The following is a 57671-nucleotide window of genomic DNA, read 5'->3' as shown; positions in this document are numbered from 1 at the left end:
ATGTCCCCGCCAACGAGTTTCTCAATTTAGAGGGCGACAAACTGTCTACTTCACGTAATCATGCGGTTTGGCTGCATGAGTACCTGACGGAGTTTCCTGGTAAGCAGGACGAACTGCGCTATGTGCTCACCTCCATCCTGCCAGAGACCTCTGATAGCGAGTTTACCTGGAAAGATTTCCAAGCTCGGATCAACAATGAGTTGGTAGCGATCTTTGGCAACTTCATCAACCGTGTATTGGTGCTTTCACATAAATATTTCGACGGGAAGGTGATGCCGGCAACCAGCTTGACCGATACGGACCGATTTATTTTTTCGGAACTGGAACGTTATCCCAAACATATCGCAGGTTCAATCACACAATTCCGCTTCCGCGAGGCCTTGGCGCAATTCATGAATGTAGCCCGTCTGGGTAATAAATACCTGGCCGATGCGGAGCCATGGAAGCTGATCAAAACGGATGAGGATCGGGTGCAAACGATCTTGAATGTCAGCCTGCAAATCGCCGCCAATTTAGCCGTATTGGCGCAGCCTTTTTTGCCCCGTACGGCGGATAAGATGTTTGAAATGCTTCGTTTTGACGGGCGCGACTGGAAAAACGCGGGTGGTAACGCCTTGCTAAGTGCGGGCCACCAGCTGGGAGCGGTACAGTTGCTTTTCGAAAAGATTACGGACGAGCAGGTCGATGCCCAGCTCGCGAAACTTTCTATCGCCAAGGAGCGTAATGCGAATGCCGCAACAGCCTTGGCCGAAACCAAGGACAATATCGGGTTTGATGACTTCGTGAAAATGGATATCCGTGCGGGTAAAATCCTCGCTGCGGAGAAAGTGGCTAAAACCAAAAAATTGCTTAAGCTCACCATCGATACGGGAATTGATCACCGTACCGTGGTATCGGGCATCGCCGAGTTTTTCGCTCCCGAAGAAATCGTGGGTAAGCAAGTGGCTATATTGGTCAATCTGGAGCCCCGTGAAATAAAGGGAATCTTATCGCAGGGCATGATTTTGATGGCAGAAGATACCGATGGCCGTTTGGATTTCGTGGCTCCGCAGACCGATATCCGTGCCGGAAGCGTGATTCGATAAGCTGTCGAGGCAGCGCGGCTATTGAAGCAGCGCGATGGCCTCTTTAGCGGCCTTTACGTCGTGCACGCGAAGGATCTGCACACCTTTCAGCAAGAGTATCGTGTTGAGGACGGTTGTACCGTTCAGCGCATCCGCCGCTTTGATGCCCAATTTCTTATAGATCATGGATTTGCGAGACACCGCGCCCAGGATAGGCAATCCATGTACGTGAAGGGTTTCCAAATGCCAAAGCAGCTCATAGTTCTGTTCTAGTGTCTTGGCAAATCCAAAACCGGGATCCAAGATAATATCTTTAACCCCCAATTCGCGTAATATGGCTACCTGTTTTCCAAAAAACAGGTTCACGTCTTGTACCACATCCCGGTAATCTGTTAACTGCTGCATGGTGTTTGGGGTGCCCCGCATATGCATGAGGATATAAGGGACACGCAGCTCGGCAACCGTGGAAAACATATTCGCATCCAATGTTCCGCCGGAAATGTCATTGATCACGTGCGCCCCGGCAGCGATGCTCGCCCGGGCCACATCGGAGCGAAAGGTATCGACGGAAAGGATGGCCTCGGGGAATCTGGTCATAATGGCGTTAATCACCGGGAGGAGTCGGGCTCGCTCTTGATCGGCATCGACGTCTGCAGCTCCCGGGCGGGAAGAGTAAGCCCCGATATCCAGGATGTCGGCACCCGATGACAATAATTTTTCGGCCTGTAGGAGGGCCGTGTCCACCCGGTTGTGCCGCCCACCGTCGTAAAAGGAATCCGGTGTGATGTTCAAGATGCCCATCACTTTCGGCGAAGAGAGGTCGATCAATTTGCCACCCGCGTTCATCTCACAAAACTTGTCCTTTCTTGTTACTTACGGATAAATGAAAACTTTCCGCCGGCTTCAAGTTTCATCACGATGGATGCCATGCCCTGGTTTGGGTCATCCTGGCCATACGAAACCACATAACTCACTCCATCAATGATTTCCGGGGTGATTTCCATGAAGTTTCTGGGTGATGGTTGGCCGCTTAGATTGGCGGATGTGGAAACGATGGGCTTTCGAAAGCGGCGAAGCAGCGGCGAACAAAAAGGGTGTTCCACAATCCGGATGCCAATACTGCCATCTCCGGCAAGGAGATTGGGGGCAAGATTCTTGCCGCCTGAGTAAACTATGGTAAGTGGCCGTTCTGTAAACTCGATAAGCTGATAGGCGATTTCCGGCACTTCCTGTACGTAACTCGGTAACTTATCTTCGCTATCTAGCAAGATAATCAGGCTTTTGTCCTGGCCGCGGCCTTTCAGGCGGAATACCTGCTCTACGGCGTCGGGGTTGGTGGCATCACACCCGATGCCCCATATCGTATCTGTCGGATAAAGGATGAGTCCTCCGTCACGTAGGGTGTCCAGTGCCTGGTTGATATCCGATGGTTGAGCGCTACTAAGCATGCGATTGGAATCCGTTTCGGCTATCAGACCGCCACATCATGTGTACGCAGGGCATCGTTGAGCGATGTTTTTTTGTCGGTAGATTCCTTTCGCTTACCGATTATCAAGGCACAGGGAACCTGGTATGCACCGGCACTGAACGTTTTGGTATATGATCCGGGAATGACTACCGACCGAGCAGGTACCATTCCTTTGTATTCAATAGGTTCGGATCCGCTAACGTCGATGATTTTAGTGGATGCCGTAAGCACCACGTTCGCACCCAATACAACCTCGGCTTCGACGTGTACGCCTTCTACTACAATGGCACGTGATCCCACGAATACATTATCTTCTATGATCACGGGTGCCGCCTGTACGGGTTCCAATACGCCGCCAATGCCTACCCCACCGCTAAGGTGTACATTTTTTCCGATCTGGGCGCAGGACCCAACCGTTGCCCAAGTATCCACCATCGTGCCTTCATCTACATAGGCACCGATGTTGACATAGGATGGCATCATGATAACGCCCTTGGCTAGATACGCGCCGTAGCGTGCTATTCCGTGTGGAACCACCCGTACACCCAATTCCTTATAGTTGGTCTTTAACTTCATTTTGTCATGGAATACAAACGGCCCGGTAGCAACCTCTTCCATTTGGCGGATAGGGAAATAAAGGATTACAGCTTTTTTGATCCAATCGTTTACGTGCCAACGGGAACCAATGGGTTCGGCTACCCGCAATTCGCCCCGATCCAATCGCTGTATCACAGCCTCAATGGCTTCGCGGTATTCCTTATATTCCAAAAGCTGCCGGTTTTCCCAAGCGTCTTCAACCAGTTTTCTTAACTCTTTAATCATAGCGCTTCGTGTAATGAACGTTGTCGGGGCAAAGAAAGCAAATTCTTGTGACTTCCCCCAGCCAACAGCCGGAAAATCTTTTTCATATCAAGGGCATTTTAGTTAAGTTTGTTGCCATGGCTGAAATCGAAAAGCTACGCATAGATAAGTATTTATGGGCCATTCGCGTGTTCAAAACACGGAGTTTGGCAACCGACGCTTGCAAAGCGGGCCGCGTGAAGCTCGAAGGACGCAGCATTAAACCTTCCGTTGTGGTAAAGGTCGGAGATACGTACCATATCCAGAAAGGTATTGAAAAGAAGGTGCTGCGGGTAACAAACTTATTGGATAAACGTGTAGATGCCAAAACAGCCATCGGTTTTTATGAAGACCTTACGCCACCGGAGGATACGTTCGGCTACAAAACAGCACACCACGCTGCTGTGCTAAAAAGGGATCGCGGAACGGGTCGGCCCACAAAAAAAGAACGCCGGGAGATCGACGGACTACAAAGCGACTGGTGGAAAGACGGTTAGGGCGTATTAAATTTTTGACCTTCTATACTGACCAATGCCGCTGCGAGTGGATAAGTAATGCTTGTTGTTGTGTCCTTGCCTGTGAAACGGGTAGGCAATATCAGTCCGCCGCCAATATCTTTGAAACCACCGATGGAGAACTGATTGGTGTCATGGCTGGGTCGCCACTGCTGGACTTCGCCAGTTTGTGAATCGACATATAATTGGCCTTCTACGGCTACTTCAAAGCTGGTTTTTCGGTTGGTGACATTGACAACCGTAAAGCGTTGAGATCCGACTAGTTTTTCGCCAGCTATCGTATACGAAGCCCCCTCGCCCTCCAAAACAGTGGGCAGGAACAAGAAATGGGCATCCCTGTCAAATTCAGCGATTACTTCGTCGATAACATCCTCCGTGGTATGGGGGTTGTCAAGTTTTACACCATTGATATACACGGTGCCTTTAGTTGTTTTGATATTGAACAGCACAATGACCGCTTCATCATCCGTCGTTATGCCTTCAAAACGACAATTTCCCGATTGCTTATCCCACAGATATTTACGCACACCTTGTGCGAATGAATGGTTGTCACCGCCCGTACAGCTAAACATAAAGTACCGAGCATTTTGCCAATTCTCTTTTCCACCTATCGCTGTCCATAGCTTATCAACAATGTCTGATTGGGCAACCTGGCCGCTTACGGCTGTTATCCAGCACAATAATGCAATACAAAGGCTTAGCTTGAAATTAACAACGTTATGCATCATCTCAATAATTCTTTTTTTCAGCTAAAATGCTTGCTTACTAAGCTGAAAGCGTGAAGGTACGAATGATCGCAATATGGATATAAATGTATGATTGAGGGTAACAATTATCGAACCCGTTTTGTTTTCGGATAAGTATTGTAGGCGGGGCAGGTTTTTCTTGAGCAGGATTGCCACGATAGCGACGCGAGCACAATGAAGGCGATACCGATGATGAGCTTCCTTTTCATTCGTAGATAATTATTCGTTATGAGTTGCTTCACGGGCACCCAATGCTGCCATCTGAATGGCGGTCACGGCTGCCTCTTCTCCCTTGTTGCCATGTATTCCCCCAGCTCGATCCAATGCCTGCTGCAGATTGTCAGTAGTTAAAACGCCAAAGATAACGGGTTTATTGTGTTTCAACGCCACTTGGGTAATGCCATGGGCAACCGCACTGCAAATAAAATCAAAATGCCTGGTTTCTCCTTGAATGACACATCCGAGGCACATCACTGCATCCAGTCTACCATCGCGGAGCATGATATCCGCCCCACTGGTTAGTTCATAACTGCCGGGTACCTGTACAAGGTGGATATTTTCCTCGAGTGCGCCGTGTTTTCTTAACGCATCGTAAGCGCCCGTTAGTAGACGGCCCGTCACTTCAGCATTCCACTGCGATACAGCAATACCGAAACTGTAGGGTGCTGCCGAAGCGATTTCGATCGATGAGAAATCTGATAGATTTTTGTGGTGACTTGCCATATTCCTTCAAAACAAAGGCTGCCTATTATAGCAGCCACGGTCACTTATTGCTATCCGTTGTCCATTGGAGGGACTATAACTGTGCCTCCGCACGCGCAATATAACTCTCTATAGACGTTGCTTCGTGACTTTCCGGGAAATCGGATTGGATGCGCTTATAGGCATCCAATGCTTGTTTAAAATCGTTTTGCGCTTCATACACGAGGCCCAATTTTTTGAGTAAAAGCGGCGAGGTAAAGGTGTTTGAATTTTTATCGGCCGCCTTTTTATAAAAAGATGCCGCCTTTTTATAATCCTTGAGCTCCGAATAAGCATCTCCAAGTAAGCCAATGACCAGCGGATCGAGTACGATGCTGCCGGTACTGGTATATTTCTCTAATGCAGCTACCGCTTCTTGGTAGTTGCCTTGACGCAGGTAGAGTCCACCCAGGTAAGCATTTGCAATGTTGGCGGATTTGGTGTTGTCGTACTCGTCTGCAATCTCCTTAAAGCCCGGGTAGGACCCATCACCATCAATGGCCCGTTGCTGCAATGAATCGATCGATGCATAAGTCTCCGCTTTGAAAAGCTGATCGGCAGCTGTTTCTGCGCGCGGAGCGAGGTAAAATCGCTGGTAACCAATGTAGAGCAATATCAATACAACGATACCGCCCACGATGAAGACCAAACTTTTTTGATTTTCCAGAATGAAACTGCTATTTCCGGTTTTTCGCACGGAATCGGAGGCCGCAGCTTTATGGTTTTGATATTTTGACATTTCTGTTGTTAAATTCGGACTGCAAAAATACACTTTTACAACTTATATCCAAGGGTTTTTGTAAAACACCGTTTCAGATATCAATGCCATTTTTCTGCTTTTGGTCAAGTTCTTCGTATATCGAATTGTTGCTCTTGAATTCGGGCACCAATTCCTTCATTTTCAGCACGATTTCTCGTTCGTTTTGGTTTTTGGCTATGTTGATCAGTACATCAATCTGTTTTTCTACTTGCTGGAAATCATATTCCCTTACTTTGGCGATCATGATTTTGTGGTGATGTGTGGGAAGGGTGTTTTCGAGATCGTTGAGCAATTCTTCATATAATTTTTCGCCCGGGCGCAAGCCCGAATATTCAATGGTGATGTCCTTATTGGGGATGAGGCCAGACAGTTTGATCATCTTATTTGCCAATTCAACGATTTTTACCGACTTACCCATGTCGAAGACGTAAATCTCTCCGCCGTTACCCATAGACCCGGCTTCCAAGACCAATTGGCAGGCCTCGGGTATGGTCATAAAATACCTGGTAATCTCGGGGTGGGTCACGGTTACCGGCCCTCCCTTGTCAATCTGGGCTTTGAATCTGGGTATTACGGAGCCGTTGGAACCCAGTACATTGCCGAATCGCGTAGTGATGAACCGTGTGTGTACGCTATCGCTTCCGTTGAGCAGGGCGTGTGTCTTCGATAAATGGTTGAAGTACGTCTGCACGTAGATTTCTGCGATGCGTTTAGAAGCGCCCATGACATTGGTCGGGTTTACCGCCTTATCGGTGGAAATCATAACGAATTTTTCCACCCCATAGTTCACTGCCAAACGAGCGATGAGCCGAGTGCCCATGATATTGGTGCGTACCGCTTCGACCGGATGATTTTCCATCATTGGCACATGCTTGTATGCGGCAGCATGGTACACGTAATGTGGCTTAAAGACGCTGAATAACGCTTCCATACGCTCTGTATCACGGATGTCGCCTATAAATGCATGATATACTTGGTTTTTCTGCAAATCTTCCAGTTCGAGTTGCAGCTCATGTAGCGGGGTTTCTGCTTGGTCATTGAGAATGATCATCTGCGGACCGTATTTCCCCAGTTGCCTCGCAATTTCACTGCCAATGGATCCGGCGGCACCCGTTACCAATATGCGTTTGCCGCTTAGTTGCTGCCGGATAGATTGATTGTTGATTTTGATGGGCTCGCGTTCCAGCAGATCCTCGATCCGCATTTTCTGGATCTGGTTGGGCGTTACTTCTCCGTTGATCAATCGGTGCACCGGTGGCATTGTGAGTACCTTGATATTGCGCTCCAGACAGAGATCCACGATATTGGCTTTTTTCTCTATTGGGATATTGTGGGAGGATATGATGAGCTCATCGACCTTGCCTTGTATGATGAGCTGCTCGAAATAATCGGTGTGATAAATATGTATTCCATCGATTATTTTACCTACTTTCTGGATATTATCATCAATGAATCCGACCACCGCGTTATTGGCATTGTGATCATGATCCAGTGTACGTTTGGCGGCAATGCCTAGATCACCAGCACCATAGATGACCGTTTGCTTCCGGGTAGCCTTGATGTTCTTGATATACAAAAAGAATAGTTTTACCGTAGAACGATAGGTAATCAATAGCAGGAAACTCATCAATCCGTAGGCAATCAACAAGCTGTTGGACATCAGCGGCGGGCGGTTGAGGGCAATCAGGATTGTATTAATCAAAAACAGCGTGGCCACACACAACGACACCGAGGATAAAATGCGTACCGAGTCCAATGCACTGGTGTACCGTACAATGCCGGCATACATTTTCAATCGGTAGAAAATCAGCGTACTTACACTTAATACCACCAAGAGTTTACGGCTAAAATCGGCGGAATTGATGGTGTCGTAGGTGAAACTATTGAGTAAAAGATACGCGAAAAACAAGGCAATTGCACTACAGCACAAATCCAGTGTAAAAATAATCCAACGAGGAACGATGTTAAATCTATCAAACATCCAGCGTGATTAAAGGCAACACATTCTTGTCGCAATACCGTAAATGCGCCTCAAATATACTTATTTTCTATTATCAAACAAGTTCGGTGATTTTTTTAAATCGTTATCGGTAAGCGAGTTGGGTAAATGAGTTGGACTATTCGCGTATAATTTGCCCTAGTTTTATTAAAACTTTGAGTATTTTCGCATGTGTTGAACCCAAATTGTATGGATAAAGTGAGCGCATCATGAGTGAGCTATCGAAGTTGGCGCGTCAAGCATTGTTACAACCGCAGGAAGCGATGCTTGAAACGGGGAAAAAGAAAAACAGCCTCTATATAGGAATACCAAAGGAAATCAGTTTTCAGGAAAACCGTGTGCCATTGACGCCATTATCTGTCGCATTGCTCATCGAGAACGGGCATGATGTGGTGTTGGAAAGTGGCGCCGGTGAAGGGGCTAATTTTCTTGATCATCACTACAGCGAACAGGGTGCACGCATTGTGCGCGATAAAGAAGAAGTCTATAAAGCGGATATCATTATCAAGATCGCGCCACCTACTTTAGAGGAGGTCGACATGATGCGAAGCGGCCAGGTATTGCTCTCTTCCCAGCAGCCTTCATTGATGAGTATCGATCATCTCCACGCCCTCATGAAAAAAAAGGTGACGGCGCTGTCTTACGAATATTTGCGCGACGAAGGAAATACACTTACCGTGGTGCGCGCCATGAGCGAGATTGTCGGGGCTACATCGGTGCTGATAGCGGCCGAGTACCTAAGCAACGTGTTTGATGGTAAGGGATTGATGCTGGGCGGAATTACCGGGGTGCCCCCCACGGAAATGGTTATCCTGGGTGCAGGCACGGTGGGTGAATTTGCCGCGCGGACCGCAATCGCATTGGGTGCCCAGGTCAAGGTGTTTGACAGCTCCGTTTATCGCCTGCGGCGTTTGCAGAACAATGTAGGCAGTCGCGTGTTTACGTCGGTAATCCAGCCTATTGTCTTGCGTAAAGCGGTAATCGGCTGCGATGTGGTCATTGGAGCTACACGGGCTACTAATGGCCGAAGTCCATGTATCATTAGCGAAGAGACTGTTTCGAAGATGAAACCCAATTCGGTACTGATTGACATCAGTATCGACCAGGGTGGTTGTTTCGAAACGTCTGAAATCACCAATCATGAGACACCGGTATTCCGGAAATACGATGTTATCCATTACTGCGTGCCCAATATTGCATCGCGGGTGGCAAGGACAGCTACCTATGCCCTAACCAATATCTTTACGCCGATTCTTTTGGATATTGGCGAGATGGGGGGGATCATGAACCTCATTTGGGCGAAACCGGGAATCCGGAACGCCATCTATTTGTACCAGGGCCATCTGACGAACAAGGATATTGCGAATAAATTCAACCTTACACCAAAGGATCTAGATTTGTTGGTCGTTTCTAACCATTAGTATCTCATAAATGCAGTTTATAAAAACAACACTATGTTTTGCGATATTACTTGCTGCTGTCCTCTCCGTCCATAGCCAAGTTGTGATGGATTTATATGATGGTGAAGTGCCGAATAGTAAGTCATTTGCTATGGAAGAAACATCTGCCACCGATGACAATGGCATTACCCGCGTAAGTGGGGTAACCATTCCCACACTTACGGCTTATTTCCCTACCAATGATGTGGTGAATACCGGTAAAGCGGTAATCATCTGTCCGGGTGGAGGGTATGGCATTTTGGCGATAAGCCATGAAGGCCACGATGTTGCGAAATTGCTTGCCTCGAACGGCGTTGCGGCATTTGTGTTGAAGTACCGGCTCCCTAAAGACGAAATCATGATTGATAAGCGGATAGGTCCGTTGCAGGATGCGCAGCGAGCCATACAACTGGTCCGCGAAAAGGCGAGCGAGTGGGGAATTGATGAAAATCAGATCGGTGTCGCAGGATTTTCCGCCGGTGGGCATTTGGCATCCACGCTTTCCACCCATTTTAGCAAAGCGGTGATCGACAACCCCAAACACACCTCGTTGCGTCCGGATTTCTCGCTGTTGTTGTACCCCGTCATTAGCATGCAGAACGGGATAACGCACGGTGGCTCCAGGCAGAATCTTTTGGGCGCTAACCCAAGTGAAGCAGATGTCAACCGGTTTTCCAATGAATTGCAGGTGACACCTGATACACCACCCGCTTTTTTGGTACATGCCGAGGATGACACGGCAGTGCCGATTGCCAATAGCGAAGCTTATGTGGCTGCATTGAAAGCACACAGCATAGCTGCGAAACTCATCACGTACCCAAAAGGGGGGCACGGATTTGGTTTACATAACAAAACCACTTCGGATAAATGGGCTGACCATTTTTTGGAATGGTTAATGGGTATTTAGCGATAACGAACCAGCTGGAAGCTGGCTAAACGCGGGGAGCGATGCCAGCTTACCAGTGATTCACAAACACACATTATATCTTTGGTATACGTTCAATTCTTTCACGGATTGCATCAGCGCTTGATTATGATATAGACGCCATTGACGCCGAAACGTTGCATCCCTGTGCCAAAAAAAGATAAATAGCGTGCCTAAACCGTAATTAAAAGAGAATCAGCGGAATGGTATTTTTCAGTATACTGCGACTGTGCGATATCGGACAGCAAGTGTTCCGAAAGCGTACATTTTCAGGCCCTCAATGACCTGGGCAATTCAATAACGGAAATGGTGTTATTCATGAAAATTGCTAAGTTTGGTCCTTGATGCAACGATTCTTACGTACCCGTATCGCCCCAACGCCCAGTGGCTACCTGCATCTGGGAAATGTGTTTTCTTTTGCGGTTACCGTGGCCCTGGCAAGGCAATCGGGCGCACGGATCCTGCTACGTATTGATGATCTTGATCGGGAGCGTGTGAAGCCGGAATATGTGGAGGATATTTTCGAGACCTTGGCTTACCTGGATATCCCGTGGGATGAAGGCCCGAAAGATTACCGCGATTACACGAACGTTTACTCGCAGGTACATCGAATGGAACGATATGAGGCAGGGCTGCGGCAACTGCGTGACCGTGGGTTGGTGTTTGCCTGCGATTGTTCGCGGACCACACTGCTCCGTAATCATCCCGAGGGTGTTTACACGGGTACCTGTGTCCATCGCGGATTATCATTGGACGCAGCGGGCTACAACTGGCGTGTTGATACGTCAACCCAGCACCTTGCCCAAAACATGCACTATTTTGTAGTACGTAAAAAAGATGGTTTTCCGGCGTACCAATTAACGTCTCTGATAGATGATAGGTACTTCGGTGTCGATTTAATTGTGAGGGGAGAGGACCTGTGGCCCTCCACATTGGCCCAAGTCAATTTGGCTCAACTGCTTGGATACCATGATTTTATTGGCGCCACGTTCCGGCACCACGTGCTATTAAAGACCGAAGATGACAAAAAGCTCGCTAAATCAGCAGGGGCTACTTCCATTCGTTACCTTCGCAGAAAAGGGTATACCAAAGCGGCTATTTATCGAATGGTCGGGCAACTCGCAGGGACACCAAATCCGATCGCCAGTTGGGAGGAGTTGACCCCACTAATACCCATATTTATCCTTCCAGTTCAGCCGTAGCTTCTCGCGTAGTTTTTCCTCGGCGGGGTTCCTCCCCGGGTCGTATAGTTTAGTGCCGCTCAATCGCTCGGGCATAAACTCTTGTGCCACGAAATTCCCTTCGTAGGCATGGGCATATTGATAATCCTTGCCATAGTCGAGCTGCTTCATGAGCTTGGTGGGTGCATTACGTATAGGTAACGGTACGGGCAAGTCACCCGTTTGCCGCACCAATGCTTGCGCCTTGTTAATCGCTTCGTAGGCTGCGTTGCTTTTGGCCGATGACGCCAGGTATGTCACCGCCTGTGAAAGTATGATCCTCGACTCAGGCCAGCCGATTACGTTGACGGCTTGAAAGCAATTATTGGCAAGCAGCAATGCATTGGGGTTGGCGTTTCCGATATCTTCGGCGGCAAGAATGAGTAACCTCCGCGCGATGAAAAGCGGATCTTCCCCGCCTTCTATCATTCGTGCCAGCCAATAAACTGCAGCGTTGGGATCGCTGCCACGGATTGATTTGATAAAGGCAGATATAATGTCATAGTGCTGCTCACCCGCTTTGTCATACATTGCCATGTTTTGCTGTACTTGCTTGAGTACGAAATCATTGGTGATTTCAAGCGGTTTTCCACCTGCGGCGTTGATGACCAATTCGAGGATATTGAGCAGTTTGCGGGCGTCGCCACCCGAGAGCCGGAGCAAGGCCTCGTGTTCCTTGACGGTGACCTGCTGTTTGCTGAGGTAATCATCTTCCTTCAGCGCCTTGTTGATGATGCTGACCAGCTCGTCCTCACTGAGGTGCTCCAACACGTACACCTGGCATCGCGACAACAAGGCTGATATGACCTCGAAAGAAGGATTCTCGGTCGTCGCACCGATAAGTGTAACCAGTCCCCTTTCTACAGCGCCTAACAGTGAATCCTGTTGCGATTTGGAAAAGCGATGTATTTCGTCGATGAACAAGATGGGTTGTTCTTGTTCGAAATTGCGCAGCTGCGAGGCCTTATCAATGACTTCGCGCACGTCTTTCACGCCGGAGTTGATGGCGCTCAGACTGAAAAACGGCCGGTTCAGTTGCTTAGCGATGATGAACGCAAGCGTAGTCTTGCCGACGCCTGGCGGACCCCACAAGACCATCGACGGAATGTTGTTTTGTTGGATCGTATTGCGCAGCACTGCCCCGTCACCAATGATGTGTTGCTGCCCTACATAATCAGTAATCGTCGTGGGGCGCATACGTTCCGCTAATGGAATTTGTGTTGCCATGATTTTTAGCAAATGTAATCGGAATATAGGACAATGAGAAAAAGTAAGGAACAATTTTTGTACCTTAGTGCGCAGATTAGAATGATATATGAAGGTAAAACAATCGCTGTTGCGACATGCAGCATGCTTTTTCTTCTTTTTTTGGGGTGTTTTAACCTGCGTCTTTGCCCAGCAACATGTCGATTTCTCCGGTGTCATAGCCAAATACGATAGCACATTTGCCGGAATAGGTCCGGAAGTTTATCACCTCCCGCCGCCCAAAACGGAAGAGGAATTATTGGACGACCGCTTTGCTGAGAAAGAAATCGATTCGGCAGTTGTTGACGAGTATGTGAATAGGATGAAATATTACCACAGGTTGGTCATGACCGGTAATGGTAATGTAGCCGCAAAATACATGTCCGTCACCGAAGCTCAGGCAGCTAGTGTAGAAGGTAAGTTACTGATTGCTGCAGATCGCAACAATACGGTAACTGACGCCGGTCTGTTGGCTGATATCCAAAACCGGTTAGCCATGGAATACGTTGCATTGGGTGCCTTTGATCTTGCAGTTGAGTTTTTCGAAAAGGCAATGCGTGCTAAGCAGGCGACGAACAATATGGCCGATTGGGAAGTCATTACCCATAACCTGGCAGTCGCGTATGAATACCTCGGGCAGTTGGATAAGGCACAGGGACTTCGCCAGCAATTGTATGATCGTGCGGTGAAGGCCCGTGATAACAGCCACCAGGCCCGGGCGCTGATGGAGCTGGCGTTGATAAAAGCCAAGCAAGGGTTTTCGCATGAGGCCGAGCGTGACATCATCCGGAAGGTGGTGCCTTTGTTTCGCCGGGGGCGGGATGAGGCCGGTCGCGCTTCTGCGTACCGCACACTAGCAGCTATCTATACGCTCCAAAATAAATATCCTGAAGCCCAGTGGTTTTTGGTGCAAGCGAAGACCATTGTTGATCGGGAAGGAATTACCGAGCAGTTGCCCGACATCATCTTTAATCTTGCCGAAACAAAGAAACATTCGGGCAATCCCCGGGTAGCCATTGAAGAGTATAAAGTGGCCAATGATTTGGCGAGAAAAGATCACCTTATGGGCATGCAGTTGGCCATTCAGGATGCACTGGGCAATTTGTATCATCAAGCTGGTGACTATGACGGGGCGGCCCTTGCGCTTAACCGGTATGATACGCTCAAAAATATATTATTTAGGGGAGAGAAACCCGTAGATAATTGATCCGCTGAGTGTCTTTCGTAACAAATAAAAGTCAAACAAATCGTATGACAATTACGTAATAAAGATTAGCGGTTTTTTGATTAAATTTAGCGACTTGAATAATGGGGATTGCGGGGGCTGATCACAATCAAGATAAAGGAATATAAATAGTATGGAGAATATGTTGAAGAAAGTTTTTTTTGCATTGTTTGTGGTTGCCATAGCCGCTTGTGGATCCAAGCCACGCGTCAATTTAGAAGCGGAGGCGGGGGCTTTACAGCCAACACCCCAGCATGCGGTGATTGCCAAAGATGTGGTGGGTTTGTTTGAATCGGTGAGCTATAAAAAAGTTCCGTTTAACGATTCCATCTCTTCCATTATCTTCAATAACCTGATCGAAGCAATGGATCAGGGCAAGAATTATTTAATGCAGTCGGATATCGACGAGTTTGAGCAATATCGCAATACCTTAGGGCAAGACTTTCGCGAAGGAGACCTGAGTGCTGCATATCATATTTTCAACTTGTATATGAAGCGTTACCTCAACCGGTTGGACTATGCACTTACACAGGTCGACGAGCCTCATGACTTTACAGTGGATGAAACCTACGTCTACAATCGGGAAAGCGAAGGATGGTTTACCTCGGAAGCCGAGGCGAATGAGCAATGGCGCAAGCGGGTGAAATACGACCTGCTCAACCTGCGCATCAGCGGAAACGGAAGCGACTCGGCAACTGTAAAGCAAAAAGAAACACTAAGAAACCGTTATAAAAACCTGATTTCAATGGCCAAAAAGACCGACAATAACGAGGCTTTTCAGGTGATCATGACTGCACTTACGGATGCGATAGACCCCCATACTAGCTATTTTAACCCTTATTTTGCGCAGCGGTTTAATGAGGAGATGGCCAATACATTTGAAGGGATAGGCGCGAGGCTCACTACCGAAAACGAGGTGGTGAAGGTAGCAGATGTCATTGTTGGCGGCCCGGTGTATCGGGAGAAAGCATTGCAGATAGACGACCGCATTATCGGTGTTGCACAGGGCGAAGATGGCGAGTTTGAAGATATCATCGGTTGGAAGCTCGATCACGCTGTGACCAAAATCAAAGGCCCGAAGGGTACCGTGGTTCGTCTGAAGGTTATTCCTGCAGGGCAGGAGCTTACTGCAGAGCCAAAGATTGTATCCCTCACGCGCGATCGGGTAGTGATCGAAGATGAATCAGCCAAGCGAGAAATCAAGGAGGTGGTGGGTGATGACGGCAAAACCTACCGGGTAGGTATCATCAGCCTTCCCAAATTTTATATCGATTTTGAGGCCTACCGTAAAAATGACCCGAATTACAAGAGCACTACACGTGATGTACGCCTGTTACTGGATTCTTTGAAACAGGAAAACGTGGACGCCGTAGTTATGGATCTTCGTTTCAATGGCGGCGGATCCCTACAAGAATCAATTGAATTGACGGGATTGTTTATCGATAAAGGGCCTGTGGTACAAGTGCGTGATACGCGCAATCGTATTGAGGTCAACAGTGATCAGGAAGATGGCGTGGCGTGGGATGGCCCGCTAGGTGTTATCATCAACCGGTTTAGTGCCTCAGCATCTGAAATCTTTGCAGCAGCAGTGCAGGATTATGGACGGGGAATTATTTTAGGGTCTCAGTCGTACGGCAAAGGAACGGTGCAGTCGGCTATCGATATGAGCCGGGTGATCAGCCCTACAGACCGCCTATTGCTTAAGGCACAAGCCGATGATAAGGCAGGGTTTCCGGAGGGGGCACCTCAATTCGGTCAGATCAATCTTACCCTTGCTAAGTTTTACCGGATTACAGGTAGCAGTACACAGCATAAGGGCGTAGAACCCGATATTACGTTTCCTTCATTATACGCTGCCGAAAAATATGGCGAGAGCTCAGAACCATCGGCATTGCCATGGGATCAGATCAATGCGAGTGATTTTGCCCCCGTTGCCGATTTGGGTCCGGTTATTGCCCGGTTGGCCACAGCGCATAAGACCCGCATGGATGGCGCACCTGCCTATAAGTTTTTGCTGGAGGATATCGAAATGATGCAGAAGCAGGAAGCCGAAACGAGCGTCACACTGTTGGAGGATAAACTGAAAAAGGAACGCGAGGAGGGGCGGCTGAAGCGAAAAAGCCGGTCGGATGCACTACAGCAAATGAAAATCAACTTGCCATTGGGTGGCGGGGCTACCACCGGTGTGGATGAGGGCCTTGATTTCATACAGGAAGAAAGCTTGGCAGTGATGGCAGATTACGTGGCGTTGCAGAAGTAGGAAATACGCTATTCATGAGTGCGGCCGCCGCTTGAACGCCTTCGGCGAAACATCGAATCTTTCCTTGAATATCCGAGAAAAGTAGTAAGGAGATTCAAATCCGGTATGGTATCCGATTTCCTTGATGGATAGCGATGTATTCCGTAGTAATTCCTCGGCCTTATCCAACCGGAGATCTAGGTGATACTGATTAGGAGACTTACCCATCAGGCGCTTGAATGCTTTTCGGAATTTGGAATAGCTGATGGGAAATTCCTGAACTAACGCCTCTATATTGATGTTTTCTGACAGCCTGTTTTGCAGCATGAAGGCCGCCTGAGATACCCACACCGATTCAGGGTCATCAGCAGAATAGGCAGTCAGGTTTACCCTATTCAGTATGCCTAAAATAGCCAATGTAATGCCTGAAATAACTTGTGAATAGCCCATTTGCGCTTGGGAAACAGCGGCCAGTAAATAAGTAAAGGCGGCCAGGAGGTCTTTGTTGAGCCCGGTTTTGAAAACTGGATTTTTCCAGTTAAAAAAGCTATCCATAAGTTGTGCCGGATAGGTGCCGTTAAAGCCGACCCAATATTCCTCCCACCCGACCAGCGGATTAGGTTTATAGCGATGCCAAACACCGGGGAAAAGCACAAAACAAGTGCCTGCATCGACCACCTGAGGCGCAGTTTGGGCTGATTCGAAAACCCCGCTACCACTCGTGATAAACACGATGTAAAAACCATCGAGGATTCGCCCTTTATTCCACGAAAAGGCATGGTCAGTCGGATGTTCAGCTGATGACGGATAGTGCATGTTTTTATTGGTTTTACAATAACCGACTGTATTGATGTAGAAGCCCCATTTCTTATCTATATTGCTTGTATGTAGGTATTTGTGGTAGTTTTCCATGATATTTTTTGCTAATCGGTCAATTCAAACATAAAGTAAAAATATCAAAAAGTACAAATAATGGTCGACTTTGGTTATTTTATTGCATGTTCTTAGCAGTTACATTTGCGGTAGTATTTAACCAATTAGCGCACATTTATGAATACCACACTCAGTAGCGAGCAAATCAACTTTTATAACGCAAACGGATACATCATCATTGAAGATTTCTTGGATGAGGCTGAATTGGAATATTGGCGGCATGCAGTGACACAGGCCATCACTGAACGGAATGGATTGAAGATACCGGGCAAGGAGATACGCGTGGGCGAAGACGATGGCATCAACGAAGACGCGACTTACTTCAACAATGTGTTTGATCAGCTGTTGAATCTTTGGCAGACCAATGAGGAGGTCAAGCAGCTTATGTTGGATGAGCGTATCGGTAAGATGGCCGCAGAATTGGCCGGTGTAGATGGCATCCGGATTTGGCATGACCAGGCATTGATAAAGCGGCCGTGGGCAAATCCGACTTCCTGGCATTTGGATACGCCGTTCTGGTCTTTTTCAGACCGACGGGCATTATCCATCTGGGTAGCGCTGGATGACGCTACGCTGGAAAATGGCTGTTTGTTTTTCATTCCAGGCTCACACGAACGAACCACATTCAAAAATGCCGGGATAGGAAAAAACATGAGCGGCATCTTCGAAGTTTACCCGGAATTCAAGCAAACTAAATCGCGCGCGGCGGTAATGAAAGCAGGTAGCTGCTCCTTTCATAATGGATTGACCATTCATGGTGCGCATGCCAATATGACACCGGGGTTTCGGCGTGCCATGACCTGTGCCTACATGCCCGATGGTAACACCTATAATGGCATTCCCAATATCCTTCCAGATGCGTACGTAAAAACACTTCAAATTGGGGACGTATTGGATAATGACGAGCAAATGCCACTGATTTATAAAGCGTAATGGATATCGAATTCTTTTGCCCGCGTTGGGGCTCGGAGCACATCGCTTGGCCGGTGTTCGCCAAGCGGATCAAAGACGATGGCTTTGCCGGCGTAGAGGTATTCCCGTTAGGAGATATGGCAAGAAATGAAGAGATGGTAGCCGTACTCAACGACATCGGCCTTTCGTACATCCTGCTTCATGCGGAATTGGAAGAAGGAGCGAACTTCGATCGTTACTTGGATGCATTGGAGCGCAATCTCTATGCATTACTCTCGTACCAGCATGCAACGGCGAGGCCTCGGTTTATTGTTTCCCAGACCGGGCGCGAATATTATACGAAGGCTCAAATGGAACGTTGTTTTGAACTGTGTAGCCGGATATCCCAAGAATCATCCATCCCGATCATTCACGAGACTCACCGTAACAAATGGTCTTACGCGGCGCATGTGGTCAAGGACTACCTGTTAACTTTTCCTGCCTTAGCGCTGGCGCTGGATTTATCCCATTGGGTCTGCGTGTCCGAAAGCTATCTTGAAGATCAGCAGGATGCCATTGACTTGGCTATCCAACATACCAAGCATGTCCATGCCCGGGTTGGACATCCACAGGGCCCGCAGGTCACCGATCCACGGGCGCCCGAAAATCAAGTGGCATTGAATCACCATCTAGTATGGTGGGATCGTTGGATTGACCACCTAAGACAGGTAGACTGCTCTTGTGCAACCATCACACCCGAATTTGGCCCCTATCCTTATATGGCTTATGTTCCGCAGACCATACAGCCCATTGCGGATCAATACGAACTGAACTGCTGGATGAAACAATTGCTCGAAGCACGATACCGATTAAAAGTAAACGAATTATAACGATGATTAAACGATACGATTTGGTTAAGAATCTATGGCGGTTTTCAATGGCAGCTTGGCTGATGCTTATCGCTTGTGGTGTCGTTGGCCAGGTTGACCATGATTCCAAGGCGAAGACCATCCGGATCACCACGGCCGATAAACGGCTTGCCTTGCACATCGACTACGAATCGGGCGGTAAGGTGACCGACCTGCTTATCAACAACAAAAACACATTGGCCCAAGCAGGTATCTTTACTGCTTTACGAACAGCTGATGCGCATTGGACTTCATGGGGAGAAGATCAGCAAATCAAGGTTTCGTTAATGGCTGACCAGGTAACGCTGCAAGGAATAACCCTTGGAAATATCACCGAGTCATGGCGGTTTAAGCTGGAGGAAAATAAGGTGCTGTGGACCATCAGTCGCACGTATCCGGAAAATCTAATGGTAGAAGACATGGCTATGCCGGGCTGGCATTTCGCCGATCTTAATACTTGGAAAGGAGGGATACTGGACAACGGCGGGATGGTTTGGTGCAAATACTTGTCGTCGCCTAACGATACTTATGGGGTACATACCGGCGGTGTGACCTTCTGGAACGAAGACGAGGAAGATGGCTTGCGCATCACTACACGTGCTGGCAATAATCAGTTTGTTGCGACTAAATATTCCCATCATGAGCAGGGCATCTTTGCCTGCGCCCACCTGGTTAGCGAAGAAGAGCTGAACCAGCGTTTTAACCTAAGCCGTTTTGTGCACCAGAAGGCGGATGTATTTGCACCATTTGAAGTAAAACGGGGCAAAATCGAGGTAACGTATGAATTGGGCTACATCAACTACCTCGAAGCTTATGACCGGGGAACGCTACCTGGCATTGATGCGGCTGCGGTCCGCGAATTACTCAATACCACAGGCCGATATGGCGTGGTAGACAACCGTATCGTGGGTGCCAATGGCTGGATCACGAACTGGAAATGCCTGCATGAGCCTTTTTTTGCACAGATCGGCCTGGCACTGAACGACGAAAATTATACCGACAACCTGTCCGCCACGCTGGACCAGGAACGTGATTTGGCAATGCTTGACGATGGCCGCGTGCTCTCGCGCTGGCACGACGTGCCCGGTGATGAAATAGCCGGTACATATGATGCTGAAACAGGGTACTATGAAGCCATGTGGGGATATACCGTAGATTCGCAGACGGGCTACCTTATCAACACTGCGGAACAATTCCAGCAGACCGGCGATATCGCATGGTTGCGCTCGCATAAGGCATCATGCGAGCGTGCGCTCGACTGGTTGATTCGCCGGGATACCAATGGCAATGGAATTTTTGAAATGGTCAACAACAATGTCGGCGAGCAGAAAGCCAGTGACTGGATAGACATTGTATGGGCAAGTTTCGAGAATGCGTTTGTGAATGCCCAACTGTATGAGGCACTCAAGCAGTGGGTGGAATGCGAACAGGTGCTGGGAGATCCCAAAAAGGCTGCATATTATACGGCGATAGCCAATCGATTGAAGGTGGCGTTCAACAAAACGGTCGACGATGGCGGGTTCTGGTCGCCAGAAAAGAAACAGTATGTGTACTGGCGAGATGATGACGGCACAGTGCGGGGCGACAACCTGGTGACGCCGGTTAATTTTGCTGCTATTGCTTTTGGCCTGTGCGACGATGAGCAACGTATAGCGCTAGTCCTGGAGAACATCGAACAGCGTACCAGACAAGAAAACCTGTTTCATTGGCCATTATGTTTTGATTCGTTTAAACGGGAAGAGGTACACGATAACAATTGGCCGTTTCCACGCTATGAAAACGGTGATATATTCCCTACTTGGGGATACCTAGGTATACGGTCTTATGTGCAATACGATAAGGAGTTAGCCTTGAAATATATCCGGAACATCCTGGCCCAATACCGTAAAGATGGCCTTTCATCACAACGGTACAGCCGGGTGGATCAGCAGGGGCTGGGTACCGATATCTTGGCGGGCATAGCCACCACAGTGACCGCATTGTACAGCGATATCTATGGTATCCGCCCCAAATGGAACCGCCTAGGCCTGGAGCCAAACATGGTACCGGCGCTTAACGGTACGCAATTCGCGTACACCCTGCGTGACACGGTATATGAATTGTCGCTGCATGTGAATGATTACAAGGTGCGTACAACTGAATTTTCGGTGCAGAGTAACCAAGCATTCGGCGTAGGTAGAATGGGCACCCATGTGGTCTATTATCCCCAAAATAAAGAAACGACGCGCTTGGTCTTACACGCTAACCGGGGCGATTTCACCGATCTGCAAGTTGCCCAATGGGAAGCCGGTAACTATCGATGGACCGTAAAGGGTGATCAGCGGAAGCGGCTGGTCATTCATGGGCTTACGCCGGGTGCCCGTTATCAGGTCGCGATAAACGACCAGGTCCAAGATAGACAGGTGGCCTCAGACGGGTCGTTGATGATGAATGCGGGGGTGGCCGGTCCCGCAACGTTTGCGCTTCGGGCGCTTTAGCGAGCGGCAGTGTTTACTAAACTAATCAATTCATGGAAAATCATTGCAGAGGTATAGTGCTGTTTCTGATTAAATCTCTCCGATACATCGCGGTCATGCTGATTGGTATTCCGGCTTTCAGTCAACCTACGGATTGGCAGGCAGAATGGATAGGAATCCCACACGCAGCGCGCGATACCAATGTGTGGACCGCCTTTCATCGCGCGTACCAGCTTAGCGAAGTGCCAGAGGTCGCACACGCCAAAATAGCTACAGATTCAAAATATTGGCTTTGGGTAAATGGGGAGCTGGTTGTGTTTGAAGGCCAGCTGAAAAGAGGTCCAAATCCGAGTGATACGTACTATGACGATGTAGACCTAGCTCCTTACCTCGTACCCGGGAAGAACGATATTGCGGTATTGACATGGTATTGGGGGCGGGATGGTTTCAACCATAAGAATAGTGGCAAATCCGCGCTGCTGTTTGAAGCGACGATAGGTGCGGAAGTGCTGCGTTCAGACACGACCTGGAAAGCCATACGACATGCCGCTTTTGGCCATACCGGGCCACCGCTTCCCAATTATCGCCTGCCGGAGTTCAATATTCATTTCGATGCAAGGCAAGACCTGCCGAATTGGTATGTTGGAGACATTGGCAACACTGCCTGGCAGCCGGTCGTCTCATACGGCAATCCGCCTACCGCCCCTTGGAATAAGTTGGAAAAAAGACCGATCCCGATGTGGAACGACTCCGGCTTGGTCGCTTATACCAATGATGGCGATTTGCCCGTCAAAAGTAACGGCGACACCATCGTAGCCAAACTACCTAAGAATAGCGCCATAACACCTTATTTGAAAATCGATGCACCCAGCGGGCTGAAGATCGATATCCGAACGGATAACTACAAAGGGGGAAGCGAGTACAATGTACGTACGGAATATATCACGAGAGAAGGGGTACAGGAGTTTGAGACCTTTGGATATATGAACGGGCACGAAGTCCGCTATGCAATCCCCGAGGGAGTCAACATCCTGGAGTTGAAATACCGCGAAACCCGCTACAATACTGAGCAGGTTGGTGTTTTCAGGGCGGATGATCCTTTTTTCAATACGCTTTGGGAAAAGTCGTATACTACGCTCAATATTAACCTGCGGGATGCCATTCAGGATCCGGACCGCGAACGCGCGCAATGGTGGGGCGATGCGGTCATCCTGCTGGGTGAAATCCTGTATGCATGCGACGGGAATGGCCACCTGGCCATTCAGAAAGCGATCCGCAACCTGGTTGATTGGCAGAAGGCGGATGGCGTGCTGTATTCGCCGGTACCTGCTGGCAATTGGGATAGGGAGCTGCCTGCGCAGATGCTCGCCAGTATTGGTAAATATGGGTTCTGGAATTATTTCCAGTATACCGCGGACACGGCTTTGATGCATCATGTGTACCCGGCCGTTAGGCGTTATTTGAAGTTGTGGAAGTTCGGTGAAGACGGGTTGCTTATCCACCGCGCCGGCGGATGGGATTGGTTGGACTGGGGGGCTGATATTGATACCCCGGTAATCGAAAATGCATGGTATTACCTGGCATTGGAAGGAGCTATTGGGATGGCAGCGCTTACGGGCAACCAAGCAGATATCCCCGGCTACCGGGCAGCGGCGGAATCCATAAAATCAAATTTCAACAGCCAATTCTGGAACGGAACCGCTTATAAAAGCCCTTCGAATCTGGGCGTAGTCGATGATCGCGGGAATGGGTTGGCGGTAGTTGCGGGGCTTGCTGACAGTGGCAAGTACAATGCCATAAAAAAGGTGTTGCACAGTGAATTCCATGCAAGCCCATATATGGAAAAATACATTCTGGAGTCTTTTTTCGTCATGGGCGACGCCGCGGGCGGACTAGCGAGGATGAAGAAGCGTTATGCCAATATGGTGGAAAGCCCACTTACTACCCTATGGGAAGGTTGGGGTATCGGTTCGGCGGGTTATGGTGGTGGATCATATAACCATGGCTGGTCGGGCGGACCGTTGACACTGATGCATCAATATGTTGCTGGCATTGCTCCCGAGCAACCTGGTTTCGACACGTTTCATATACTGCCCCAACCTGGTACATTGGATGAAATACATTGCATCACGCCTACGGTAAAGGGTAATATTACCGTAGATCTAAAGCGCGCGGAAGATCGTGTATCCTTATCCGTGGATATCCCGCCTAACACCAATGCCCGCGTAGGCGTGCCCAAGCTGAAAACAAATTTATCGAGAATTTCTGTCAATGGCGATCCATCGATAGCCTATTACAAGGAAGATGATGCTTACTTCTATTTTGAAGTCGGGCAGGGGACGTGGTCATTCGTATTGTTTTAGCGGTAGTGTCAGTCGTTAGCCAACAGCATATTCAGTAAGCAATAGTTAATAAAAACCCGATTAATAAACAATTTTTAACGTAACAAACCACTTAATTATGAAAACGAAGCATTGCAAACGATTCGTTCTCTGCATGAAGACACTGCTCTGCATTGTAGCTAGCAGTAGTCTAGCCATCGCGCAGACACGGACAACGGGAGTGGTGACCGATTCGGTTACCAAAACCCCCATCAGTGGTGTAACCGTGACCTTACAGGGCACATCAACCAGCGCACAGACCGACGGAGAAGGGCGCTTTACCATCGATGCGCCGCAGGGCGATACCTTGGTCTTCACCTCGGTTGGTTACCTGCGTAAATCCGTGCCCCTAACGGGCAATACCTTACAGGTTCACCTTTCGCCCACCTCGGAAGTGCTGGAGGAAGTCTTTGTGGTCAGCTACGGTACCCAGAAGAAAAGGGAACTCACCGGGGCCGTCGCGCAGGTCGATGCCACAAAACTCAGGGACATGCCGGTAGCCAATATCGGGCAGAAGTTGCAGGGAAGGATGGCCGGCGTTCAGGTTAACCATAATTCCGGTACGCCGGGTTCGGAGATGTCCTTCCGCATCAGGGGAGCAGCATCCATCGGCGCGGGCAACCAACCGCTCATTGTCATTGACGGATTCCCTTCCGCCAGTGGTCTCCAAACGCTTAGCCCGGATGAGATTGAATCCATCAGCGTATTGAAGGATGCATCTGCGGCAGCACTTTACGGATCACGTGCGGCCAACGGCGTGGTGTTGATTACTACTAAACAAGCCAAAGATGGTCAGCAATACCTCGAACTTTCCGCCAATATGGGGTTGCAGCAGGTGCCTCAACGAGGACGGCCGGACCTTATGAATGCGGAGGAGTTCGCACAGTTTAAAAAGGAGTACTACGAAGACGCTGCCCGATATGAGGGGTATACCGGCGGTGTGCCGGAAGTTTATGCCGATCCAAGCCGCTACGCTGGAAATTATGGTACCGATTGGTTCGACGTATTGCTGCGTGAAGCCGTGAATCAAAACTATAACATTTCCTACAGTGCGGGAACTCCGAAGCTGAAGTCGGTATTTAACCTGAACCTCAATAAGCAAGAAGGGGTAATCTTGAATACTTCCGACCGCCGGATTACTGCACGGACCAACAACATTTATAATGCCACCGATCGCCTTACACTTGGACTCAACCTGGAATTTTCCAACGGCTACAATAACGGTGTGTCCGGCCTAGATAATGGGCGGAATATCATTCAATTAGCGTATCTGATGGACCCTAGCCTGTCCTACAGAAATGAAGACGGCACGTACCCTGTTGCGTTTTCCCAGCCAGGCATGTTTCCAAATCCAAACTGGTACCGTGTCGTTACGGAGCGTATCCGTAAGGCCCGGGCAAACCGTTTCTTGGCAAATGCCTATATCGAGTACGAACTGTTGGACGGTTTAAAGGCAAAAACCAGCTTCAATGTGAATACAGATAATACCGTTACACGGGCATTTAATCCGTCCACCTCGCAAGGTGGGTTGGGGAGCGCTCCCCCGCAAATGGCTACCGGTTCCTATGGTACCAGTAATTTTCTGACGTGGCTAAGTGAAAACACGTTAACTTACCAAAAATCAATCAACGACAACCATCATTTCGAACTGCTTGGAGGTTACACCGTCCAGAAGTTTTCTTCCGAAAACAGCAATATAGACGGCCGCGAGTTTGCTGACGATGACATTCCATGGATCAGTGCGGCCATCACCCGCATCGGCAACGTCGGTGCCGATGATTGGTCACTGCTGTCCTACCTGGGGCGGTTGAATTATAATTACAAAGGAAAGTACATTGCCTCATTCGCATTCCGCAGTGACGGCTCCTCCAAATTCGGTCAAAATACCCGGTTCGGTAGTTTTCCATCGGCATCGCTCGGCTGGGTAGTGTCCGAAGAATCGTTTATGCAGGATATCCAAGCGATCGACCTGTTGAAGCTTCGGGTGAGCTATGGTAAGGTCGGCAATAACAACATCGGCAACTATACGTACCTAGCCGCGGTAAACAGTAATGATTACGTGTTTAACAATCAGGTAACGCCGGGCAAATCATTGAACGGCATCGGCAACAGCTTTCTCACCTGGGAAAGTACTGAAGGCTATGACATCGGGCTGGATGTGGAACTGTTCAACAACCGGTTGTTCTTTACCTATGATTACTATTGGAAGAAAACCGATGGCCTGCTGTATGGCATCGATATTCCCATACAGTCTGGATTTTCGAGTATCACTTCCAATATAGGCCGCTTTGACTTCTGGGGGCACGAGTTTACCGTGGGGTCCAGAAACTTCGTGGGCGACTTCCAATGGACGACTGATTTCAACATTTCGTTTGATCGAAATGTGGTTAAGAAACTGGGAACGAACGATGCACCGATAGGGGGCTATAACCTGTATTGGGACGACAATCGCACGGCTGTGGGACAGCCTATCGGGATGTTTTATGGATATATCAATACCGGGGTGTATATGACCCAGGAGGAATTCGAAACCCAACCACACAGCGCTACATCCATGGTGGGCACGGCCCGTTTCGAAGATATCAGCGGTCCGGACGGTATTCCGGATGGTATCATAGACAGCCACGACCGAACATTTATTGGAAATCCTAACCCTACATTTGCCTATGGCTTGGTTAACACATTTTCCTACAAAAACTTTGATCTAAGTATCGTACTTGCTGGAACGGTGGGCAACGATATCTCGGACAATGCTTTCCAATCCACCGAAAATCTCGATGGCGTTTTCAATGTCAGGAAAGGTGTAGCAGGCCGTTGGCGTTCACCGGAAAACCCAGGTGATGGCATCTACCCCCGTACACGTAGCGGCACTACCGAAGATTTTCGCAATTTCACGACGAGGCAGGTGTTTGATGGTTCGTACATCGCGGCAAAAAACATCACGTTGGGCTATACGTTCAATTCGCCGGCTATTACCTATTTTAAGTCCATACGTGCTTACCTAAGCGCCCAGAATGCCTTCATACTCACCAATTACCCCGGACTTAACCCGGAAGCGGGGATCAATGGATTGAACGGGTTGAACCAAGGACGTGATTTTACGGGCTATCCCGTTCCACGAATATTTTCTGCGGGTATACGTCTGGGTTTTTAGAAAGGCAGTTACATCAATAAAAAGAATCATCATGAAAAGAATAGCATATCTCACCGTTTCGATACTGGCGCTTACGTCCTGCTCGAACGATTTTCTTGACCTTGTTCCGCCCACGTCACTGAGCTCCGCTTCATTCTATCAAACTGCAGATCAGTTCGACCAAGCAACAGCGGCCGCTTACACCAACCTGAGGGGAATCGCCTTCATGGGTATCTATATGGACGAAATGCGATCAGATAACACCTTCTTTACACGGTATGCGGCCGATAGGGGTTCATTTGTCAGCGCCGAAGCGTATCCGGAATTCAGGGATAACAACACCACCAGCCAATCGCCCAATTCACCGGGCAACCGCTACGGCAACGCTTACCAGGGTATTTCCAAGGTCAATACGATATTGAGCCGATTGGAAAACGCATCATTAACAGCTGAAGAAAAGAATCGAATCTCTGGCGAAGCGCTATTCCTGCGCGCATTTTATTACTACGATCTGGTACAACATTTCGGTGGGGTACCACTCCAACTGAAGGAAATCGTAACAACGGACGAAGCATTTATACCACGGTCTACCGTTGCCGAAGTATACGACCAGATCGTCGCGGACTTGAATGCCGCCATTCCACTGTTGCCTGTCGCGGCCACATTCCCGCAGTCGGGTAAAGCAACAAAAGGTGCGGCAAAAATGCTGTTGGCGTATGCATATTTGGCTAAACCTACAAAAGAAACCGAAAAGGCAACCGCAGAACTTTTGGATATTACCGAAATGAATTATGGATTAATGGACAATTATGCCGATGTGTTTGATCCGGTACATAAAAACAATAAGGAGTCCATATTCGAAGTGCAATACAAGCAGGGTAACGAAGGGCAGCATAGCGATTTCATCTGGCGATTTATCCCCAAGGCCACCAATCCGGACTTCATTCTCGGCGTAAATGGTACCAATGCCCGCGGTGGTCTGGCCAGCGGCGGTTGGAACGTACCCACGCAAGAAATGGTAGACTCCTATGAATCGGGCGATTTGCGATTACCAGCATCCATTGCAGTAGCAGAGGGTGCGGTAGACGACAATAATGTGATGACCATCACGACGGTAAAAAGCCCCGTGGGTTTTACACCCTCAACAGGTGTAGGCTACCAGTATTTCATCAAGAAATACCTGCATCCACCCTTTCAGGTTGAGTTTAATACCGATAACAACTGGCCGGTTTTCCGGTATGCGGGGGCTTTGTTGTTGTTAGCCGAAAGCTTAGTGACGCAAGGGCGCAACGATGAGGCATTGCCCTATATCAATGCGGTACGAAGGCGGGCAAATTTGGCCGCGCTCACTACCGTTACGGCGCAGGATGTGGCTGACGAAATGCGGCACGAGCTGGCGTTTGAAAACCACCGGTGGATGGACCTGATCCGCAACGGAATGGCAATCGAAACGATCCAGGCAAAAGGCGAGCGCCTGAAGGCGCTTTACGGATGGCTGCTTCCCAATACGTTTGATATCAACGAAAATAAGTACATCTACGCTATCCCATTCCGTGAAATGCAGATTAACAACAATCTGACGCAAAATCCGGGGTATGAATAGCCTATAGCAGGAGAGTACGGGACGAAAGAATACACAAGGTTTGTTTACTTTGCCTACGTAACCATTGTTCATCCGAGAAATGAATGTAAATTATTCACTGCTGATCTGTATTGCCGCGTTAACGACGGCAATCGCCTGTGCCGACCGCCAGGACAAAAAGGCCGACTGGGAAACCATCACGGACGTGTTCGTTCAAGCCCCGGATTCCATACAAACCAGCGTATACTGGTATTGGATATCCGATCACCTCTCCAAACAAGGTGTTATCAACGATTTACATGCGATGAAGAAAGTCGGTATCAACCGGGCGTTCATAGGCAATATAGGCTTGGATGATATTCCTTATGGCAAAGTGAAAATCTTTAGTGATGAATGGTGGGATATTCTGCACACTGCTATGAAGACTGCGGCAAAGCTGGATATCGAAATCGGTCTGTTCAATAGCCCAGGCTGGAGCCAGTCCGGTGGGCCATGGGTAAAGCCCAGCCAAGCCATGCGTTATTTGGCAGCGGCTGATACGATGGTTGCCGGGCCATCCCAATTTAAGGGTGTTTTGCCCAGCCCTGAAGGGGATTTTCAACGACTGAAGGTTTTGGCATTCAAAGCACCTAAAGACTATGGCGTGGATTTGGTCGACCTGAATCCGAAAGTGGAATCGACGGTAAGCGGACAGCCTTTGGGCAACTTGATGGATGGAAATCGACATAGTGAAGTGCGCCTGCCAGCAAAAGCGGTATCGACCTTTACCCTATCCACAGCTAGTGCTTTTACGGCAAGAAGTCTTGCGATTTACCCTTCATCCCGTAACATGGGATTTAATGTGTCGTTGGAAGCGATGCACAAGGGCGTGTTCCAGCCTGTTAAGTCGTTCCGGCTGGACCGGACCAATAACGCATTGAACGTGGGATTTGAGCAGTTCGCACCGGTAGTCGTCTCGTTTGAGGCGGTGGAAAGCGATACTTTTCGGCTGGTGGTCGATGAGGTGGCCGGCGATGCGGGTATCGCAGAAATCGAGTTAGGCACAACACCCCGTGTCGAGCGCTTTAAAGAGAAGTCTTTGGCACGCATGCATCCTACGCCGTTGCCTTACTGGCACGACTACCAATGGGCCCCTCAGGTGGAGGCCGACGATCACACATATGCCGTATCCCCGTCGGAAGTGATGGACCTTACCGCACAGTTGGCGGATAATGGCGAATTAACGTGGGATATTCCCGAAGGCGATTGGATCATCATTCAAACGGGGATGTTGCCCACAGGGGTAACCAATGGGCCTGCAAGTCCCGAAGGTAGGGGGCTCGAAGTCGATAAGCTGAACCATGAGCATGTCATCCAGCATTTCGATGCTTTCTTGGGCGACATCCTACGTCGCATACCCGCTGAAGACCGTACGACATTCAAGGTAGCCGTACAGGATAGTTATGAGACCGGTGGACAGAATTGGACGGACGGCTTTGAAGATAAATTTAAACAGGCATTCGGTTACGACCCTACGCCATATATCCCCACGTTGTACGGTCATGTAGTGGGTAGCCAAGATCAGTCCGACCGCTTCCTGTGGGATGTGCGGCGCTTCGTAGCCGATAAGGTGGCATACGAATACGTGGGCGGATTGCGCGACATTAGTCACAAACACGGACTGACCATCTGGCTGGAGAACTATGGCCACTGGGGTTTCCCCGGCGAGTTTTTGCAGTACGGCGGACAGTCGGATGAGGTGGGGGGTGAATTCTGGAGCGAGGGCGAACTTGGAGATATCGAAAACCGGGCCGCATCTTCCGCGGCACATATCTATGGTAAAAATAGGGTGTCCGCGGAGTCGTTCACGGCGGCAGGCAATACGTTTGGCCGCTACCCGGCAATGTTCAAGCAACGAGGCGACCGTTTCTTTGCAGAAGGCATCAATAATACGCTGCTTCACGTATACATCCATCAGCCGTATGAAAATAAACGCCCCGGTGTGAATGCCTGGTTCGGTAACGAGTTCAATCGGTTCAATACCTGGTTTTACGACATGGATGGTTTTATTGATTACCTTAAACGTTGCAATTACCTGCTTCAGCAGGGACGTTATGTAGCCGATGTCGCCTACTTCATCGGAGAAGATGCGCCGAAGATGACGGGTATACAAGACCCCGCCCTACCGAAAGGGTATTCCTTTGACTACATCAACGCGGAAGTAATCCTGGAACGGCTATCGATGAAAGACAGACGTTTCACATTACCTGATGGGCTATCGTATAAGGTACTGGTGTTGCCACAATTGGAGACGATGCGACCGGCGGTATTGCAGAAGATCGAACAATTGGTGAAGGAAGGTGGAATCATACTGGGGCCAAAACCGATTCGATCGCCGAGTTTGGCCGATTACGGCAAGGCAGATGAGGCGGTACGCACATTGGCTGATAAACTGTGGGCTGGTGTAGATGGCGAACAGCTTAAGGAAAAGCGGTATGGCGAAGGGTTGGTGCTGGATGGCATGACGATGCAGGAAGCGCTCGATCGGGCAGGGGTGATGCCGGATGTCCGATTGGATGAATCGGCCCCGATAACCTTCATACATCGCACATTACCCGGGGGGGATATTTACTTCATCTCCAACCAAAGTGACAAAAAAGTCCGGGTTACCCCTACATTCCGCGTCACTGGCAAACAACCTGAACTTTGGGATGCCGTGCACGGTTCCTTGCGTGATCTGCCTGAATTTGATGACGATGGGTATGGTACAGCCGTACCATTGGAGTTGGATGGTTATGAAAGTGCATTTGTCATTTTCCGTAACGCGACCACGCATTCATTACCAGAGGCCGGCGAAAATTTTCCAAGACCGGATCGTGTGCTAGCCGTGTCGGGGCCTTGGCAGGTTGCCTTTACTAGACCAGACTCGACTATCTTTGTCCTGCAGCTGGATAGCCTAGTGGATTGGTCGCATCATACCGATACAGCTGTCAACTATTTTGCCGGAAGTGCAACGTATACCAAGCAGCTGCCAAAATTGAATATTCAGGACGATCAGCGCGTATACCTAAATTTGGGTAATCTCGTAGCCATAGCTAAAGTAAGCCTAGACGGGCAGGAAGTTGGGGGGCTATGGACGCCGCCTTATCGACTTGATATCACTGATTTTTTTGGAGCCGGACAGCCGGTACTCGAAGTAAAAGTAACGAACACCTGGGTGAACCGATTAATCGGCGATCAACGATTGAATCCGAAATACCGCAGTAGTTGGACGATCGTTAACCCTTATACTGCCGATAGCCCACTGCATCCCGCCGGACTGATGGGACCGGTGGCATTGGAGGTATACCAGCAGTAGCAATTGATTGATGGGGCTGGTGATTACCGGCTTTAGAAACGGAATAGGTATATTGCAGGCGTTTACCATCGAGGTGTATGAGCACAGCTATGAATGCGATGCATCCCGGGCCTTTAGCCAGGGTGCAATATAAAACCGGTATCGTAGTGATTGGCGCTGGCCAAGCAGGTCTTTCCGCTGCATATTACCTCAAAAAAAGCGGATTGACACAGGGGCGTGATTTTGTGATCTTGGACCAGTCGCCGCAACCCGGTGGGGCGTGGCAACACCGCTGGTCCTCGCTTACCCTCAGTACCGTAAACCGAATCCATGACCTGCCTGGACTGTCTTTTGCGGATACCCTGGATGGAAATGCTCCGGAAGTGCGAGCGAATATCGCTGTGCCGCACTATTTTGAAGCGTATGAGAAAAAATTCGGACTTATCGTATACAGACCTGTCGGGGTGAAGGTGGTTTGTGAGCGCAACGGCCGGTTGCGCGTGGAAACGGACGGGGGGTACTTTTCTGCACAGGGAATCATCAATGCGACGGGTACATGGGAAACTCCTTATATCCCCGAGTATCCGGGACAAGGGCACTTCAAAGGCCTTCAGCTGCATACGAAAGACTATCAATCGGCTAAAGCATTCAGTGGCAGACATGTGGTTATCGTTGGGGCCGGGATATCCGCCATCCAATTGCTGGATGAAATATCACAGGTGACGACGACAACATGGGTGACTCGACGCCCACCTGAATTCCGGGAAGGATCCTTTGATGAAGGGGCTGGACGGGCCGCCGTAGCGATCGTAGAAGACCGTGTGCGCAAAGGGCTGCCGCCCCGTTCTGTGGTATCGGTTACCGGTCTTCCGGTTACGCCTGCCATCGAATCGATGCGTGCCCGCGGCGTGTTGAACCGACTGCCCATGTTTAGTGAAATCACCGCCCAGGGTGTACGCTGGTCGGACGGGCGGGAGCAACTCGCTGATGTCATCCTTTGGTGTACCGGTTTCCGCAGCTCGCTTGATCATTTAGCTCCGTTAATGCTACGGGAGGAGAATGGCGGTATTATCATGGCAGGAAGATTAGCTACCATGGTGGCCAAACAGCCCCGCGTTCATTTGGTCGGCTATGGTCCTTCGGCATCTACCATCGGAGCGAATCGGGCCGGTAGGGCCGCGGCGACAGAACTGATGACCTATCTGGGAATGGGTTCGTGAATAACCTGTGCAATTAAAGTTCTTCTTCGCGCTCAAGCATCAAGATGGCGCTTTGCGGGGCAATGAAATACTTTTCACCTTGATATAGGATTTCCGTGGAAGCTCCGACATGGAAAATGGCTAGATCCCCTTCCTTGGCTTGTAAAGGGATATATTTTACCTTTTCGTCCTGTGGCTTCCAAGCATCGTCCTCTTCCGTAGGAACGGGTAACGCATAACCGGGGCCGGTTTTCATCACATATCCCCATTGTACTTTTTCCTTTTCCTGCACACCGGGAGGAAGATAAAGACCACTGGCCGTCCGCTCGCTGGGAGTGGTCGGTTTGATCAGTATACGGTCGCCAACTACAATCAGTTTTTTCAGTTTAATGTCCTGTGTGATTTGCGTGGTCATGCTACAAGTCGCTTTATCAAGCACTAGCAAAAGCTATGCAGAAACCAAAAAAATGACATTATGGCATTGGCTGGCCGGATGGATGTGCTATTTTTTCCCAAAAAAGCCACCCAGTAGCCCACCGACATCGTCGACACCTAGCTTTCCATCGCCATTTTGATCCAGTAGTCCACCCAGTATATTTCCACCCGATTGTCCACCAAGCATACCACCCAACAAATCGTTCAATCCATTGCCGTCATTCACCTGACCATTGCGGCTCTGTTTACCCAAGTATCCCATCACCACCGGTGCGAGCATGGCCAATATCTTGGATACCGTGCCGGAGGATACACCGGTTTTGCCACTAATCGCATGTTCTACAGCGTCGCGCTTGTCGCCTAGCATATGGCCAAGTATGCCATTGCCATCTGATGTGTCATTGCTTCCCAAAAAGCCCGATAGGTTGTCCAGAATGCCCCCATCGTGTTTGCTTCCGATAGCGTTCAAGATTCCCTGTGCTCCATCGCTGTTACTTGCATTGTTTTGCAAAGCCCCCAGTAGTGCAGGGAGTGCATTTGAAACCACTGCCTTGGTTTGTTCCTCCGATGCCTCGGTATTTCGTGTAATTCCTTCGACAACTTCCTTACCAAGGCTGCCGTTGAGGAGGTCTAAAATCTTTTCCATAATTCATATAATTTGTCGAGACCAATGTAGGTAATTTTTTGAAACAACCGGAGCTTTCTTACATAGGCGAAATCGTGTCGGACAGTATTTTGTAATTAATTGTTACATTTGTTGTGCCGAATTTTATTTCTGCTGGTAAACGATAGGTCACGCAGCAGCAGGAACGAATGGAAGTAGGCTAACCAATTGATTTGCAATGATAGTTAAGTGCCTTCCAGAACCCGATTTTTGCCGCCGGCTGTTGGACGGAGATGAGCTCGCGTTCCGAGAATTGTTTGATCGGTATCATCGGAAAATTTATCAGTTTGCCTTTAACTTTTTAAAAGATAAGGCCCAAAGTGAAGAAATTGTACAGCTTACATTCCTCAATTTTTGGCTCAGTAGGTCGGCGATCGACCCGGACCGCCCCATTACCCCGTATCTTTTTACGATTGCGCGCCGCGCGGTGACGGATGCATGGCGCAGGGTTGCGGCTTCTTCCCGATTCAGGGAACAGGTATTACAGCATATGGAAGCGGTATCTAACGAGACAGAAGAGCGTATTTTTTCGGATGAGTTGGAGTGTATTACCCGAGATGCGCTGAAAAAGCTTAGTGAGCAACAGCATCAGATATTTACGATGAGTCGACAAGAGGGGTTGTCTTATGAGGAAATTGCTGAACGGCTGCATATATCTAAACATACGGTCAAATACCATTTGGTCAATGCCTTGAAAATTTTAAAAGCCCACTTTCATAGACACGATATTATTTTCTTTTTATTTCTGCTTTTCCAATAGTTTACCTAAGCCTTTCAAGGCAATTCCGTAATTTATAACACTTCCTACCCATACTGGTAGCTGATCCGTATTACCCTAAAAAGGCCCGACGGAATAAGCCGTCATACCGGTACCGGAAGAATGAGATACAAGCAGTTATGGAACTATGGCGATAAAAAGTATGTCTCTGTAGATACCGATGGCACCAAAGGTATTGTCGGCTTTGTGCCTGATGAGTCCGTTCGTTTGGGGAGGTGGGGGATACGTATTAAAAAAACCCTTTGCCGTCGTTCTGATTACCGATAATGGATGGAAAGATCCATTTGGACGGAGAAAAGTACGAGACGACGTATTTATTACCTGCTCGTTTGAAAAAAATAAATTCTGACTACCCGCGCAGGTACGTCAAACGTATTACCTATAAAGAGAGCCACTCAGTGGCGTGCTATCTGACCGATATATGGAGAAAGACAGGTTACAAGAACTGATTGTGAAATATACCTCGGGACAAATTGACAAACCCGAATTGACGGAATTGTTGGACTATGTGGTTGCCCGTGGTGAGAGTCCTGAAATGCAATCTTTGTTAACCAAGCTATTGGAAACTACCAATGCGGACGATAGCCTGCAGCTGGATGCTGACGCCTTATACAGACGTATCACGCATGCCTACCGAGGGGTGCATCGTCGGAAATCACCCTTAAGGCTTCCGAGGTGGTGGCATGGCGCTGCTGCGGTTTTGTTGGCAGCGATTTGTTTATGGGTGTTTAAGGGCGACATACTGTTTGGTGGCGACACTTCTTATGCGAAGGAAATGCGGACGGTAACTACAACACCAACGGATAAGCCGCTACTTCGTTTGGCAGACGGCCGAACTATCTACTTGGATAGTATGGACAACGGCGCACTGGCCACTGAAGATGGAATCCAGATCAGTCTTCAGAACGGAACAATATATTATACCGATAAAGCCCATTCAAGTACTGACGAATCGCTGGAAAATACAATCATTACGCCTAAGGGGCGGCAATATCAAGTGGTGTTACCCGATGGAAGCAAATTGTGGCTAAATGCTGCATCAACGGTAAGTTACCCTATTCGCTTTAACAGCAAAAAGCGAGAAATTACCGTCAGTGGCGAAGTCTACCTTGAAGTTGAACATGCCGCCGAGTGGCCATTTGTCGTTGATACGAAGATGCAGCAAATTGAGGTGGTTGGCACCAAATTTAACGTATCGGCTTATTCGGATGATTTGACCACCAAGACTACACTGGTAGATGGTCGTGTGAAAGTATCGTTCGTGGGAGAAGCTGAAATACAACATGCTCAGAATAGCATTATGCTGAAACCCGGACAACAGTTGGTGAGCACCGAAAGCGAGAAGGGAGGACGAGTGATCCACGTCGATCCCGAAGAAATGGTGTCATGGAAAGACAACCTCTTCGTGTTTTCGGATGAAGAGATCAGTGAAGTGATGAAAAAGGTGAGTCGCTGGTATGACGTAGAAATCGAATATTTGGATGGAATGGCAGGTAAACGAATCGGGGGCAGCATCCCCAGATTAACTAATGTAGAGGAATTGATGAATGCACTTGAAGATACTGGATTACTGCATTATAAAATGGAAGGAGGTACCATTGTAGTCATGAGATAGCGAATACGCCTAAATAATAAAAGGCGGCAAACGTTCCAGCGTTTACCACCTTTTCGTAACCGTTAAGAACGGTTGCGGGAGTTCAATAAATCGAGTTACCAATAGTATTAAACCTAATGCAAATGTATAAAAAAATTACAGCAAATGGACGTACATGTACGTCAACCAATATATGCAAACCTTGGCTCATGCGACTATGTTCAATTACACTGATTATATGCATTCACGTTAGTGTTTTTGCATTCGGTCAGAAAGTGACGATTAACCGCGATAATGTTTCGCTAACTACAGTTATTAAGGAGATTAAGCGACAAAGCGGTTACAATTTTCTTTATGATGCCGGTGCACTTTTCAATACGCCCCGTATCACCGTGAACGCGAGCGATGCGGATTTAGCCGAGGTACTAGAACAGTGTTTTGACGGGCTATCGTTGGATTATATCATCCGTGACAACTACGTCATCATTTCGAAGAAAATCCTGTCCGGCGCCGAACCAAAAAACGCACAGCAACGGCAAATATCTGGTCAAGTAACCAGTAGCAAGGGGGAGCGCCTGGAAGGGGTTACGGTGCGGGTAGAAAACTCGACCATCGTCACTGCTACCGATGCGAGCGGGGGGTTCCGGATGGTTGTTCCATCCCAAAGCACAACGTTAATGTTTTCATTGCTGGGATTTGAAAATCAACAGATAACTGTCGGACAGGCTCAAACCAGTGTCGACGTGACTATGACACCTTCTCTTAGTGATTTGGATGAAGTAGTCGTAGTAGGTTTCGGTGAACGGCGCAGGGGCGATTTGACAGGGTCTATTTCGACCGTCACTGCTGCTGACATCGGTAGGATACCGCAGGCATCCCCTCAGTTTGCGCTGCAGGGACATACAACAGGTGTCCGGGTTGCCCCCGTTAGCGGAAACCCTAATGAGGCCCCGCAAATTTTCGTGCGTGGCGTCGGTACCTGGAATGGCGCTTCGCAGCCACTATACGTAGTAGATGGCCAGCTATTTGAACCGCCGAGAGACGGAAACGAAGACGTGATCAGCTCCGGATCGCTTCGGACTCCACCTAATATTTTTAACCTTATCAACGCGAACGACATTGAATCGATATCGGTACTTAAGGACGCATCCGCAGCAGCAATATATGGTAGTAGGGCCGCTAATGGGGTTGTATTGATTACCACCAAGCGTGGAAAATCGGATCGGCCTATCATTGAATTTGATGCCAATATGGCGGTACAGAACATGCCTACATTCGACATGCTGGCCACAGAGCAGTTTGTTGACATTGCTCGTGAGATGTACGAGAACAGCCGGAATCCTGACGTTAGTATTGCCAGAAACCTCTATGGCCGTGATGAACCGAGTGATGCGGTCAGGCTGACCAGCTTTAATCCGCAATTTGATCCGGAAAGTCCGTATTATATCGCTGACCGTACTACATATAACTGGCAGGAAGAATTGGTTGACCGGAACGCATTGAACCAGAATCACAGCCTACGGGTGTCCGGTGCCACGCCACGGGTCGACTATTACCTTTCAGGCGGCTATTTTGATCAAAATGGCGGTATCAACAAAAACCGTTTGAAACGCTATACAGGAGCAATTAACCTGAATGTCAAGGCTACAGACTGGGCTAAGGTCGGAGTGAATTACAAATACACCAACCAGACGTCTACGAATTATGGAGGAGATCTCGAGGCATTGGCATATGCGCCACCCTGGCAGCCCATTTACGGTTCTCACCCGTCGGGATACGAAACGGTTATTGATCCGTACAGACTCGGAACGACGTGGCAGGGCCTGAAAAAATACGGCCAGGCGTCGATCGAGAATTTAGCGGCGTTGGCAGATTTTAATACGCCGTATTTTGACCTCGAACGGAATTTTGGTCAGCTATATGTGGAACTCACGCCACTGAAGGGACTCGTTCTCCGCGGCAGCTTGAACCTGGATTATACTTCGCAGGACCGATGGGGGCTGGATCAGATGGTGATTACAAACCTGTTCAGGCCAGTCGGCCAGGACCCTCGGCTACAGTATCCTAATGCACCAAATAGCCAGGCAAGGATTGAACATCGGATCAATAACTCATTTAATTACCAGACTGATTTTACAGCAAGCTATACCAAAATATTTGCGAGTAAACATCACTTGAACGTAGTCGCCGGCGTGCAGGATCAGCGCCACCGGCGGGAGACGGTAAACCTTAATTCCGATAATATAACCAACATTCCTGAAAACCCAAGATATACGGGTTGGGGGGGAGACCTGGCCAACAATAACAGCTTTTACAGTTGGAACCACCGTTTCTGGTTCGGTATGGTGGGAAGGGCCAGCTATCACTATAATTCCAAATACTACTTGGATGTATCCATGCGTAGGGATGCGAGTAATGGATTCGCGCGCGACTTCCGGTGGGGTAACTTCTATGCAGTTTCCGGTGCTTGGCGTATCAGCAGTGAACCGTTTTTCAATGTAGAATTTGTAGATGACCTTAAAATTCACGGGGGCTGGGGAGAGGCTGGAAATGACGAGGCGGCGGTTGGCAGATACGCTTTCCTGTCGCGGGTGAATACGGGTTCGACCACTTATCGTTGGGGATCGGGCAACGGAGATGCGATTGGCATCATGCAGTTAGGTGCAACGGTCAATGACTTTCCAAACCCAAGTCTGTCCTGGGAAGTAGCTTCCACGGTTAATGTCGGTTTTGACGCGCTGCTGTTAAATAATCGGCTAAACGTTACTGCGGAGTGGTACAGGCGAATCACGAGTGGTATTCTTCAGACGGTGAGCTTGCCGCTTTCTGTGGGAACAAGCAACCCGTTATTCAATATCGGCGAACTGGAGAATAAAGGTGTCGACCTCTTGGTGGGCTTCAAAGATAGAGCTGGTGCATTTAATTATGGCATTTCAGGAAATATCAGCTTCGTGTCCAATATGGTTACCAAGTTGTACAATGACCAACCCTTGCTGATTTCCGGTTTGCATAGAAGACACGCCGACAATGTGGTGCGCATTGAAGAAGGGCGCTCCATTGGCACGATATGGGGATATAAGGCTGGTGGTATTTTCCAAACCCAGCAGGAAATCGATGAACATTTTGCCAATACGCCGGACAACCTCGTTACCAACGTCAGCCATGTGGCGCCAGGGGACATGTACTTTTTGGACGTACACGGCAATCCGACCGATGAGGAACGCTTCTATAGCACTACACCTGATGGGCGGATTAACGATTTCGACCGTACGGAAATCGGTAACGTACTGCCGGGATACACGTATGGCGTTAACCTTAATTTAGGCTGGAAGGGATTGGACCTGGTTGTGAACTTTTATGGCGAAGGCGATGTGGATAAGGTAAACTCCTCAAGACGACGGTTCGAAAGCATGTCAGGGGTACATAATCAGTTGGCGACGACAGTCGACCGGTGGACACCGACGAATACAAACACCGACGTTCCAAGGGCGGTTGTGGGGGATCCTGCCGGCAACAACCGAATGTCCGACCGATGGGTCGAAGACGCCTCGTTCTTCCGATTAAACACGTGGCAATTGGGTTACTCGCTGCAAAATTCGGCGTTAACAGCGCTAGGAAACACCGTCAGCTCCTTGCGGGTATTTGTAGGAGGGCATAATAACATCTACCTGCACCGATGGAGCACGCTGGACCCGGTGAATGACGCGTTTCCTTTGCCGAAAACATTTACGATGGGGTTGAATGCGAGATTTTAATCGGATATAGTCCATGTATTACGCTTTAAAAAATTGATTGTAATGAAAAAATATTTAATATTCGTTTTCTGTTCCATTGGGATCACGATGAGCAGCTGCGACCCATCCCTCGTTGACCAAGCGCCCTTTAGCCCGACTGAATTGAGCTATTTTTCGTCGGCTAGGGATTTCCGAGGCCCCCTTGCGGGCGTCTATGCAACCATATACGATGACTACCATTTTTCGGCGACCGGTTATAACGGTTGGATAAGTGGTATGTGGTTATTACCGGGCGACGACCTGACCGAAAGCCGGGGAACCAATACGTTCTTCGAACTGTTTGATGGCTCGCTGAACCCCAATAATTCAAGATTGCAGTTTGCGTTCACGTCGGCTTATAAAGGGATAGCCCGGGCCAACGTAGTGATCGACAGAATCAATAATGTTGATTATACTGGATTTGATGGCGCCGAGGAGATTGCTATGATGGAAGGTGAGGCGTTATTTTTTCGCGCTTACCAATATTATAAGTTGTTTAATATATTTGGTTCCGTCCCATTGGTAACAAAACGCTTGCAGACGGAAGCCGAAACAAATACGCCCAAGAGTCCGGCGATCGATGTGCTTTCGCAGGTGATTATTGATCTGCAAAGCGCACTTACAAAAGTTCCCGAAAGCTGGCCGGAAATGTATAGGGGAAGAATTACCAAGAATGCCGTCCGGGGCTTGTTGACTAAAGCCTTAGTGTTTCGTGGTAATTATACTGGAACCACCGGCGATTATCAGGAGGCATTGACTTACTTCAATGCAATCACAGCGGTATTGGTACCGGACTACTTACACAATTTTACCGCGGCGACCGAAAACAATGCGGAATCCCTGTACGAACTGCAGGCGACGAGGCCCAATGGAGGTGGAAATAACTTAAACCTCGCCCATGATGGTGGATGGCGGGGTGTTGAAAACATGAGCGTATTCCGGGGATTTATGATGGAGGTTGCCGGGCGTGGTGACTTTAACGATGCAACAAATACCAGATACCTCGTTACGGAAAAGTTGCTGTCAGCATTTGGTACAGACCCTCGTATCGACGTTTTTTTGAATCCAGAGGACGGCGTGGAAGGACGAATCTTCCAGAAGTACAACAAGCCTGACGGCGTCAACGAACTGCCCCCGATGCATGGAGGTTCTGCAAATAACGAGCGGATTCTCCGTTATGGCGATGTGAAGCTGTTGGCAGCAGAAGCGGCACTGAAAGGCGGAAACGCAGCCGCGGCGATCGGGCATGTTAACGACATACGGGAGCGTGCGAGGACGTGGGCGCAAGCCTCGGGCTACGGTGACGGAACGGTACCTGCAGCGCACCCGGCAACTGAAACCAACGCCGGTACTATTATGGGGTGGATTCGCGACGAGCGCTTTGTGGAGCTGGCTGGCGAAGGGCACCGCTGGTGGGATCTAAAACGCTGGCACGTAGGAGGCGATATCAATCTGTCGGGCTGGACGGGCGACGACAATGAGTTCAGTACATATCTGGCTTCTCCGGTACAATTTGATGTCAACAAGCACTTGGTATTCCCATTACCGCATGCAGAAATCGAGCGTAATAGTGGCATTACAGAAAATAATCCGGGTTACGACTAACAAACGTAAACGCGCATAAGGGGGCCGTTTGCCCCTACCGTTACCTTGGTCGCTCTCGGGCTACGTGCTCGAGAGTGGCTAAAGGTACTCGTGTTGATTGGTATTGGCACGCGGCTATGCCCATGTTATATAACCCATTAAAACAAGTAACAGATGAGAAAAGCCATTATTTTATTGCCTTTACTGATCCTCTCCGTTAAAATGGCTCTTACCCAAGAAATCGTAATACCGTCGGAGCAAGTCACCGATAAGATCCGTGGAGGATTATTAGGGCAAAATCTTGGCGTGTTGAATGGCTTGCCCTACGAGTTCACGTTTATCGAACAACCGGGCGACGTGAGTGGCTACGTGCCCTCTCTTCCCGAAGGCGCCCGGACCGATGACGATACCGATTTTGAGTGGGTATACATTTACCAGATGCAAAAAACCGGGCAGATTCGCATACCGTATCCGGAAGTAGCCCAACTATGGCGTGAGCGCATCAATCGAAACATTTGGAGCGCGAACCGTTATGCCCGCCACTTGATGGATATCGGGATTGAACCTCCGCTCACGGGCTATGCGTCCATTAATCCGTGGAGCTCCTTCAACCTCTCGGGACAGTTTCTCAGTGAAACATTTGCCTTGTTAGCCCCAGGAATGCCCCAGACAGCATCTAAGATAGGGCTGCATTACACACAGGTAGCCATCGGTCAGGAATCGGCCCAAGCCACGCAGTTTTTCTGTTCAATGATTGCCGCGGCATTTATTGAAGATGATATCCGGGAAATCATCCAATGGGGCATTGCTGCTCTGGATGAAAAAAGTATCATCCGTGACATAGCCCGAGATGTGGGCGACTGGCAGCGACAGCACCCCGATGATTGGCCGAAGACATGGGAATTGATTCACGAAAAATATAAACAGGATACGTGGATCGAATCGTATAATGGGTACGGTCTTAATGCTGCCGCTGTCGTTGCGGCATTGCTATATGGCAATGGTGATTTTGCAAAGACCATCGAATACGCGTTCAATTTTGGATGGGATGCCGACTGCAACGCGGCGACAGCCGGAACCATATTGGGAGCGGTGAAAGGATATCGGTGGATGATGAGCCAAGGGTGGCAAATTGTGGATCGCTATGCGAACACCACACGTGAACATATGCTGATGGACGAAACGATGACCAGTTTTGCCGATCGGTTGATGGATCTTTTCGAAACAGTCAACGAGCATAATGGAGGGACGAGATTCCGGGCCGGGGGTATTCTCTCGTACCGTATCCCCACCGAAAGGCCTGAACCGGTGGCCAGATTGCACGATAACGAGGCGCAGTATCAGACGCTAGTCGACGATTTACGCGAGGAAGTAATAGAAAATATCAGCAGCACCGACCGGCGTCTGCAGGCACGGGGCGCCTATCTCGCAATTTGTTTGGATATGGCCGCCGAAGTTAGCAGGCAGGACGCCAAATCATGGGAAAAATCTGTTCGCGCATTAAGTGGATACTGGAAAATCGTCAACAATGTTTTTTACGGCAGTGACTTTCCGGCGTTAAATAACCTTGCCTCGGAATTTGTTAAAGCGGGAATTGGAAAACCCACCCGGAAATTAGAGGACCATGAAATATATGAAGATATGACGATTTGGAAAGAACCGGGAACTTGGCCACCAGCGCATGTGGGAAGGATCACTAATGTTAATGAGGATGATTTATGAAAGCGATTTTCGAAAAAAAAACGAAGTTTTCAGGTATAGTAGCCCTATTTTTAATGGTGCTGCTAGGAGCCTGTAAAGATAAGGTTTCGGAAAATCCGATACACAACGATCTGGTACTTAGTCAGACAGGAGTCGATATAATGACGGGTGAAAGCCACGTGATAAGCATCACTGCAGGTAGCGGAAGTTATGCGGTAAGTGTTGACAATGAAGCGGTGGCAGCCGCCGACTTGGACGGAAACCGGATCACGATAACGGGCAAATCAGGCGGCACCGCCACCATCCATGTAAAAGATACCGAAACGCAACAAAAAGCCCAAGTGACGATTACCGTTGAAGGCGTACCCGATGACGGAGAAGTGTACCCGCAGTCAAAGAAATTATGGGTATCGCCGGACGGCAATGGCACCGGCTGGCGAAGGAATACGCCCGGTTCATTGGCCGCTATCATCGGTGATGTACAGCCGGGAGACACGGTGGTGTTGCTTGAAGGTACTTACACGAATATGAAAATCGAAGCCCTAAAAGGTACGGCCGAACAAAACATCACGATACGGGCTGAAAATATAGGCAAGGCGTTTTTTGACGGTCAAGTAAAAATTAACCATGTGATTGAGATCAGGCGTTGTGAATATATCAACTTCGAGGGTATCAAAGCGGGTAATGCCCTCCACTCCGTGTGGGTGACCGAGTTTAGCAAAAACCTGACGTACCGGAGGTGCTCGGGCTTTAATGCCGGGTATGAGGTTTTGTCAGATGGCAATGTATTAAACACCTACGCAGACAACTGCCATGTATTTGCCTTTAACGAATCCGAGCATATTCTTGCTGAAGATGTGTGGGGATGGGGGACGGGCAGGTACGTATTTCTTTACTACGAATGTAAAAACAGTGTGCTAAGAAGAGGTGTTTTCCGTCCGACAGCGCCGAAATTGGGATTTGGAAGTGACCGTGGGCCGCATTCGGGGTTTAACCTTTACAATTGCAACAACAGTATCGCTGAAAACTGTATTGCCTTTGAAACCCGCTTCCATCCCGAATCGAATCAGGCCCCTGATAACCCATGGGGATTGGTAATGGGGGGCATGGTCTTCGACGATCACTACGATCGCGGATACAATTATGTTTTAGGGTGTTTTGATCTGGATAATGGGAACTGGCGGGACGATATACCGCGGTCCAATCCGGCGGTCCATGTGATGAGCAAATGGAATGGCAAGCTGGAAGACATCGTCATCTGGAAAAATGTTCATAACTATCGCATTCAGGTTACCTCAAGCGGTAAGGTGGATCTTCCGGAAAGGGCGTTGATCGGCGCGCCAATGGCCATACGTCAGAACACGATTGATGCTGAAAAGCTAAAGTATCGGTATGTGGATGGTGTGCTCACAACCACACCGTTGTGGCCCTGGCCTTACGAAGATAACATCAAAGAACAGATGGAGATGGACGTCACGATGACGGAATACGTTCACGAAATGGTTGCGCCCCATTTGGATTTGAGGTAGCCGGGTGTCGATTACAAAGTAAGGCGAAGATAGCAAGCAAATTTAAACGAATGAAAAAACTGCATATTTTGATCTTGATTTTTTTGACAGGTTTCCGGTCGATCGCACAGGATACCTCCGTCAATATATTGGTTCGGGCCGACGATATGGGGGCATCCCGATCCGTGAATTTTGCGGCCATCGAATCCTACGAAAAAGGAATTGTCCGGTCCGTAGAAGTCATCGTTCCCGGTCCGTGGTTTGAAGACGCAGCGGCGCTCCTGCGCGACCGTCCCGATCTGGATGTCGGCATTCACCTGACCCTGACCAGCGAATGGTCCGGCATAAAATGGCGTCCAATTACCCAATGCCCGAGCATCACCGATGCCGATGGCTACTTTTTTCCTTTTGTTTGGAAAAACGACAAGTCGCCCGAGTCGCCGTATCTCACCGGTGTTTCGTGGGATATCGGAGAAATAGAGCGCGAGCTGCGCGCACAGATTGAACTCGGCATAAAGCGAATTCCGCAGGTGACACACCTCTCGGAACATATGGGTTGTTTAAGTTTTTCGGAAGAAGCCAAAAAGCTGCTGGAAACGCTGGCTATGGAGTATAACCTGTCGGTAGACCTTTCTCACGTGTCCCGATTTCCACAATGGAGCGGAAGTGAAATCCCTGCCTCAATGAAGGTTGAGAATTTACGTGCCCAGCTCGAGCAGCTACCTGCCGGCGATTACTTGTTGGTGGAACATCCGGCGTATGACGACCGGGAAACCCAAGGCTTGGGACACGTGGGATATGAGAACGTTGCGGAAGATCGCGCCGGCGTTTTGAAAGCGTTTACCGATCCAAAAGTAAAGGAGATTGTCGCTAGGCGGGGGATTCAACTGGAGTCGTACCGTGATTTCAGAAGCCGGTCACGGGCAGACACGCGTCCGCCTGTGTCGTGGGTGAACCCGGAAATTCCGCAAATGAGCGGACTAAGTCACCATATTCTAAAAAGCAAAGCGATGGGTCATGATGTCGGATTTGTCGTTTGGACGCCCGATGTGTACCAAGAGGAAACGGAGCAGCGATTCCCGGTTATCTACTTTCTGCACGGCATAGGAGGGAATGAGACTTCAGATGCGGCGGGCTTTTCGTCGCGGTTAGCCGCGGCAATCGAGCGAGGAGACCTCTCGCCGGTCATTTGTGTTTTTCCCAATGGAGGGCGTAGCGGCTACCGTGGAACCGTAGAAAAGATGATCGTCGGCGAATTAATCTCACAGGTCGATACGCAGTTCCGTACGCTTTCGAACGCAGAATCTCGGGGACTAGTGGGTTTCTCAATGGGCGGTGCGGGGTCTGTTTATTTGGCGACGGTATATCCAGAGCTGTTTAGCGCTGCTGCTAGTATGGGCGGCGGTATCCGACTGGAGAATGAGGAGTTGAGAAAGCAGGTTGAAACATCAGTTCATGTGTGGAAACAACGAGACGTCGGTTTTTTTCTTGTAAACGGGGATAAAGATCGTCCACAAGCCTTCAAAGAGTTTGCGGAGATGTTAACTTCAGCCGGGATCGACCATCAACTTCGTGTCCTGGACGATACCGCGCATAACCTGGGTCATTATTTCGATCGTTCCCTTCCGGAACTGCTAGCTTTTGTGGCCCGTCATATCGATTTCTGAAACACTATGAAGACATTACTTTGGAAAGTGCTGGCAACTACTGCAACAACACTATTGGCGAATGCTGGTAGTCCCGATAATCGTACAGACACCAGTGTCTTGGATGAAACCTATATCGAACGGGAGCTATCGGCAGCCGCCGAACAGATTAAAACCTTGATCCGCGCGACACCTCCGGACAGCTTTCCCACTACGTTTGAGCACGGGAAGCCTTTTTTCTCCGACAGCCGATCGTGGACATCTGGTTTTTACCCGGGTACGTTGTGGTACCTCTATGAATATACCGACGATACGGAATTAAAGGAGGAAGGACGCCGAAAACTTGGCGTACTGGAAAAAGAAAAGAATAACCGCAGCACGCATGATTTGGGATTCATGTTGTACTGTAGCTTTGGCAACGCATGGCGTATAGCCAAAAAACCGCACGATGCTGAGGTTTTAATGGCTGGAGCCAATGCGTTAGCCAGCCGCTTCAATGAAACGGTGGGATGTATCCGTTCCTGGGATTTTGGTCAGAACCGATGGCAGTTCCCTGTGATCATCGACAATATGATGAACCTTGAACTATTGAATTGGGCCAGCCGGATGTCGGGAGAGGAACGTTACCAAGAGCTATCGAAGAGCCATGCAGACAAGACACTGGCCAATCATTTCCGGCCTGACCACAGTACCTACCACGTGGTAGATTATGACACGGTTTCCGGTGAGGCCGTACAACACCTCACATACCAGGGGATAGCAGACGAGTCGGCATGGGCACGTGGCCAATCGTGGGCATTATATGGGTATACCATGATGTTTCGCGACACCCGCGATTCCGTGTATCTCGATCAGGCGGTAAAAGTCGCCACCTACCTTCTTGAACATCCGGGTTTGCCGGATGACCTGATCCCCTATTGGGATTTCGACCTGGCCGGTACGCCCGGCACATGCAGGGACGTGTCTGCCGCAGCATTGAATGCCTCGGCATTGATCGAACTGAGTGCGTTTGTCGATGCTGGCCGCCGTGCACGCTACATGAACACTGCGGAAGCTATACTGTTTAATTTAGGGAAAGCGCCGTATCGCGCAAAGCCGGGAGAGGCCGGTGGGTTTTTGTTGAAACACTCCGTGGGAAATTTCCCCGGCGGGACGGAGATTGATGTGCCACTGTCCTATGCAGACTACTATTACGTGGAGGCGCTCATCCGTTTTGGACAAACAATGGGTTTTTTAACCACCAATGAGTAAATATCAAGCAGGTGGTAATACCTTATAACCGTATAAACATGATGAACAGACGAAATTTTTAACCACCGCAGCAACAGGGGTTGCTACGGCCTCCTTGCCGAAGGGGCTGCTTGGGCAGCCGGTAACCGTGCCTGTCAACGGCCTACCGCGATGGCGGGGGTTTAATATCCAGGAGTTTTATCGGCCCCCGCAATATCATGCTACCCCCGAACGCCGCGCTGCCCTGGACCGTGACTTCCAATGGATGGCCGACTGGGGTTTCAATTTCATAAGATTTCCCATGTCGTACCCCTGTTATTTGGAATACGATGCGTCTAAGGGTATACCCATAACAACGGAAGAAACAGTGGTTTTCCGGGAGGCGGCTGTGGACGCTGTCGAGGAAACCGTTCAACTGGCGAATAGGCACGGCCTACACGTGAGCTTAAATCTGCACCGCGCTCCTGGTTTCTGCATCAACGCCGGCTTTCGCGAACCCTTCAACCTATGGAAAGATAATGATGCCCAAGAAGCATTCTATACGCATTGGGCGATGTGGGCAAAACGTCTAAAGCATTATGCGCCCGAGCTTCTCAGTTTCGACTTGGTCAATGAACCCTGTTTTAAAGAAGATATGAACGACCAATATGCGTCAACAAAGCCAATACCCGGCGACATTTATCGCAAGGTGGCCAAAGGGTGCCTCGAAGTGATACATCGCCAAGAAGCTAAACGGTTGGTGGTTGCTGATGGGAACCACGGCGGTGCACTTGTTATCCCTGAGTTGGCCGATTTGCCCATTGGCCAGAGTTGCAGAGGGTATTACCCGCATTACGTGTCACATTACCGTGCGGGGTGGGTGTGGAAAGAACCCGATGATGCACCCTTGCCCGTATGGCCTGGAGTGATCGACGGCAGGAAGTTCGACCGCCAGTCGCTAGAAACATTTTACCAGCCCTGGATCGATTTAGTGAAGCGGGGCGTAGGCGTGCATTGCGGCGAATGCGGATGCTACAACGAAACCCCGCATGACGTATTCTTGGCGTGGTTCGGCGACCAGTTGGATATTTTCACCTCCAATGGAATCGGGTGGGGGCTTTGGAATTTCCGGGGTGCCTTCGGACTGCTAGACTCAGGCAGAAAAGACGTTGCGTATGAGGATTGGAATGGCCATCAGCTGGACCGGAAGCTGCTAACACTACTTCAAAGCCATTAATGATCTACCGACGCTGCAGTACACGGGGCGGTAACCCGACGTGGAATCCAGTCCTATACGGATTTGAAAGAAAGCCATCCGTCAACAACGCCAAATGAACTACATAATACGCTTACACGTGTGCAGAAGCGTGCGGTCACTTGCCTCTTTTCTGACTATCTTTGCCACTTTACCAATGTTGATAAATTTCATATGATGAATCGATATTTATTAGTGCTCTTTCTACTAGGAGGGGTTGGCTTCTTTTTCTCAGAGACGGCTTCCGCTAAACCTCGGAGTTCGATCCTTCCGGTAAGCCTCCGTTGTGAGTACCTCGAAAATCCTAAAGGATTGGACGTATCCCGGCCGCGATTGGGATGGCTGCTGGACGCCACAGATGCAGGTGCTTTCGGGCAACGGCAAACAGCTTACCGCGTATTGGTGGCGTCAACAGCCCGGCTATTGGCCAAAGAAAAGGGGGATGTATGGGATAGCGGATGGATCGTATCGGATGAAATGCAACACGTTCCCTACAAAGGCCGGGAATTGCAATCCGACCGTACCTGTCATTGGAAGGTACAGGTCAAGGATGAGCGAGGTACGGTATCGGCATGGAGTAAACCCGCTTTTTGGACGACTGGATTGTTCGATTCCGGTGAATGGAAAGGCAAGTGGATCGGCAGCGACGAGCTATACAATCCCGCTGCAAGCGATAATAATATTACAGACCCTTGGCTCCGAAAGACCGTGGAGCTTAGCACCAAGCCAGGGAAAGCCACGTTATTCGTCGCTTCCGTGGGTTATCATGAATTGTATGTGAATGGAGAACGGATTGGTGATGAGGTGCTGGCGCCTGCAGTGGCCGACCACACCAAGCGGGCTAGCTATGTAGCATACGACATCGCTGCCAACCTCCGGCAGGGCACCAACGTGATCGCCATCTGGCTGGGTACATCGTGGTCGATTTTTCCGGGGTATATCCTCCATGAGGACCGACCACTGACTCCGATCGTAACGGCCCAGGGAGCCATATTCGAGGAAGAATCGCCTCAGGGTGATGCCAAGCCGTTGGCCACGGTTGTGACGGATGCTTCCTGGAAAACCCATCCCAGCCCTAATCGATTGCTTGGCAAATGGGATTTTCGGAATATGGGGGGTGAAATATGGGATGCGCGGCGGGAAATACCGGATTGGAACGTGGAAACCTGTGATGAAACGGCATGGCGGGCGGCAACTGAGTACCCCACCAAACTGACGCTATCAGCTCAACTGGTGAGCGGCAATCGTCTGGTTGACGAAATTCAGCCCGTCGGCATAGTAGCGCAACCCGATGGCTCATACCGGGTGGACATGGGTGTCAACTTTGCCGGCTGGACGGAAGTCCATGTAAACGGAAAAGAGGGCGACACCATCCGATTTCAGTACTCCGAGCGGGAGCAGGACGCCATGACCTTTAATCTCCATAGTGCTTACGTGATTGGTGCAGGTGGAAAAGGAACGTTCCGCAACCGCTTCAATTACAGCTCGGGGCGGTGGATTACCATACGGGGATTGGACAAAGCCCCCGCGATCAATGATATCAGCGGATGGATGGTAAGAACAGACTACCGCGATGCTGCGCGATTTGAATGTTCGGATATACTGCAGAATTGGATTTATGATCGTGTACGGTGGACTTTTGAAAACCTTTCACTAGGCGGTTTTATCGTCGATTGCCCCCAGCGCGAGCGCATGGGGTACGGTGGGGACGCGCATGCTACCAGTGAAACCGGAATGTTCAATTATCAGTTGGGCGCTTTCTATACCAAATGGATGCAAGACTGGCGGGATGTACAAGGTACAGAACCCATGGTGGGTAATATGCTCGATACCAATTATGCACGAAAAGCAATGACGAGTGGTCGGATATTGAATAATGGTGTGCTCCCACATACCGCACCTACCTATTGGGGCGGGGGAGGTCCAGCGTGGGGTGGTATCGTAGTTAGTCTACCCTGGTTTATGTACCAGCACTATGGCGATAAACGGGTGTTAGAAGAGAATTTTGAGCTTATCGACCGATGGCTGGGTTTTTTGGGCTCCCATACGAAGGATGACATCTTGCAGCGCTTCGGCGGGCAATGGGATTTTCTGGGTGATTGGCTTTGGCCTAATGCTACAGCCGAGGGCATGAACAACGATAAACCAGAAACGCTTTGCCTGAATAATTCCTATTATGTATTCAACCTGCGCACCGCAGCTAAGATAGCCGAAGTGCTGGGCCGAAAGGCAGAGGCGGACCAATGGGGGCGGCAAGCCGATGTGTCGGCAAAAGCAGTACATGCGCGTTTTTTCAATGAAACGGATGATAGTTATGCGAATGGTTCAATGGCAAACCTGGCAGCGGCGTTACTGGCTGAAATACCTCCCTCCTCGCTGCGAGAACAGGTAGTGGACAGGCTGGAAAAGGAGATACTCGATGTACGGGGTGGCCATATCCATGCGGGCATTACTGGTGGGGCGCTGCTGTTTAAATTCCTTCGTGATGAAGGTCGGGATGACTTGATTTTCAGCATGCTGTCAAAAACCACTTATCCAAGTTGGGGCTATATGAAAGACAACGGTGCAACGACGATTTGGGAGATGTGGGAGAAAGACCTGCCGGGACATTCCCTGCTGCATAGTTCATACCTCTATCCGGGGGCTTGGTATATCGATGGACTGGCTGGTATCAAACGCGACCCTCAGCACCCCGGTTTCCAGCGGTTCATCATTCGGCCGCCTGTACCTGGTGCTACATCGGTCAGTTGGGCAGAGGCCGTTTTTGAATCACCCGCTGGTGAAATAAGATCGAAGTGGAAACGGGAAGGCGGCCAGCTGGAATTAGCATTGACGGTACCTCCGAACACGGTGGCCGTGTTGCACGTGTTGCCGGAGGAAGCAGTAGCTATCCAGCAGTACCCAACGATTACCGAGCTGGGTGAGGCGCATGGTTTTCTCCGTTATGAACTTCCGGCAGGTACCTACCGATTGAATGGGCTATAAGACAGGCATGTTGCTAATACGTATAAAAATTGTAAATTTGAAGGTTCTTTGAGCGTTTGGGTAAAGAAGAACGCAAAAGACGTCAAAGAATACGATTAGGCAGTCTTTTTATACGGGAGATTTATAGCGCATGAATGGTGTGAATGCAGGGTGGGTCGCAGACCAAGTGGCCGGATACATCAAAGACAATCAATGGGAAGGCTTGAAAGAAAAACTAAGCGAGATTGCGAGGTCTCCGCAACCGGGTTTGGTGGCTCAGGTTTTTACAGCCATTCCCAGAAATGTCAAACCATCCGCTCAGCAACTACGTATCTCTTTTGGTGAAGTCGAAGGGCTTGGACCGAATCCAGTGCCGGTGATCGTGAGGGATTGGTCTGTAGTACAATTGCTAAGAGTTTGGTTCTTGTCACAAATACCCGACTTGGGACAAGAGGCTTACGTAGCTCTGATTGATCGGCTGTTTAAATACAGTGACATGGAAGAGTCGGTTTCGCTATATGCTGCTTTGCCCATATATCGGTATCCAAAAGCCTGGCAACAGCGGTGTATCGAAGGGATAAGGAGTAATATCGGACCGGTAAGAAAAGCCATTATGGTATTTAATCATTATCCAAGTCGATTTTTGGAAGACGAGAAGGCGTGGAATCAACTCGTGCTGAAAGCCTTTTTTACGGACGAAGATATTCCGAATATCATTGGATTAAACCAACGTAATAACCCGAATTTGGCACAGGCATTAACGGATTACGCATATGAGCGTTACGCGGCAAAACGGGAAATCAATCCCATGCTATGGATATTGGTGGGTCCTTACCTGGATGAAAGAGCCTTTGATTTGATGGAACGCATTATTATTGAAAGCCAAATACCGCTCGAACAACGAGCGATCGCTTACGCATTTAAGCATAGCAATTACGATATCGCACGTGAATACTGCGCAAAAAATGATCGGTTCATTTCGTTATCGGATGATAGCGGAACGCCGTGGGAAGCATGGGAATATTAATGGAGATGGATACAACAGCAAACGGAGATATAATTAAAAGTAATGTGCAGTTATCATGAGCAGGATCGCGCGTCTATGGGGCAGCGCATCGCGTTGGATTTAGAATTAGTTAAAGGGTTGAGGTTTTTTGATCCGCATATCCACATGGTGTCGCGGACTACCGATGACTACCAGTCGATGGCTGATGCGGGTATTGTCGGTTTGATCGAACCCGCGTTTTGGCTGGGGCAGCCCCGTACTGGCATCGATACGTTCCGCGACTATTACAGCAGTCTTGTTGGATGGGAGCGTTTTAGAGCATCCCAGTTCGGGATTCGTCACTTTTGTACCATCGGCCTGAATTCGCGGGAGGCAAACAATGAAGCGTTGGCTGAAGCAGTGATGGAGCTGCTGCCGTTCTATATCTATAAGGAAGGGGTGGTCGGCGTTGGTGAAATCGGGTTTGACGACCAAACAGCGGCTGAAGAAAAGTATTATCGCCTACAACTTGAGCTGGCAAAGGAAGCCGGTCTTCCGGTACAGGTGCATACGCCGCATCGAGACAAAACCCGGGGTACTTCCCGTAGCATGGATATTGCACTTGAACATGGGCTCGATCCGGGCATGGTCATCATTGACCATAATACGGAGGAGACGGTAAAGGAGGTGCTTGACAAGGGATTTTGGGCTGCCTTCACCATCTATCCCTTCACCAAAATGGGTAACGAGCGTATGGTGCAAATTGTCAAGGAGTACGGCCCCGAACGCATCATGGTAAATTCCGCTGCCGATTGGGGGATCAGTGACCCGTTGGCCGTGCCCAAAACTGCTGCGTTGATGGTCAAGAGTGGGATTTCCAAAGTAGCTATCGAATTGGTCTGTTATAAAAATGCGATTACAGCATTTGCACAAAGCGGCCAGTTGGACGAAGGCCTGTTAAATGAAAAAATCGACGTCGACCAAGGGCAGAAGTTTGAGGGCAATTCCATATTGCGCGGTGGTCAGCAGCCGCGCAGGGATACCGGGTCCATTATCATTTCCTAAGCTCCGATGGGAAGCATAAAGGCGTATTTACAACTGATGCGACCGGCGAATATCGTCACCGCCGTATCGGATATCTTAGCCGGCGTAGCCATCGCTTTGCTGTTTGTTCCGGTGTCGGCAACCGTTGATTGGCCTGCACTGCTAGCGCTGATGGTGTCCACGGTTGGGCTATACGGCGGCGGCGTGGTGTTCAATGATGTGTTTGACGCCGACCTCGATGCGAGCGAGCGGCCCGAACGACCACTCCCAAGTGGCCGGGCTTCTATGCGAGGAGCCGTAGGACTAGGGGCGGCGTTGTTTCTTGTGGGAATGGTCGCAGCTTGGTGTGTCGGCCTATCAGCGGTATTGATTGCAATGGCCATTGTGCTGATGTGCTTGATCTATGACCGATGGGCCAAACACCACTCCCTTACCGGTCCGTTGGCGATGGGATTGTGCCGGGGGCTGAATCTGCTACTTGGGATGAGCTACTCGCTCATGGCTTTGGATCAGGTTTGGTTCTTGGCCGGCGTTCCCGTAATTTATATTGCAGCCGTGACAACGATAAGTCGTGGTGAAGTGCATGGCGGGCAGCGGATGCCGTTGCTTTTTTCGGCTACGTTGTACGCCATCGTGGTGGGATGCGTTGCAGCATTTGGCCTGTATTACCACGGTGGTGTGTGGGGTGCTGGCATGTTGCTGCCATTTGTGTGTTTTGTATTTCCGCCACTGGTGAAGGCCATGCAAACGCTAAAATCCGGTGACATCCGGAAGTCGGTCAAGCACGGCGTGATCGGATTGATTTTTTTGAATGCAGCTTGGGCGGCGGCAGCAGGTATGTGGCCGTTGGCATTTGCCACGTTACTGCTGTTCCCGCTATCTAGTTGGATGGCCAAGTTGTTTGCAGTTACTTAGTGAGTCTATGAAGCCTATTATTAAACAGCAATTTTCGGTTACTTACCGATATGATATCCATTTTACGGCCGGGTTATTTACACCGGAAAATCCATTACTCGGCCGTTTTTTTTCAGAGCGCCTGGAAGACGCAGTACCAAAGCTTCTCGTGGTGCTGGACGAAGGGGTGGCAAAGCACCATCCCATACTGGCAGAGCGCATACATGATTATTTTCGCGATAAGCCCGCTGTGGACCTGATTGGAGAGATTATGATTGTTCCGGGCGGAGAGCTTATCAAAAACAGTCGGGAAAACGTAGATCGCATCATCGAAGCCGTAGACCGCCATGGCATAGACCGTCATTCGTATATCATGGCTATTGGTGGCGGCGCGGTACTTGATGCAGTGGGCTATGCATCGGCAATAGCCCACCGTGGCATCAGGCACATCCGTGTACCTACTACGGTACTTGCCCAAAACGACTCGGGGATGGGTGTAAAGAATGGAATTAATTACAGCGGGAAGAAGAACTTTGTTGGCACGTTCAGCCCGCCAGTGGCTGTCTTTAACGATAACCTGTTTTTGCTGACACTCAACGATCGCGCTTGGGCCTCCGGAATTTCTGAAGCGGTAAAAGTAGCACTGATCAAGGATGCGGCATTTTTCGAATGGATCGAAGCACATGCCGATCGTTTGCGTAGGCGGGATAGCGATGTCATGGACTACCTCATTTTCCGGTGTGCCGAATTGCACCTCCAGCACATTGCGGGAGCAGACCCCTTTGAGTTCGGTTCTTCCAGACCGTTGGACTTTGGCCACTGGAGCGCACATAAATTGGAGCAGCTTTCTGGTTTCGAAGTGTTGCATGGAGAAGCTGTGGCAATCGGTATCGCGCTGGATACCGTATATTCGGCGATCACGGATAGGCTGCACCCCGGAGATGCGCAGCGGGTGCTGACGTTATTCCAGAAACTTGGGTTGCCGATTTTCCATCCCTTGCTGGAAGGAAATGGTACGACCCATCCGTTGCTAACCGGCCTGGAGGAATTCCGGGAGCATCTTGGTGGTCGACTTACCATCATGCTGCTGCAGGGAATCGGGCGGGGCGTAGAGGTCCACGAGTTAGACAAAGAGCGGGTATTGCGAGCGGCTGCGGCATTGCAGGAAGGTGTTAACTTAGTAAGTTGATATGATCACGGAATACGGGCAACTGACCTATTGTACGAATATTCATGGTGGTGAAGCGTGGGACGAGCATTTCGAATCGCTAAAGACCCATTTTCCCGTCATCAAGCAGGCGGTATCGCCTAGCCAGCCCATGGGCATTGGCCTGAGACTGGCCGATAGAGCCAGTCGCACATTAACAGAACCCGCGCGGCTTGCCGAATTCATGGATTGGCTGGGGGATGTTGGGGGCTATGTCTTTACAATGAATGGTTTTCCCTTTGGTGCATTCCACGGTACGGTAGTAAAGGAGCATGTCCATACGCCAGACTGGACTACTACAGCGCGTCTGCACTATACCAAGCGGCTCTTTGTTATTCTAGCGGAGCTATTGCCCGATGGTATGGATGGCGGAATCTCTACCTCACCGCTTGGATACCGATATCAGTATGCCGATGATGGGGCAACGCGGCAGGGTATGCGACAACAGGCGACCCGGCACATCGTTGAGGTAGCAGCTTACCTTTACCAAATAAGGCAGGAACAAGGGAAAGATCTGCACTTGGATATTGAACCGGAGCCGGATGGTGTGCTGGAGACGGGCGAGGAGTTTATCGCGTGGTATGTAAACGAATTGGTGCCGGAGGGTATGCAGCTATTATCAAACCAGCTGGGCATTACACGCGCGGAGGCCGAACAGGCGATTAAGCATCACATCAGGCTTTGCTACGACGTTTGCCATTTTGCCCTCGGCTATGAGGATCATCACGTGGTGGTCGAGGCGTTGGCTCAGCAGGGCATCCAGATCGGGAAGTTTCAGATCAGCGCAGCGATCAAAGCCGCAATGCCGGCGGATAAGCGAGCGCGAAAGGTACTCGGCGACGCTTTTATGGCATTTGATGAGCCAACCTACCTGCATCAGGTCATTGCAAAGCATAGCGATGGTCTGTTGGTCCGTTTCAGGGACCTTCCGGAGGCACAAACGGGGCTTTTTGAAGAGCAGGTCACGGAATGGCGCTCGCATTTCCATGTTCCGATCTTCCTGGAAGATCTGGGAACGCTGAAATCGACCCAGTCGGATATCTTACAGGTACTGGATATTCATAAACACAGCCGTCGGAGCAATCACCTCGAAGTGGAAACCTATACCTGGGGTGTGTTGCCCGAACAAGTGCAACGCCCGATCGCCGAATCCATTTCACGCGAGCTAAACTGGGTTCTTCATCAATTTATTGACCATCACTGAT

41 protein-coding genes (1 of these 41 cut by a window edge) are annotated in these 57671 nt (G+C 49.5%); 30 read left to right on the top strand and 11 right to left on the bottom strand.

The window, feature by feature from the left end:
* Window positions 1–1085 carry the 3' portion of a methionine--tRNA ligase gene (metG, locus tag IEV98_RS01995; protein WP_262892472.1) on the top strand. The gene continues 991 nt to the left of window position 1, outside the view, so only the last 1085 of its 2076 coding nucleotides appear in the window; the start codon falls outside the window, past its left edge; the stop codon is at window positions 1083–1085.
* Between the two features lie 18 nt (window positions 1086–1103).
* Here metG and folP read toward each other — a convergent pair whose 3' ends face one another.
* Genes folP through IEV98_RS01980 form a run of 3 tightly spaced genes read right to left on the bottom strand, consistent with a single transcriptional unit; the run spans window position 1104 to window position 3354 of the window.
* The gene (folP, locus tag IEV98_RS01990) at window positions 1104–1910 is read right to left on the bottom strand and encodes a dihydropteroate synthase (RefSeq protein ID WP_188504258.1); all 807 of its coding nucleotides are present in this window, start codon (window positions 1908–1910) and stop codon (window positions 1104–1106) included.
* A gap of 23 nt (window positions 1911–1933) precedes the next feature.
* Window positions 1934–2512 (bottom strand): L-threonylcarbamoyladenylate synthase, encoded by a 579-nt coding sequence (locus IEV98_RS01985; RefSeq protein WP_188504257.1) that lies wholly within the window; start codon window positions 2510–2512, stop codon window positions 1934–1936.
* 23 nt (window positions 2513–2535) lie between these two features.
* Window positions 2536–3354 carry a 2,3,4,5-tetrahydropyridine-2,6-dicarboxylate N-succinyltransferase gene (locus IEV98_RS01980; RefSeq protein ID WP_188504256.1) on the bottom strand — a complete coding sequence of 273 codons (819 nt, stop codon included), beginning with the start codon at window positions 3352–3354 and terminating at the stop codon, window positions 2536–2538.
* Window positions 3355–3470: 116 nt separating this feature from the next.
* On the opposite strand from IEV98_RS01980, the gene IEV98_RS01975 reads away from it, so the two are divergent.
* A complete protein-coding gene (locus tag IEV98_RS01975) occupies window positions 3471–3869 on the top strand; it encodes an RNA-binding S4 domain-containing protein (RefSeq protein ID WP_188504255.1) in 399 nt (132 codons plus the stop codon).
* Here the strand turns inward: IEV98_RS01975 and IEV98_RS01970 are convergent.
* The 4 genes from IEV98_RS01970 to IEV98_RS01955 all read right to left on the bottom strand — a co-directional run bounded on the left by IEV98_RS01970 (window position 3866) and on the right by IEV98_RS01955 (window position 8115).
* A complete protein-coding gene (locus IEV98_RS01970; protein WP_188504254.1) occupies window positions 3866–4615 on the bottom strand; it encodes a hypothetical protein in 750 nt (249 codons plus the stop codon). The two genes, IEV98_RS01975 and IEV98_RS01970, sit on opposite strands and share 4 nt — an antisense overlap.
* A gap of 237 nt (window positions 4616–4852) precedes the next feature.
* On the bottom strand, window positions 4853–5356 hold the full coding sequence (ribH, locus tag IEV98_RS01965; RefSeq protein WP_188504253.1) for a 6,7-dimethyl-8-ribityllumazine synthase: 504 nt from the start codon (window positions 5354–5356) through the stop codon (window positions 4853–4855).
* A gap of 73 nt (window positions 5357–5429) precedes the next feature.
* Window positions 5430–6113: a tetratricopeptide repeat protein gene (locus tag IEV98_RS01960; protein WP_188504252.1), complete on the bottom strand. Its 684-nt coding sequence runs from the start codon at window positions 6111–6113 to the stop codon at window positions 5430–5432.
* A gap of 73 nt (window positions 6114–6186) precedes the next feature.
* Complete coding sequence (locus IEV98_RS01955) at window positions 6187–8115, bottom strand: polysaccharide biosynthesis protein (RefSeq protein ID WP_188504251.1); 1929 nt, start codon at window positions 8113–8115, stop codon at window positions 6187–6189.
* A 227-nt stretch (window positions 8116–8342) separates the two neighbouring features.
* Here IEV98_RS01955 and IEV98_RS01950 point away from each other — a divergent pair, with 227 nt between their 5' ends.
* From IEV98_RS01950 to IEV98_RS01940, 3 genes are all read left to right on the top strand, one after another.
* Window positions 8343–9554, top strand: coding sequence for an alanine dehydrogenase (locus tag IEV98_RS01950; RefSeq protein WP_188504250.1), 1212 nt, complete (start codon window positions 8343–8345; stop codon window positions 9552–9554).
* 85 nt (window positions 9555–9639) lie between these two features.
* Window positions 9640–10479, top strand: a complete 840-nt coding sequence (locus IEV98_RS01945) for an alpha/beta hydrolase (RefSeq protein WP_229738523.1) — start codon at window positions 9640–9642, stop codon at window positions 10477–10479.
* A 362-nt stretch (window positions 10480–10841) separates the two neighbouring features.
* The gene (locus IEV98_RS01940) at window positions 10842–11699 is read left to right on the top strand and encodes a glutamate--tRNA ligase family protein (protein WP_188504248.1); all 858 of its coding nucleotides are present in this window, start codon (window positions 10842–10844) and stop codon (window positions 11697–11699) included.
* Here the strand turns inward: IEV98_RS01940 and IEV98_RS01935 are convergent.
* On the bottom strand, window positions 11664–12944 hold the full coding sequence (locus tag IEV98_RS01935) for a replication-associated recombination protein A (protein WP_188504247.1): 1281 nt from the start codon (window positions 12942–12944) through the stop codon (window positions 11664–11666). The genes IEV98_RS01940 and IEV98_RS01935 overlap by 36 nt on opposite strands.
* An 88-nt stretch (window positions 12945–13032) precedes the next feature.
* Here IEV98_RS01935 and IEV98_RS01930 point away from each other — a divergent pair, with 88 nt between their 5' ends.
* Together IEV98_RS01930 and IEV98_RS01925 are read left to right on the top strand one after the other, a co-directional pair.
* Complete coding sequence (locus IEV98_RS01930; protein WP_188504246.1) at window positions 13033–14169, top strand: tetratricopeptide repeat protein; 1137 nt, start codon at window positions 13033–13035, stop codon at window positions 14167–14169.
* Window positions 14170–14329: 160 nt separating this feature from the next.
* Window positions 14330–16447 carry a carboxy terminal-processing peptidase gene (locus tag IEV98_RS01925; RefSeq protein ID WP_188504245.1) on the top strand — a complete coding sequence of 706 codons (2118 nt, stop codon included), beginning with the start codon at window positions 14330–14332 and terminating at the stop codon, window positions 16445–16447.
* Between the two features lie 12 nt (window positions 16448–16459).
* Here IEV98_RS01925 and IEV98_RS01920 read toward each other — a convergent pair whose 3' ends face one another.
* On the bottom strand, window positions 16460–17338 hold the full coding sequence (locus IEV98_RS01920; RefSeq protein ID WP_188504244.1) for an AraC family transcriptional regulator: 879 nt from the start codon (window positions 17336–17338) through the stop codon (window positions 16460–16462).
* 138 nt (window positions 17339–17476) lie between these two features.
* Between IEV98_RS01920 and IEV98_RS01915 the strand changes: the two genes are divergently transcribed.
* The 8 genes from IEV98_RS01915 to IEV98_RS01880 all read left to right on the top strand — a co-directional run bounded on the left by IEV98_RS01915 (window position 17477) and on the right by IEV98_RS01880 (window position 33246).
* Window positions 17477–18292, top strand: coding sequence for a phytanoyl-CoA dioxygenase family protein (locus IEV98_RS01915; RefSeq protein ID WP_188504243.1), 816 nt, complete (start codon window positions 17477–17479; stop codon window positions 18290–18292).
* Complete coding sequence (locus IEV98_RS01910; protein ID WP_188504242.1) at window positions 18292–19140, top strand: IolE/MocC family protein; 849 nt, start codon at window positions 18292–18294, stop codon at window positions 19138–19140. The genes IEV98_RS01915 and IEV98_RS01910 overlap by 1 nt, the downstream gene beginning before the upstream one ends.
* Before the next feature lie 2 nt (window positions 19141–19142).
* Window positions 19143–21635, top strand: coding sequence for an alpha-L-rhamnosidase-related protein (locus IEV98_RS01905; protein ID WP_229738522.1), 2493 nt, complete (start codon window positions 19143–19145; stop codon window positions 21633–21635).
* A 32-nt stretch (window positions 21636–21667) separates the two neighbouring features.
* Window positions 21668–23977, top strand: coding sequence for an alpha-L-rhamnosidase-related protein (locus IEV98_RS01900; protein WP_188504241.1), 2310 nt, complete (start codon window positions 21668–21670; stop codon window positions 23975–23977).
* 97 nt (window positions 23978–24074) lie between these two features.
* Window positions 24075–27149, top strand: coding sequence for a SusC/RagA family TonB-linked outer membrane protein (locus IEV98_RS01895; RefSeq protein WP_188504240.1), 3075 nt, complete (start codon window positions 24075–24077; stop codon window positions 27147–27149).
* Window positions 27150–27180: 31 nt separating this feature from the next.
* Entirely contained in the window at window positions 27181–28731 is a 1551-nt protein-coding gene (locus IEV98_RS01890) for a RagB/SusD family nutrient uptake outer membrane protein (protein ID WP_188504239.1), read from the top strand.
* 79 nt (window positions 28732–28810) lie between these two features.
* Entirely contained in the window at window positions 28811–32047 is a 3237-nt protein-coding gene (locus IEV98_RS01885) for a glycosyl hydrolase (protein ID WP_188504238.1), read from the top strand.
* Between the two features lie 77 nt (window positions 32048–32124).
* Window positions 32125–33246, top strand: coding sequence for an FAD-dependent oxidoreductase (locus IEV98_RS01880; RefSeq protein ID WP_229738521.1), 1122 nt, complete (start codon window positions 32125–32127; stop codon window positions 33244–33246).
* A gap of 13 nt (window positions 33247–33259) precedes the next feature.
* Here IEV98_RS01880 and IEV98_RS01875 read toward each other — a convergent pair whose 3' ends face one another.
* Window positions 33260–33640 (bottom strand): co-chaperone GroES, encoded by a 381-nt coding sequence (locus tag IEV98_RS01875; protein ID WP_188504237.1) that lies wholly within the window; start codon window positions 33638–33640, stop codon window positions 33260–33262.
* Window positions 33641–33727: 87 nt separating this feature from the next.
* The gene (locus tag IEV98_RS01870) at window positions 33728–34306 is read right to left on the bottom strand and encodes a DUF937 domain-containing protein (RefSeq protein ID WP_188504236.1); all 579 of its coding nucleotides are present in this window, start codon (window positions 34304–34306) and stop codon (window positions 33728–33730) included.
* A 196-nt stretch (window positions 34307–34502) separates the two neighbouring features.
* Here IEV98_RS01870 and IEV98_RS01865 point away from each other — a divergent pair, with 196 nt between their 5' ends.
* From IEV98_RS01865 to eboE, 15 genes are all read left to right on the top strand, one after another.
* Window positions 34503–35084 carry an RNA polymerase sigma-70 factor gene (locus IEV98_RS01865; RefSeq protein WP_188504235.1) on the top strand — a complete coding sequence of 194 codons (582 nt, stop codon included), beginning with the start codon at window positions 34503–34505 and terminating at the stop codon, window positions 35082–35084.
* Window positions 35085–35523: 439 nt separating this feature from the next.
* Window positions 35524–36717 carry a FecR domain-containing protein gene (locus IEV98_RS01860; RefSeq protein ID WP_188504234.1) on the top strand — a complete coding sequence of 398 codons (1194 nt, stop codon included), beginning with the start codon at window positions 35524–35526 and terminating at the stop codon, window positions 36715–36717.
* Window positions 36718–36905: 188 nt separating this feature from the next.
* Window positions 36906–40451, top strand: coding sequence for a TonB-dependent receptor (locus IEV98_RS01855; protein ID WP_188504233.1), 3546 nt, complete (start codon window positions 36906–36908; stop codon window positions 40449–40451).
* A 42-nt stretch (window positions 40452–40493) separates the two neighbouring features.
* On the top strand, window positions 40494–42074 hold the full coding sequence (locus tag IEV98_RS01850) for a RagB/SusD family nutrient uptake outer membrane protein (RefSeq protein WP_188504232.1): 1581 nt from the start codon (window positions 40494–40496) through the stop codon (window positions 42072–42074).
* Between the two features lie 153 nt (window positions 42075–42227).
* Window positions 42228–43775, top strand: coding sequence for an ADP-ribosylglycohydrolase family protein (locus IEV98_RS01845; RefSeq protein ID WP_188504231.1), 1548 nt, complete (start codon window positions 42228–42230; stop codon window positions 43773–43775).
* Window positions 43772–45283: a chondroitinase-B domain-containing protein gene (locus tag IEV98_RS01840; RefSeq protein WP_188504230.1), complete on the top strand. Its 1512-nt coding sequence runs from the start codon at window positions 43772–43774 to the stop codon at window positions 45281–45283. The genes IEV98_RS01845 and IEV98_RS01840 overlap by 4 nt, the downstream gene beginning before the upstream one ends.
* A gap of 50 nt (window positions 45284–45333) precedes the next feature.
* Window positions 45334–46929: an alpha/beta fold hydrolase gene (locus IEV98_RS01835; protein WP_188504229.1), complete on the top strand. Its 1596-nt coding sequence runs from the start codon at window positions 45334–45336 to the stop codon at window positions 46927–46929.
* 6 nt (window positions 46930–46935) lie between these two features.
* On the top strand, window positions 46936–48159 hold the full coding sequence (locus IEV98_RS01830) for a glycoside hydrolase family 88 protein (protein ID WP_188504228.1): 1224 nt from the start codon (window positions 46936–46938) through the stop codon (window positions 48157–48159).
* 94 nt (window positions 48160–48253) lie between these two features.
* Window positions 48254–49354: a glycoside hydrolase family 5 protein gene (locus tag IEV98_RS01825; RefSeq protein ID WP_188504227.1), complete on the top strand. Its 1101-nt coding sequence runs from the start codon at window positions 48254–48256 to the stop codon at window positions 49352–49354.
* A 192-nt stretch (window positions 49355–49546) separates the two neighbouring features.
* On the top strand, window positions 49547–52357 hold the full coding sequence (locus IEV98_RS01820; RefSeq protein WP_229738520.1) for a family 78 glycoside hydrolase catalytic domain: 2811 nt from the start codon (window positions 49547–49549) through the stop codon (window positions 52355–52357).
* Between the two features lie 130 nt (window positions 52358–52487).
* Window positions 52488–53363 (top strand): EboA domain-containing protein, encoded by an 876-nt coding sequence (locus tag IEV98_RS01815; RefSeq protein ID WP_188504226.1) that lies wholly within the window; start codon window positions 52488–52490, stop codon window positions 53361–53363.
* A 42-nt stretch (window positions 53364–53405) separates the two neighbouring features.
* Window positions 53406–54386, top strand: coding sequence for a TatD family hydrolase (locus IEV98_RS01810; RefSeq protein ID WP_188504225.1), 981 nt, complete (start codon window positions 53406–53408; stop codon window positions 54384–54386).
* A 6-nt stretch (window positions 54387–54392) separates the two neighbouring features.
* Complete coding sequence (eboC, locus tag IEV98_RS01805; protein ID WP_229738519.1) at window positions 54393–55280, top strand: UbiA-like protein EboC; 888 nt, start codon at window positions 54393–54395, stop codon at window positions 55278–55280.
* A 7-nt stretch (window positions 55281–55287) separates the two neighbouring features.
* Window positions 55288–56448, top strand: coding sequence for a 3-dehydroquinate synthase (locus tag IEV98_RS01800; protein WP_188504224.1), 1161 nt, complete (start codon window positions 55288–55290; stop codon window positions 56446–56448).
* Window position 56449: 1 nt separating this feature from the next.
* Window positions 56450–57670: a metabolite traffic protein EboE gene (gene eboE, locus IEV98_RS01795; protein ID WP_188504223.1), complete on the top strand. Its 1221-nt coding sequence runs from the start codon at window positions 56450–56452 to the stop codon at window positions 57668–57670.
* Window position 57671 lies beyond the last annotated feature (1 nt).

This window comes from Parapedobacter pyrenivorans (assembly GCF_014636865.1).
Taxonomy (GTDB): domain Bacteria; phylum Bacteroidota; class Bacteroidia; order Sphingobacteriales; family Sphingobacteriaceae; genus Parapedobacter; species Parapedobacter pyrenivorans.
Note: the sequence above shows the minus strand (reverse complement) of the source record. Positions and strands in the feature narration are given on the sequence as shown.

Excerpts from the sequence above, each read along its gene's own strand:
- folP (WP_188504258.1), bottom strand. The coding sequence starts at position 1,910 with ATGAACGCGGGTGGCAAATTGATCGACCTCTCTTCGCCGAAAGTGATG.
- IEV98_RS01985 (WP_188504257.1), bottom strand. The coding sequence starts at position 2,512 with ATGCTTAGTAGCGCTCAACCATCGGATATCAACCAGGCACTGGACACC.
- IEV98_RS01980 (WP_188504256.1), bottom strand. The coding sequence starts at position 3,354 with ATGATTAAAGAGTTAAGAAAACTGGTTGAAGACGCTTGGGAAAACCGG.
- IEV98_RS01975 (WP_188504255.1), top strand. The coding sequence starts at position 3,471 with ATGGCTGAAATCGAAAAGCTACGCATAGATAAGTATTTATGGGCCATT.
- IEV98_RS01970 (WP_188504254.1), bottom strand. The coding sequence starts at position 4,615 with ATGATGCATAACGTTGTTAATTTCAAGCTAAGCCTTTGTATTGCATTA.
- ribH (WP_188504253.1), bottom strand. The coding sequence starts at position 5,356 with ATGGCAAGTCACCACAAAAATCTATCAGATTTCTCATCGATCGAAATC.
- IEV98_RS01960 (WP_188504252.1), bottom strand. The coding sequence starts at position 6,113 with ATGTCAAAATATCAAAACCATAAAGCTGCGGCCTCCGATTCCGTGCGA.
- IEV98_RS01955 (WP_188504251.1), bottom strand. The coding sequence starts at position 8,115 with ATGTTTGATAGATTTAACATCGTTCCTCGTTGGATTATTTTTACACTG.
- IEV98_RS01950 (WP_188504250.1), top strand. The coding sequence starts at position 8,343 with ATGAGTGAGCTATCGAAGTTGGCGCGTCAAGCATTGTTACAACCGCAG.
- IEV98_RS01945 (WP_229738523.1), top strand. The coding sequence starts at position 9,640 with ATGGATTTATATGATGGTGAAGTGCCGAATAGTAAGTCATTTGCTATG.
- IEV98_RS01940 (WP_188504248.1), top strand. The coding sequence starts at position 10,842 with ATGCAACGATTCTTACGTACCCGTATCGCCCCAACGCCCAGTGGCTAC.
- IEV98_RS01935 (WP_188504247.1), bottom strand. The coding sequence starts at position 12,944 with ATGGCAACACAAATTCCATTAGCGGAACGTATGCGCCCCACGACGATT.
- IEV98_RS01930 (WP_188504246.1), top strand. The coding sequence starts at position 13,033 with ATGAAGGTAAAACAATCGCTGTTGCGACATGCAGCATGCTTTTTCTTC.
- IEV98_RS01925 (WP_188504245.1), top strand. The coding sequence starts at position 14,330 with ATGTTGAAGAAAGTTTTTTTTGCATTGTTTGTGGTTGCCATAGCCGCT.
- IEV98_RS01920 (WP_188504244.1), bottom strand. The coding sequence starts at position 17,338 with ATGGAAAACTACCACAAATACCTACATACAAGCAATATAGATAAGAAA.
- IEV98_RS01915 (WP_188504243.1), top strand. The coding sequence starts at position 17,477 with ATGAATACCACACTCAGTAGCGAGCAAATCAACTTTTATAACGCAAAC.
- IEV98_RS01910 (WP_188504242.1), top strand. The coding sequence starts at position 18,292 with ATGGATATCGAATTCTTTTGCCCGCGTTGGGGCTCGGAGCACATCGCT.
- IEV98_RS01905 (WP_229738522.1), top strand. The coding sequence starts at position 19,143 with ATGATTAAACGATACGATTTGGTTAAGAATCTATGGCGGTTTTCAATG.
- IEV98_RS01900 (WP_188504241.1), top strand. The coding sequence starts at position 21,668 with ATGGAAAATCATTGCAGAGGTATAGTGCTGTTTCTGATTAAATCTCTC.
- IEV98_RS01895 (WP_188504240.1), top strand. The coding sequence starts at position 24,075 with ATGAAAACGAAGCATTGCAAACGATTCGTTCTCTGCATGAAGACACTG.
- IEV98_RS01890 (WP_188504239.1), top strand. The coding sequence starts at position 27,181 with ATGAAAAGAATAGCATATCTCACCGTTTCGATACTGGCGCTTACGTCC.
- IEV98_RS01885 (WP_188504238.1), top strand. The coding sequence starts at position 28,811 with ATGAATGTAAATTATTCACTGCTGATCTGTATTGCCGCGTTAACGACG.
- IEV98_RS01880 (WP_229738521.1), top strand. The coding sequence starts at position 32,125 with ATGAGCACAGCTATGAATGCGATGCATCCCGGGCCTTTAGCCAGGGTG.
- IEV98_RS01875 (WP_188504237.1), bottom strand. The coding sequence starts at position 33,640 with ATGACCACGCAAATCACACAGGACATTAAACTGAAAAAACTGATTGTA.
- IEV98_RS01870 (WP_188504236.1), bottom strand. The coding sequence starts at position 34,306 with ATGGAAAAGATTTTAGACCTCCTCAACGGCAGCCTTGGTAAGGAAGTT.
- IEV98_RS01865 (WP_188504235.1), top strand. The coding sequence starts at position 34,503 with ATGATAGTTAAGTGCCTTCCAGAACCCGATTTTTGCCGCCGGCTGTTG.
- IEV98_RS01860 (WP_188504234.1), top strand. The coding sequence starts at position 35,524 with ATGGAGAAAGACAGGTTACAAGAACTGATTGTGAAATATACCTCGGGA.
- IEV98_RS01855 (WP_188504233.1), top strand. The coding sequence starts at position 36,906 with ATGCGACTATGTTCAATTACACTGATTATATGCATTCACGTTAGTGTT.
- IEV98_RS01850 (WP_188504232.1), top strand. The coding sequence starts at position 40,494 with ATGAAAAAATATTTAATATTCGTTTTCTGTTCCATTGGGATCACGATG.
- IEV98_RS01845 (WP_188504231.1), top strand. The coding sequence starts at position 42,228 with ATGAGAAAAGCCATTATTTTATTGCCTTTACTGATCCTCTCCGTTAAA.
- IEV98_RS01840 (WP_188504230.1), top strand. The coding sequence starts at position 43,772 with ATGAAAGCGATTTTCGAAAAAAAAACGAAGTTTTCAGGTATAGTAGCC.
- IEV98_RS01835 (WP_188504229.1), top strand. The coding sequence starts at position 45,334 with ATGAAAAAACTGCATATTTTGATCTTGATTTTTTTGACAGGTTTCCGG.
- IEV98_RS01830 (WP_188504228.1), top strand. The coding sequence starts at position 46,936 with ATGAAGACATTACTTTGGAAAGTGCTGGCAACTACTGCAACAACACTA.
- IEV98_RS01820 (WP_229738520.1), top strand. The coding sequence starts at position 49,547 with ATGATGAATCGATATTTATTAGTGCTCTTTCTACTAGGAGGGGTTGGC.
- IEV98_RS01815 (WP_188504226.1), top strand. The coding sequence starts at position 52,488 with ATGAATGGTGTGAATGCAGGGTGGGTCGCAGACCAAGTGGCCGGATAC.
- IEV98_RS01810 (WP_188504225.1), top strand. The coding sequence starts at position 53,406 with ATGTGCAGTTATCATGAGCAGGATCGCGCGTCTATGGGGCAGCGCATC.
- eboC (WP_229738519.1), top strand. The coding sequence starts at position 54,393 with ATGGGAAGCATAAAGGCGTATTTACAACTGATGCGACCGGCGAATATC.
- IEV98_RS01800 (WP_188504224.1), top strand. The coding sequence starts at position 55,288 with ATGAAGCCTATTATTAAACAGCAATTTTCGGTTACTTACCGATATGAT.
- eboE (WP_188504223.1), top strand. The coding sequence starts at position 56,450 with ATGATCACGGAATACGGGCAACTGACCTATTGTACGAATATTCATGGT.